This is a genomic window from Streptococcus sp. A25, from assembly GCF_043674095.1.
Taxonomy (GTDB): domain Bacteria; phylum Bacillota; class Bacilli; order Lactobacillales; family Streptococcaceae; genus Streptococcus; species Streptococcus suis_V.
The window spans coordinates 57,672-104,059 of the sequence record NZ_JBIMJO010000005.1 but is presented as its reverse complement, the minus strand read 5'-3'; the positions used below and the strand labels follow the sequence as shown (position 1 = coordinate 104,059).

Below are 46,388 nucleotides of genomic sequence, written 5' to 3'. Positions count from 1 at the left end.
ATCCTCCAGTTTTGTTTTTCTAACAGTATACTGGAGGAGGGAGTGAGTAGATAGATACCTTGTTATTGGGCGGTTACCATCATCTTGACCAAGGTTGCATAAGAATCCGAATCAAGGGCATCATAGAGACGGGATGGATTGAACTGGTTGCGGTAAAATTCCAAATAGGTATTCATATCTGGAAATTGGGAAATGTAGTTGCCCAGAGGTCCTTCTTGATAGGCCTTTTGCATCTGTTCTGTCCAGCTAGACTGAAGTTTGTTCCAAGAATCCAGGGCAGGATTGGTCATCCCAGTTTGGAAGGGCATGGTAAATCCATTGGTCGGATTCAAAGATTTGAGATAGTCAGTGAAGAATTGCTGCTGGGCGGTCAAAATATCTGCCATACCTTTTGGGCCATCTTCAGCCTGTTTTGGTATCAGACTTTGCCACTGCTCAGCCATTTTCTTTTGAGCCTCAAACCACTGATTGATCATATCGTATTGGGACATAAGATTCCTCCTTATAAGAATTCGGTCAATTCCTGGACCGTCAGGTTAGACAAGTGGGACAGTCTACCTACAATTCTTATCTTATTATAGAGAGTTTTCAATTTCAAGCTGTCATGCTCTAAATGCAACTTAGAGTTTTTTATAGCAACTAGTAGGCCAACTAATACATAAAAATAATACGACACTCACAGTTAGCTTTTGATACTCAGTCAAATTCAAAAAGAGTGAATATCAGTTCGTTTTCTCAATCAACAAAAACATATATAAGGTTGTTTTTTGTTAAAACCTAGCTAGTATGTCTATTCGCCTCTAGAGATTTCCAAAGATTTTCTCTAGAGGTCTCCCTCTCTTTCAGAATGGTTAGATTGAATTTTGCTAGGTTTGAGCAAACAAAAAGCAGGCTCATCATCAACAAGCCTGCTGTCATTCGTTATCATTCTTCCTTACTCGTATGTCGCTTGCCAAGGTCCTTAGCTTCTTGCTCCGACATGCTAATCACTTTTGACCAGTTGGTATTCTTAGGCATATTATCCTTGGAATACCAATAAACATCCGCCTTTCCATTACGGGCAATATAGACGACCGGAGCCAATTCCTGACTTGCTTCCGTACTTGGATTAGTCGCTTGCTGGCTGGATGCAAATGCTGTCGTCGAGCTACTTGCCGTTTCAGTTGGTACCAGACTAGGCTTGGCTGTCCCCGTCAAGTAGTCAATCTCCGCATTCTCAGAATAATTCTCCAAAACGACCCGCGTAATACCATAGGTATCGACAATCTCTTTTTCACTACCCAGCCGAATCTCCAGTAGATTCCCAGCCTGATCTATGCCTACGTATTGGAGCTCAATCTGGCGTGGCAGCAATTCATCGCCTCTATAAATCGGAGTTACCCGATAATCCAACCAATAGTTAGGATGGGTTGCCAGCCAAGAATCCAGACGATTTTCATAAAAAAGCATGCCTTCAATATTGGTGTCCTTGGTCCCTTTGTAATGACCACTATTGGTCCAGGCAGTCAGAGGAACCAAATTTTCACCCTGGTCGGTCAAGCCGCTGAACTGGTAGCCGATTAGGTGGCCACGATTGAAGAGATAGGCCTTCTTCCCATCCTTGTTATAGGTCAGTTTGTAATTGTGCCAGCCTACAGGATTGTATTTTATCCGAGGCTCCCGCTGCTTCTTGGGTTCATCCTTATCCTGCAATTGAATATGAGCAAATGTCGCACGCCTGAGATGGTCAAATTTTCCAAGAACCAACTGCTTCTGACCTGTAAAAGGCAGTAATTGCAAGCCCTGGTAGTCCACTTGATTGGCCAGGGTCACAGGCCCATTGCCGAAAAAGAAAATCGCCGTCAGAATGCCAAGGATGAGCCGAAAAATACGCCGTTTCATACATACTACTCCTTAGGATAAACGAAATCTGTCTATCATTAGTATATCATGAAATCGCTTCATATTCACGACAAAACTGAAACATCTTGGTCTGCTTAGCCCATCTTATTTCACCGTTTCAATCCGCCACTGCTGCCAGCCCCTAAACCGTACTGCTCCCTGCTGGTCCGTCCGATAAACATGCATTTTTTCATGTGCAAATCGCTCCAAGGTTTCTTGATGAGGGTGCTTGTAGCGGTTATTTTCCCCAGCAGATACCAGGGCAATCTTGGCCTTGATGTGGTCCAAAAATTCAGGATAGGAGGAGCCTTTGGACCCATGATGCCCCGCTTTTAAGACATCGACCGGCAGAGTGGGATAGGTCTCCACCAGCTCCAGCTCACTCTGCTCCAAATCCCCCGTAAAGAGGAAATTGGCCTGCAAGAGCCTGCCGTAAAGCACGATAGAATCATCATTGCCACCGTCACCTACGAGCTTGGGATAAAGCACCTCCAGATGAGAATCAAAAATCGGCAATCTATCTCCAACCTGCACCACTCTGACAGGCGCATTGACCGCTCTCAACTTCTCCACAAAGTCCGCATCGGTCACACTTCCCGGCGACACATAGATAGTTCCAATCTCCACAGCCTTGGCTACAGCCAAGAGGTCGCCCACATGGTCTGCATCGGTATGGGTCAAGACCAAACTGTCAATCCTGCCCACACCTCGACTATGAAGGTAAGGAATCAAGGTCTGCTCTGCATTGGCCTTGCGCGACCGCTCCTGCCAGGCCTCCTTGGCTGCAAAATCCACGCGCCCACCCACATCAATGAGCACCGTCCGCCCCCGCCAATCCCGCAGGAAAAGGCTATCTCCCTGCCCCACGTCCACCATGGTCACCTCGTTTTCCAGGGGATGTTTTGTCATGAAAAATAGCAGAGCGAGGACCATGCTGAGACCAATCAGCCATTTTTTCCGCCTGTGAAAATCATAGAGCAAGAAAAGACCGACCAGCAAAACCAGCAAGACCAGAGGTGATGGCTTGCCAAAAATCCACGGACGCAACCCCAAATCCGCCACCCAGACAATGATTTTCTCCAAGAGTACAAAAAATCCATTGACCCAAGTAATTTTGACCAAGGGTGACAGCAGGAAAATCAAGGACAGACCTGGTAGGAGCAAGACATCGAATACAAAGGAAAAAGTAAAGGTCAGCAGAATGGACAGGGGCTGGAAAGAATAAAAATAGCCGATTAGAATAGGTAAAATCCCAGCCGAAATAGCCAAACTTTCCACCACAATTTTCTTAAACCAGCCCAAGTCCTCGAAGTCAAAAACTGTCAGCAAGAAAGCGTAGGTAAAGGTCAGGACACCGCCTGCTGTCAGCAAAAAGCGTGGCATAATGAGCAGGCAGACAAAGACCGTCACCGCAAAGTTATCCAACTTCCGCAACCCCAGATTGCCCAGAATTTTCTGTACTAAAGACCGGACGACAGAAAACGACCAGCCTGTCAGACCAGCATAAACAAGTGAAAAGGGAATTTGAACCTTGTCCACCGTCTCCTTGGTCAGACCCAGCCGTAGGAGAATCCAACGAAACTTGTCCACAAAAAAGCCAACCTGCATACCAGACAGGGCAAAGAGGTGGATAATGCCCAGACTGGAATAGAGCTCACTCATCTGGTCAAAATCGCTATCCAACTCCCCAAACAAAAGCCCCGTCATATAATGGCTCATGGGAGCAGGGAAATTGGTTTTCACATAGACCAGAGCCTTTCTTCGCAGGCTAGATAGCCAGTCCAGAGGATGCCAGCTCACAACCTTGTCAACCTTATAAATAGCCACAACCTTGACCGTCCGATAAATGCCCTGGGTCCGCAAATAGGCAGCATAATCAAAACCATTGAAATTACGCTGACCGGCTGGCCGGCTCACCTCAGTCTCTACCGTCAGGTCAACCAGGTCCGACAGATTTTGAAAAGCCTCCTGCTCCTCTTGGCTGGTCAATTTGTAGAAGGCTTGGTAAACTCGCCCGTCAGCCCGACCGCGAAAGGACAGGCTGTCTCCATTGATGTCAATGGTATCTGGAATGACCAGTAGGGTCGTCACTTGCTCAGGGGCTGACTGGTCTGCCCTGGTCCATTGATACAACTGAAATCCGAAGAAGAGACCACATAGGCCTAAAAGCGCCAGCAGTCTGACTAAAGCCTTCTGCCCCTGCTGCAAGCAGAAGACCACCAAGAGAAAACTGAGCAGGCCTATTGCCAAAAGCGAAAAGCGATGAACCACAAAATATAGGGAGATGACTAAAAAGGCCAGGTGGATAGGCTGGCAGGGGAGCTTAAACCGTGACATAAGGCCGGATGTTCTCCAGGGTCTTGTCGCCGATACCCGACACATTATTGAGGTCGTCGACGCTCTTGAAGCCACCATTGGCCTCCCGATAGGCGATAATGTCCGCCGCCCGTTTGGCCCCGACGCCTGAAATAGTCTGCAGCTCCGCCTCGGTCGCCGTATTGAGATTAACTAGACCTTGCTTGTCGTCTTGGTTTTGGGACATAGCAGAGCTGGGATTGCTGCTTGCCACCACCGAGATATTTTCACCTTGACTAGCCACATAGACCACCGCTTCGTCGCTCAGCTTCTGAGCCAGATTGACTGACTTCTGATCTGCCTCCTGGGAAAATCCACCCGCAGCCAGCAGGGCATCGTTGACCCGGCTGCCATTTTCAAGGGTATAGAGCCCCGGCTTTTTCACCGCTCCCTTGACATCGACCACCAACTGGCTGCTCACTTCAGTCGAGCTAGATGCTGTTTTCGTTTGGTCCTCAGACGATGCAGAGCTTGTCTGCTCTGTCCTGGTTAAGTCAGCTAGACCTGTTTGATCAACGGATTTGGCGGGTTGGCTAAAGAGCAGAAAGCTGGTCAAAATGACCCCTGCCGCAGCCGGCAGACCAATCTGCCACTTATAGTTTTTCAATATTTCGATATAAGAATGGATATTGTTCATTTTACTACCTCCAACTAGTAAGTGCGTAAAAGAACAGAAAAAAACTCACAAAATTTGCGAGTTTTTTATCTCCTTATTTCTTGTCCAATTCAACCGATGGATTCCAGACGAAACTAGCCAGGTAGCTAAATATATAGGTCAGTCCCAAAATCAAGGCCACCAGCAAAAGTATCGGAATACGGTAGATATAGGTCAAGACATTTGGTTTTTTCTTGGTTTGGAAGGAGCCAGCGTAGTCGTCCAGACGCTTGAATTCCTTTTCGATACGGCCTGTTACCTCAGCTGTTCCTGCATCGTCCATGCGCTTGATGTCTAAAATATCAATTGGATTGCCAAAAGCCACATCAATCCGCTCACCAGCCAACAAGCCCTTGAGGGTCAGAGGACCGACATAGGTAGCAGGCATGAGCTTGACCTTGGCAGACTTGGCAATCACAGCCACACCACCTTTGAGCTCAGATGAATGTCGGCTACCAGACGGAAACATGACCAGCGAACGGTCGCTTTTTTTCAACATGTTAACTGGATACTTGATGGCTGCCATACCAGGATTTTCACGGTCAATAGGAAAGGCACCACACTTGCGAATCCACCAACCAAAGCCACGGTCCTTGAAGAGTTCCTTTTTGGCCATAAAGATAAATTGCTTTGGTGCCGCCGCATAGCCCATGAAAACAGGGTCCCAGAAGGTCTTGTGAGGAGCAATCAGAATATAATTCTCTTCCTTGGGCAGGATATTTTCCTTGTCATGGTAGTGAATATTGCCATTGACAGCCCAGAGTAAAAATGATAGTAATGTTCGTAAATAAGCGTAAAACATAGATTCTCCTTTTTATCCCTTCTATTATAGCATAGTTTGAAAAATGGTGCTGCCTTTTCTCTGGTAAACTTGGTTCTAATCAAAATATGATATCACAACTTTTTTCTTGCCAACATGGTCGCAAAGCGCATCTTGAGGAAATTACCATTTTCATCACGCTTATGAAGTTGACCAAAGTCTTCATTGTACTTAACCAAGTCCCAGTCACGGTAGTATTCCTTCAATTCACCTGAACCAAAGGTAAAGGAGAAATTCATAGGACAGGGCGCATCTTCCGTATCCATAGCCGCCACAATCAAGTTATAGCCACCCGCCCGTGTCTGCTCCTGCATATTGCAGATAATGGCTGGCACTCGATCCCGCTCCAAGAACATGAAGACCACAGTTGAGATAATCCAGTCGTAGTCCTGCTCCAAACTAGCTGAGTTGATATCGTAAATCCCAGCTTGCAAGTCTAAATCCTCTGCTTCCTTGACCTGCAAGAGCGTCTGAATGCTCAGTACCTGCTTATCAACTGCCGTCACCTCAAAACCTTGCTGGGCCAAGTAGAGACTGTTCCTGCCATGACCACAGCCCAAGTCCAAGACTTTACATGGCTCGATGATTTTCAAGGCCTCCAAGACCTCCGAATGCGTCCGCGTGTAGTCATATTTTTTTGCAAAATAATCCTCCGGCTGACAGAAAAATTCCAAGAAAAACTCCGTATCCTCTGTCAACAAGGCCACCTTATGCCACACCTGTGGCTCTACAAAAGGAACATCATCTGTCGGACCATAGACGAAAGTCGCAATACTTAAATCACTTTCATCCATCAGTTCAAATCTCAGTTGACCTTTCAAGACCTTAATCTTCCCCCAAGTTCCGACCTTGGTATTGTGTCGCTGTAAAAAGTGCTGAGGAACGGTCTCCTGATTCCAAATGGGCATGCGTTTATAAGGAACTAAAACTGTCATGACTTCTCCCTCTTTCTAATACACCTAGTTTATCACAAAGAAATCTCCCCTTCAATCCGTTTTTTTCTTAACTTGGAGTGAACTCCAAGGTGTATTATATAGAAAACTAGAAAGGTTACTTACTAATAAATGTAGGTGTATAGTAAATATGAAAACAGCTATTTATGAAAAAGCCGATAAGATGACTGTTGCAGAAATTGAAAAGCCAAGCCTACAAGGATATGGCAAATCGTAAAACTATTAAGTCTATGGTGACAGTGGATTAATATTCTTCGAAAATCAAAGTCAAACATTGTTGACTTGATTTGATGACTGAAAAGCTCCTGTGGAGGTTTTCAGCCTGCTCCCTTGAAATATAAAAAGAACAGAGTTCTATCTGCTCTTGGAGAAACAAAGACGTTCGCCTATCTCCAAAGTTTCGGGGAACCTTTGGAGGTAGGTGAATTCTGATTTTAATTAAGTAAAATACAAAAAGAAACCTCCAGAAATCCTAGTACTCCTGGAGGTTCTTATTTTATATACTACTCAACTGCCAACTCCCCCCACCAGTCAACTCTAATTGCTGATTACAAATCTCTAAAATTTTCTTTCGATGTGTAATAGCAATAAAAATAGCAGGGTTTTCATCTAGGTAGGATGCAATCGTGGCAACGACCGAGTCTTCAGTTGCTTGGTCCAAGGCTGAGGTCGGTTCATCGTAAATCAGTACATCAACTGATTGATTTAAACTTCTAGCGATTCCAATACGCTGTCTTTCTCCACCTGATAGAGAGTGTTTGCTGTCAACTTCTCGCCCCAACAAATCTTCCAGATGCAAGCCTTCAATGACCTGTTCTGAGAGTTCCCATCCTTGATCAAACTGGATATTCTCGCGTACCCCAGCCGCAAATAAAAAGACATCTTGAGGTAAATAGGATATACGAACCAATAAATCTTCTGTCTCAAAATCGAATAGATTTTGTCCGTTCACTAAAATATGACCACTAGTTGGATGAAGAATTCCTAGCAACAATTTTGACAAGGTTGACTTACCACTGCCTGTCTGCCCAACAACTGCCAAACGACTACCGACTTCTAACCTCAAATCTAACTCTTGAATCATATTCTGATTGGACTCATAAGCAAAGCAAACCTTCTGAAGTTCCAAGGTCTGAATTCTGCTTAATTTCTGCTTCAATACAGGCCTTTCTACTGATTCCTCATGCTTAAAAAATTCCTGCAATCGTGGTAACGCGACATCAGCTTGTTGTTTTAACCGATTCAGCGTTGCGATGCTAAAAACAGGATCTAAAATCCAATGTGTATAGGACTGCAAGGTAAATAAACTGCCTAAAGTCAACTTCCCTTGTAATACTAGAAAGACACCAACTCCTAGAATCGTGATGGGAATAATGGAATAAAAGAAATTCATAAATGCACTATCTAAGGACGACACTCGCAATACTTGTGTTTTTGAAACCAGATAGCGATTTAAAGAATCTTGAAAACGTCTCTTAAAAAATGTATCTTTCAGACCGAGTTTAATAGTTTCTCGACCTTGCAATAATTCGACCGTATCCTCCATTACCTTAGAATAAGATTCGCTTTCAGTCTGAATTCTGGGCTTAATACTCTTATTGAGAGCTAAATAGATACAAGTATAAGATACAAAAATACCAAAGATAATGACTGTTAGTTCAAAACTAGTTACAAAGAAAATACTATAGATGATCAGCAGGCGCGTCATAAAAATAATGGTCTCTGGAATCAAATAGACCAAGTATTTTGCATAAGTCTCACTATCATTCAGAATTTTATTAAGTTTATCACCATTTTCCTGATGATTGAAGGAAGACAGAGGCTCTCCCAATGCAGCTGACATGACATGATAACGCATAAGCATAATCCCTTTTGACAGAGTCTGTTGAAAGAAGAAATCTTTTATATAATAGATTAGAAAATCTAAGATAGAAACTAGTACTAGTAGAAAAATTGTATGATAGATGGCATCCATTCTCCCCCCTTGATTGATTTGACTTATTTGGTCAATCAAATAGCCAATCAAGATGGGTTGGCTAAGGGAAAAGAGAATCGATAGTAATTGAAAGAAGAAGGTTACCAATCTCTGTATCCGAATCGGCTTTAAAGTCTGTTTAAAAGTAGTCATCGCTTCCTCCTTTTGGCTCTCTAACTTAATATATCACAATGTACTCTACATTTCTACCCCATTACTCCATGAAAAAGACCAGGATTTCTCCCAGTCTTAGCGACTATTGATCGCCTTCGTACGTTTGGGCTCATTGCCCATATATAATATCTCTCAATGACCTTCTATAGAGGTAAAACTCGTCAATGTACTCTGATACTTCTTGTAATGTTTGAAAAACAGAATAAATCGTGTCGCCTTTTGAAAGTTTAATCAAAAGAGTTTCTGAATCAATTTGCTCTGGAAAATACTCTGTCAACTTCGATTGTAAAAGATCAATGTTTCTAACCCTAAGGATATACTCTATCCAAGAATCTTTCTCTGTCAAACACGTTCTAGAAGTAATGTCTATAACAGTTCCTTCTCTTGTAATCTTGCCATCTTCCAATACATAAATATAATCAGAAACTCTCTCTAATTCTTCTAAATTGTGCGATGTTAATAAGATTGCCGCACCATTCTTTTTCAATGTCAGAATAATCTCTAACATCTTTTGAGCAGATGGACCATCTACTCCTGATGTTGGCTCATCAAAAATATAGTTTTGGAAATTTCCGATAGCAGCTTGTATGAAGCTAATCTTCTTTCTCATTCCAAATGAATAGCCTTGAATCTTCTTTTGTAAATCATCTTTGATTCCTAGTATTTCAGCATATTTTACAGCTTCTTCCCTAGGAACGTTTTTCAAGTCTGATATAAAGTTTAAAAATTCAAGACCTGTAACATCCTCAAACATAGCGTTTGCATCTGGCATCACAGAGACATTTCCAGACTGAACTGTTCCTCTATCTGAAAAATAATAACCCATTATAATTGCTATTAAAGTGGACTTCCCTGCTCCATTACTACCAATGATAGATGTGATTTCTCCATCTGATGCAGTCATAGTTATGCTGTCCAAAACCATGTTTTCCTTAAATGATTTGGAAATGTCCTTCACTTCAATCATCTTATATCTCCTTCTTCTCAAAAACTGAAACCCCTATACCTAAAAAAACAACTGACAAGAGCATTAAAAATAGAACTTCCCATGTTTTTTCAATATAATGATAGGGAGTGATCCATAACAACAGTTCCAAAAAATCATGATTGACAAAGTTAGAAAACACAAAAATAGTAGGGTAAATAATACTAATAATGATGTTCACTAGCATAGCTGTTCGATCATTTTTACTAATCGTGGAAATAAATGTGATAATCGAAAGCATATAAAAATAAAAAATACTAATATTACAAAACTGTTGGAAAGAAAAAACTGCATCTTTTCGAAACACAAGTACAACTATGGTTGAAATCAAAATTTGTAAAAGGAAAAACACAAAGGACATTAAAAACTTTGAAAAATAGAGTGCCCGCCGAGATTGATAAGGCAAAATAAATCTAAAATCTCTTGATGATATCCCTTGAGAAATAATATTAGAGAACAGGGATGCACCGAATAGAAAGCCGACAAAAGCAAAAACGGCATACATCACTTTCAAAATTGCTATTCCATCGGAATTATCAAAGATTCTTCCAACACTATCTCCGTATCTAATGAAAAGATAAGTGATGAAAAAATAGACTGCTGAGACAATCGCTGTTTTAAAGGATTTTAAGTCTCGCTTCATGTAAAATAAAAATAGTGAGGCCAAATTTATTCTCCCTTCATGTAATACAGTCCATTTTATCAAAAAAACGAACCACTCTCAACTTTTTTCAAAAAACAGAAGCAAATAACACTAAAAGACGAACATTAGGCAAGCAAATAGATAAATGATACGATTTTTGTTGACAATCTTTTTCTTTGTTTTATAATCAAACTGTGGGTAACCCCCACAGAAGGAGGAGAAATATTATGAAAGCATTATTAAATTGGTTGTTTAAAGTATTAAAAGCAGCCTACTATTGGGCTAAAAATAACTGGAAAACTGTCCAGAAATGGCTAGATATTGGGATGTACTTTGAATGGATTCTTTCTAAAATTAAACAGATTTTAGGAATTAAATAACGACATTGTCTAATTTTATTCATGCAATGTCATTAAAATAAAACTCCATAAAATATGGAGTTTTATTTTAACTTTTAGATATTATAAGGACTGATTATCGGCTATGGAGAAAAAAATCATTTCTCATTCAAACAATTATTTGTACCACGAATTTTTATTGAGTATATTTTATACTATGCTATCCATTTTTGTCTCGCTTGCAGTGTCTATATTTTGGAATATCACATGGTATCATTATGTTTTGGTGTTTATTTGCTCAATTTCTTGCATAAATCTAATAAGAGAATTTTTCCTCAATAAAACTTGGTATATTACTGTTGAAAAAAATAAAATAATCTGTTCTTACGGAACTATATTAAAAATAGAAAAAGTGGTACTCCTATCCAAAGTATACAGTTTTGAAATAAAAGAAAATTTCCTCTCCAGTAAACTAGATTGTTATAATATTGCTTTGAAAACTTTAGATTCTGAATTTGAAATTAAAGGAATCGCTCATGGCGATTTACAGGCCATTGTACAGCATATAGAAAAACTGTCTTAATGAAAAAAATATTACTACTACTTAAATACATATATGATTTCACAAAAGCGATGATAGCTAATTACAGCTTTTTGCTATTTTTTAACAACGAACTAGCTACTAAATTTTTTATTTTTTCAACTATAATAAGTGCTTCATTTTTGATTTACAGAATCATCTACTATTCGAACTATTTTAATTTTGAGTTCACCACAAATTATTTAATAGTAAAAAAAGGAATCTTTCTCAAGAAAATATATAAAGTAAGATACTCCAAGATACTTGGTTATGAATTTCACCAGAATCTTCTTTTTAGATTTTTTCAAATTTATCAGGTTCAAATTTTTTTCCCTGATACCGGTGATAATAAATCAATTACTCTCCCCATTTTGAATAACGAAGAAAAAAATTATTTGTCCAATAAACTTCTAATTACTGATGAAGAAACCAGCAACAATGAACCAAATGTTGACAATTTATACCCAGTAATTCCTTTACCAATTTATAAAATTGTTCTTTCTGCTTTTATTAGCTCAAACTATCTTTACATTTATACAATTTATTGGACTATTTCTGAAATTCTTCAATACTTAGATATCCATTTTGATAAATATTTATTTATTTTTTATTATTCTAACCCACTATATGTCTCCTTTTTTATATTAATTATAATACTATCACTGACTAGTATTGCCAAACAAATATGGGACTATATCAATTTTAAAGTTTATAATACTGAACATTCATTAATCATTTCAAACGGGATATTTCAAAAAAATCTTATAGAAATAAATAAAATAGATATTAGCTATCTTGTCCTAAAGCAGTCTTTAGGACAAGCAGTTTTTAAGATTTGTTCCTTACATGCTGGTATCTTTAACGTTAAATCTGATTCAAAAAATAAAATTAATACTTTATTCCCCCACCAGTCTATAAATAATTTTTCTAATGATTTATTAAATATCTTGCCAACTTTCGATATAGAAGACCTCCCAATAAAAAAACTTTTAAAATTCCCAGTATATGAAGTAGTTTGCTCGTTAGTCCCTCTTATTTTTATCTATACAATCGTACAATTGCATTTTTCTATCATTTCATTTGCAACCGAAATAATTATGTATATTTTTTATACCTTCCTTCTTGAATGTAAATTTGCCAAATTTGAAGAAAGAGAAAACTATATAATAATCAAAAGAGGATTGTTGTTAAAAAAAATTTTCATCACTGATAAAAGTCACCTAGAATGGGAAATAAAGTACCAATTTTATAACTATTTGACTATTAGAAAATTGGGAATTAAACTGCAAAAATTTAAAAAGTTATACTTTTTAATGCTAAAAAATAAATAGAATTATAGACTTCCTACTATATAAAAAAAACAAATACAGTAGTTCATTCTGGCTCTATTATTCAATGGATTGGATACTAGCACACCAAACTCATCTCGCATTAATCGCCTTCATGGTCCGCTTAATATCACGGTCTTGCTCACGGCGTTTAATTGACTCCCGCTTATCGTAGTCGTGCTTCCCTTTGGCAAGCCCTATCAGGACCTTGGCAAAGCCATCCTTGATATAGACTTTGAGCGGCACCAGGGTCATCCCTGTTCCCTTGACCTCATTGCCCAAGGACTCGATTTGCTTCTTTCGTAAGAGAAGTTTGCGGGTCCGCGTTGGCTCCTGGTTCCAGATATTGCCCTCATCATAGGGAGCGATATGGACATTGACCAACCAAGCCTCGCCCTGCTTGATCTGGGCAAAGCCGTCCTTAAGGTTGATCCGCCCCGCACGAATAGACTTAATCTCCGTCCCCGTCAGGACCATCCCCGCCTCCACTGTATCGACAATGGTATAGTCGTGGCGGGCTTTTTTATTCTGTGCAATCACATTGCCCTCACCCTTGGCCATGCCTATCTCCTTTTCTTCTTGTTCTTTTTAGCCACTTCTTTGTAAAATGGTTTCTTTTTCTTGTCTTTTTTACCACTTTTTGACTTGTGGTCTTTCCCAGACTTGTGACGTCCGCTGTCGCGACCAGCAGCTTCTTGCTTGTGGTGCTTGCCCCGTCCTCGCCCTGATCGATCATCACGGTCACGGTTGGAGTGACTAGCAGTTCTCCGCTTAGCTTTCAAAGCTTTTTCTACGATATCCAGCTCGGACGGCACGTGGGCAAAATCGATTTCCCCTGTCATCTTGTCCGCCCGCGTTAGCTTGATACGGATTGGCTGACCGACACGGAAGACACGACCTGATTTCTCACCCTGCAAGGTCAGAGTTCGCTCGTGGAACTGGTAGTACTCGTTGAGGTTGGTGATATGAATCAGGCCTTCAACCGTGTTTGGTAACTCGACAAAAAGACCAAACTTGACCACGCTAGCCACGACACCATCAAACTCTTGCCCGACAAATTCTTGCATGAACTCTGCCTTCTTCATGGCTTCGACTTCCCGCTCTGCCTCAATGGCACGGCGTTCTAAACTGGACGAAGACTTGGCAAGCTCAGGAATAACCTGCTCAAAATGCTCTGCTTTTTCCGCAGGATTGTGACCATAGTCTCGCACCATACGGTGTACCAGCAGGTCAGGATAGCGGCGGATAGGGCTGGTGAAGTGGGTGTAGAACTCGGCACCCAGTCCGTAGTGGCCGTGGTTGTGCTCCGAGTAGCGTGCCTGCTGCATGGAACGGAGCAACATCATGTTGAGGACATCCGCATAGGGTTCATCCTTGACTCGCTCCATGAGATCCTGAAGGGCGTCCTGGCTGATAGAGCTGGCCGTCCCGTAAACCGTCAGACCAAAGCTGGTCGCATAGTCGATGAACTTCTGCAACTTGTCTGACTTGGGCTCCTCGTGGATCCGATAGATGAAAGGCAGGTCCAACTTGGCAAAATGCTCGGCAACGCACTCATTGGCCGCCAACATGAAGGACTCAATCATCCGCTCGGCAATGCCCCGCTGACGCAGTTGAATATCGACTGGCAGACCATCCTTGTTGACGATGATTTTGGCTTCTGTCGTGTCAAAGTTGAGGGCACCGCGTTTGTAGCGCATGGCTTCTAGCGTCTCATGGAGTTTGACCATGAGCTCAACACTTGGCACGATTGCCTTGTATGTAGCAAGCTTTTCCTGATTTCCAGCAATCATGTCATTGACATCAGAATAGGTCATGCGGAAGGTCGTTTTGATGACCGTTTGGCCAATCCAGTGCTTGACCACCTTGCCCTTGCGGTCTATTTCCATAATAGCCGACTGGGTCAGGCGATCCACGTTTGGATTAAGGGAACAGATACCGTTTGACAGGCGTTCTGGCAACATGGGTACCACACGGTCGGTCACATAGACAGAGGTTCCCCGCTTGACAGCTTCCTGGTCCAAGGCAGAGCCTTCGGTCACATAGTAGCTGACATCGGCAATATGGACACCCAGTTCCAGATTGCCATTCTTGAGTTGCTTGATATGTACCGCATCGTCCAAGTCCTTGGCATCCGCACCATCGATAGTAAAGATGATTTCATCCCGCAGGTCCAAGCGGCCTTCAAAGTCCTGTTCAGACGGACTTTCTGGTACCCGATTGGCCTCCGCCAAGACTTCATCAGGAAACTCCGACACGATGTCCATCGACTCCAAAACTTCCAAGACATCAATCCCCACATCGTCCTTATGCCCCACCACATCCCGAATGGTCGCGACAAAGTGGTCCCGTTTCTTGTTTGGATAAGCTTCGATATCAACTTTTAGGATTTCCGTTCCGGTCAATACCAGAGGTGACTTCTTGATATAAATCTTCTGAGCGATTTTCTGGTTTTTAGACTTGATGTAGCCTGCATATTCTGGCTTGTCTTCGTCAAAAACAATCAAGCCCACCGCAGTTTTCAGGCTATGTTCCAAAATATCAATGACTTCCGCTTCCGCAGCCGTCCCCTTGAGCCTGTCCGCCACTTTCTTGATCGCCACTTCCACTCGGTCGCCCTCAATAGCGAAGTTGACATCATCACGGCTGACAAAGAGGTCATCTTCCTCCTCGTCAATGGTCACAAAACCAATGCCTGACTTGTGGGCACGAAAAATCCCCTGTAAAGTGACCTTGTTTTTGGATACTTTTGGAGCTGGCAGAGCAATTCGACCCGCATTGTCAAAGACAAGCTGACGGCTACCTTCCATGCTGGAAACCAGCTTGACCAAGTCAGTAAACGCCTTGGCTGAACTAGCCTGCAAGTGGTCCGCTAGTTGGTCCATGGTCACAGGACCTGCTTCTGTAATATAGTTTAAAATATCTTTTTTCATTTATCTTTACCAAAGTGCTAGGAATATCCCTAGCTCTACTTTTCTAAATTTGCGTCATCATTTCAGCGCAGTGGTTGATTGGAAATTTTGTTCGCATTTTATTCTCCAAAATTTCCTAATCAACTGTACAGGGTGTGAGTAAAACGATCTAGGAATAGACCGTTTTAGCCTGAACCTAGAAACGCGAGAGTTCAGTTGAACTTCTTTTGATTAGTCAAATTCTGTCCCACTCCCAAAAAAATAGACCAAGAGCATTGCCCCAGTCTACATTTGATTCTATTAATTACTTGAAATGATAACCAGAACCAGCGCATTGAGCAACCAAAGGGCAACTAGAATGGCTGTAAAACGCTGCATCACTGCCTCAAACCCACGCGCCTTTGTCCGCTCAAAAAGAGCACCACTAGAAGCATCAAAGACATTACTTGATTGGTTTTTAGCTGGCTGAATAAAAATCACCGCCACAAGAATAACAGATAAAATCAACAGAATGGTTAATAATACTTGATACATACTTTTTTCACTTTCTTAAATAACTCCTGCTATTATACCACAGAATCTATTTCGTTTCAAGGTGGAGGGTTACTTTTCTCTCCTTGGGGCAGTATTTCAAGACCTGGATTTTATCCGGATGGGTCTTGGCATTCTTGCTAGTCAAATAATTCTTACTGCCACATTCAGAACATTGCAAATTGATTTTTACTCTCACTAGACTTCCCTTACTTTCAAGTAGTTTCTAAAATTCACCAAGGACCAAATCAGATTAAACAAAACCAGAGCGCTAGACACATAAAACACCCAATCATAGCCTAGATGAGCAGCAGTCGTTGACCCAATCATGGGTCCCACAACCGAACCTAGATTATTAAAAATCTGATTGTAGGAGAAAATGCGCGAAATCCCTTCTTTGGGCGTTAACTTGGTCAAGAGGGAATTGACCGACGGCAATAGAGCTCCCGTACCAAAACCATAGAGAAAGCGCAGTACACCCAGCTGGAAAGGACTTTGGGCAAAGACGCAGAGGACATTGATCAAGAGACTGTAGGCCAAGGCCATGAGCAGCAACCTGTGATTGCCAATTCGGTCCCCCAATTTCCCCAAAGGACCTGAAGTCACCAGCGAGGCCATGCCCGGCAGGGAAATAATAAATCCAGCTACAAAAAGCAGATTGTCCGTCTGACCCAGATGCCGCACATAAAGAGTTAAAATCGGCACGATAGCCTGAGCCGCCGCAATGATAATCATGGAAGTGATAAACAGTCCCACCATCATCTGCTTGTCCTTGATTTGATGAAAGAGCTCTGCAATCATCATCTGCTGCCCCTTTGCCATCGGCTTGAAATCTTCACGAATATATAAAACTGTCAAAACCGCCACCAAGAGATAGAGCAAACCGACCAGCAGAAAGACATTGTGAATCCCCACTATTTCCGCCAAAAAACCACCCAGAGTCGGGCCAATCAAGTTACCCGCCACAGCCCCTGTTGACAAGGTTCCCAGAGCATAGCCTGTCTTGTCCTTGGGCACCTGACTGGCCACTAGAGCCGTCGCATTGGGAATATAACCTGTAAACATCCCATTCAACACACGCAGGACAATCATCCAAAAAACATTTGGCACAAAAGCCATCCCACCCATGGTGAAAATCATAGCAAAAGCCGCCCGCACCATCATGGGCTTGCGACCATAACGGTCCGCCAAACTCCCCCAAATCGGTGCCATAATAGCTGCCGCCAGGGCATTGGTCGACACAGCCAGACCAGCAAAATACTCCACCTGACTGCCAGTCACTCCCAACTCCTCCACAAAGACCGAGATAAAAGGCATGACCAAGGTAAAACTAACCCCCGTCAAAAAATTCCCAATCCAGGCCACCTTCAAATTCTGCTTCCAGCAACTACTACCCTCGTCCATTTCCAATCTCCTCCACCAAAGACGCCACCTGCGCCAAGGTCGCCTCCCGCGACCCACTGTTATCAATCACCTTATCTACCCGTTCTTTTTTCTTTTCTAAAGAAAGCTGCGCTGCCAAGCGATTCTCCGCCTCCTGCAGGCTATAGCCGTTGCGAGCCATGAGCCGTGCCAACTGCTGGCGCTCATCGACATAGACCAGCCAGACCTCATCGACCTCCCCGCTATAATCCAACTCGTAGAGCAGGGGAATATCCATGAAAACCACTTCTTCTGTCTGTGATAGCAAATCCCGTCGTGCCAACAGTTCTTGCCGAATAATCTGGTCCTGTAGTTCAGACAAGCGTGCCCGCAGCTGGCTATCCGCAAAGACCTGCTGGCCCAATTTTACTCGGTCCAATTGACCATCAGCTGCTAGAATTGCCGGACCAAACTCCTCCAGCAAGACCTGATAGAGCCGTCCGCCCTTTTTCTGCAAGTCATGAACCACCCCGTCTGCATCGATGACCTGATAGCCCTTCTCTCGTAAAAAAGCTGTCACTGTTGACTTACCCGACGCGATACCGCCTGTTAATCCGATTACCTTAGCCATTTTTCACCTGACACTTGGGACAGAAATGTGTACCCCGCCCGCTCAACTGGATTTTGATAATCTCTGTCTGGCAACGGGGACAGGCCTGTCCTGTCTTTCCATAAACTTGTAAATAATCCTGCATGGTCCCGTCCATGCCCAAGGCATTCTTATAGGTCCGAATGGTTGAGCCACCTTTTTCGATACCCAGTTGCAGGACTTCAATGGTGGCTTGACGGAGGTCTGCCACCTGCTCTGCCGACAGCAGATTACTTGTTTGAGCAGGATGAACTTGTGCCTTGAATAAAACCTCATCGACATAGATATTGCCCAAACCAGCCACCAAAGACTGGTCCAAAAGATGTGCCTTAATGGGCTTTCTCGACTTAGCTAACTTGAGTGCAAATTCTTCTAGGACAAAATCTTCCTCCGTCGGCTCAGGACCAATTTTTCGACTGATAAAATAGGCATCCACATCTGCCTTGCCCAGCAGTTCCATTGTCCCAAACTTGCGGACATCTTGATAGACCAAGGTTGAGCCGTCTGTGAAGGTAAAAAAGGCATGGAAATGCTTGTTTATAGGCACCACATCATGGAAGAGATTGTACTTGCCCTCCATACGCAGATGGGAAATCAGCACAAAATCTGTCAGATAGAGGAGCAAATATTTACCCCGACGGTCCACCTCCATGATGGTTTGACCAACCAACTGCTCACGAAAGCTGTCCGCACCAGTCACAATCATACGAGGATAGTCCACCCGGACACGTTCAATTTTCTTACCTTTGACAAGACGATTGAGCCCACGACGAACCGTCTCAACCTCTGGAAGTTCGGGCATACTATTCCACCTCAACCTTTCTGACATAATGTATATTTCTACTTACTTCTCTGAAACCATTCTTGGTATGAAAAGCCTGACTGTGGCTATTTTTAAAATCCGTATCAGATGCCAGTTCCCGTGCTCCATGAGATTTAGCCCACGAATCTGCAAAATCGAGTAATTCGGCAGCAATCCCTTGTCCACGATAATCAGGATGAACAAAAATTCCTTCTACATAGGCAACTGGACTAAACTGACAGCCTTCCACATAATCATGGCGGAGTGACAAACTTATCCATGCAACCGCTATACCTGACGAAGAATAATAAAGAAACTCAAATGGAAACTTACCCTCAGCAAATTCTTCCATCAAAACTTGTTTATCTGTCTGCCATACCGAACTTGCAAATGAACCCCAAACAGAAACTATTTCTTCCGTAACAGATTTTATTGACATACTTTCTCTCCTTTGCGACGTAAAACACCACTAACGTGGTGTCTAAATGTTTCTTTATATGTTTTTACCTAAAAGATGTAGCAACATGGCATTATTGCGGCACTTTCGGATTTCTGGGATCGGAATATTAGAGACTATCCATAGGCTCACAGCCGTCTTCTTACTTCAAGGCTAGCGGGCTATTGAGGTCACTCCCTGACTGCCTCGCTCTACAATTTTAAAGCTCGGGTTTAATTCGCCAAAGTTGAATGCATTAAAACGCTACTCAACTAACGGCAATTCTCTGCGGAATTGCCTAGGCGACTTACTAGTTTCTAACATCCACTGGACTGCTTCGCTCCCCCGAACCTTCCTCGCTCTCCAATTTCTAGGCTCGGGTTTTCACATGGTCACTTTCGCATTTTTAGGTGACCAGCTGAAACAGTCTATTCCCAGACTGTTTCACTCCCCCGGACGTTTTTAATACTCTTTCTCATTATAACCAAAGTCTGCCAGATCGAGTTTTTTGTCACGCCAGTTTTTCTTGACTTTGACCCAGGTTTCCAGGAAGACCTTGTCCCCCAGCATGAGTTCAATATCGCGTCGGGCCATGGAGCCGATTTTCTTGAGCATGGCTCCTTGTTTGCCAATGATAATGCCTTTTTGGCTATCGCGTTCGACCATGATGGTCGCGCGGATATGAACCTTGTCTGTAAATTCATCCCGTTTCATGGACTCGATAACCACTGCCACCGAATGCGGAATTTCCTCGCGAGTTAGGTGCAAGACCTTCTCGCGAATCATCTCGGACACCAAGAAGCGCTCTGGATGATCGGTAATCTGGTCTGCTGGGAAATATTGGAAACCCTCATCCAGATTTTCCTTGAGAATTTCCATCAAGCGATTGACATTATTGCCTTGGGTTGCAGAAATAGGCACAATTTCCTTGAAATCCATCTGCTGGCGGAAATCATCAATCTGCTCCAATAGCTGGTCCGGATGGACCTTGTCAATCTTGTTGACCACCAAAATAACCGGTACCTTGGCCTGACGCAGACGCTCCATAATCATATCATCACCCTTGCCGCGTTTTTCATCGGCAGGCACCATGAAGATGACCGTATCCACCTCACGCAAGGTGCTGTAAGCAGACTCAACCATGAAGTCTCCCAAGGCCGTCTTTGGCTTGTGAATACCTGGCGTGTCGATAAAGACAATTTGTTCCTCGTCTGTTGTATAAATCCCCATAATCTTGTTACGGGTTGTCTGAGCCTTGTCGCTCATGATAGCAATTTTTTGCCCCATTACATAGTTGAGAAAAGTCGATTTCCCCACATTTGGACGACCCAAAATCGCCACAAAACCTGACTTGAAAGTCATAGATTCTCCTTATTTTCCTAAAAAATCAAATCCCAAATCTTAGGGATAAAAATAATCAATCCTGTCAAAAGGGCAAAGCCTGAGACAAAAAGGACCGCTCCTGCCGCCATATCCTTGGCATTCTTGGCCAAAATGTGAAAATGATAGTCCGAGGCCAAATCCACCACGCTTTCAATAGCCGAATTCATGATTTCAAAAGCAATGACCAGACTGATACTAAGCAAGAGGAAAAGCCATTCTGTAACAGATACCTGAAAAATTAATCCCGCAAGCACAACTAGGACAGCAGAAGCTAAATGCTTCTTCATATTGCGCTCTTCCTTGAAAGCCGTTAAAAGACCTGACATAGCAAAGTCCAAACTGGCCATCAACTCCCTATTTTTCCAACGATTTTTTGAATTATTCTCTCGTAAGTCCATATGCTGTTAAAATTTCTTCTTGCAAACCAAACATTTCTGCTTCTTCTTCTGGCGTATAGTGATCATAGCCATTGATATGCAGAAAACCATGTACTGCCAAAAAGCCCATTTCCCGCTCAAAACTATGGCCGTAATCAGCGGCCTGTTCTTGCGCCTTTTCAATGGAAATGAATAACTCACCGATATAAGCATCAAAGTCTTCCATCATTTCAGCCAAATCAGGATCATCCAATAAGTCTTCTTCATCGAAGAAAATCTCATTTTCCGGCTTATACTCAAGGCTGACCACATCTGTTGGGCGATCAATCCCGCGGTATTCCAAGTTGACCTCATGGACACGCGCATTATCCACAAAGGTCACAGCCATTTCCTTGTTTTGCTTGCCGATTTTCTCCGCCGCAAATTGGAGCAAGTCTGTAATCTGCTCTTGCATCTGAGCAGAAACCTGCCCTGTTTCATCAATCATTTCAATATACATGGTCATACATTCCTTTAACTATTTACATTATATCATAAATGTTAGAAAGAATCGTTTTTATGGTATAATAGAAATACACTATATTATTACAGGGAACTACTATGAAAGCTGAACAGAATATCATTGCCATCATCGACAGCAATCTGGAACAGATGACCAAGCTGGAAAGGGAAATTGCGGCCTACTTTACAAGCCTGGACTCCAAGACCATGGATTTGAGCTTGGAAATCGTCACCCAGGAACTGCATATTTCTCCTTCTGCCCTGACCCGCTTTGCTAAGAAATGCGGATTTTCAGGCTATCGGGAATTTGTCTTTGCCTTTCAAAACCAGCAACAACAGCTAGACAAACAATTTAAACATGTCCAAAACAACCTGACCAAGAAGGTCCTGGTGGATTACGACGAAATTCTAACTGCGACCAGCCAGCTGGTGGACGAGGAAAAACTGCAAGAAATCGCCCACCTGATTGACCAAAGCAAGCGGGTTTATTTCTACGGCACCGGCAGTTCAGGTCTTGTTGCCATGGAGATTAAGTCCCGTTTCATGCGCCTGGGAGTTGTCTGTGACGCCATTACCGACCGCAATAACCTGATCTGGACCACCAATATCCTGGATCCCAACTGCCTAGTGATTGGGCTCTCCCTGTCTGGCTATACTGAGGATATCATCGACCACCTGACTCTGGCAGCCGAGCGAGGTATTCAGACAGCCCTCTTGACAACCAGGGAATTTGATACAACTCCTATTGACACCCTTATCCCTGTTGCCTCTGTTCGCAATTTGAACTATGGCAATCGCATTTCACCCCAAATCCCTCTGCTCATTATGCTGGACATTCTTTACGCCTATTTCCATGCCATTGACCAGGAGAAAAAGGAAAGCATCTTTAAGCAGACCATCGTTGACTAAACTTGACCAAGATTTGCCAAAGGCTATGAAAAAGAGTAAGATAGAAGGTAACAATACAAAAAGGAGAAAGATATGAAATTTTCAGACTATACCTATGTCCGTCCCGATTATGAAGCTATCAAGGCTCAATTTACTGACCTGACAGACCAGTTAACTCAGGCAAGTGACTTGGAAACAGCTCGTACACTTGTGACAGCCGTTACCAAATTGCTCAACCTGATCGATACCCAGTACAACCTCTGGATGATCCGTCATACTATTGACATGAACGATGAGTTTTACAATGAAGAAACCAAGTTTTGGAACGAATATTCGCCACTTTTTGAAGAATTGACCACCAACTACTACCGTGTAATTGTCCAGACGCCGTACAAGGAAGAGTTGTCAGATATCTTGCCTCAAACCTTCTTCATGCAGGCAGAAAACAAGCTCAAGACCTTCTCATCAGACGTCATTCCATTACTGCAAAAAGAAAATGAATTATCTGATGAATACAGTAAACTGATCGCTGGTGCAGAGATTGATTTCCAAGGTCAGACCTACAACCTGGCACAAATGGGGCCATTCGGTCAATCAACCGACCGTGAAGTCCGCAAGGCTGCTTCTGCTGCCACAACTGCCTTCTTTGAAAGCAAGGAAGCCGACTTTGACCGTGTGTACGATGAATTAGTAAAGGTCCGCACGGAAATCGCCCACAAACTCGGCTTCAAGGACTATGTAGAATACGGCTACCTCAAGATGAACCGTTTCGATTACAATCGTGACATGGTCAAGGTGTACCGTGAAGAAATTCTCAAGCATATCGTACCGATTGTGCAAAATCTGCGTCAACGCCAAGCCAAACGCTTGCAAGTACCAAGCCTGAAACACTACGACCTCAATCTTGAGTTCTTAGACGGCAATGCGGTCCCACAAGGTGACCCCGACTTTATCGTCAGCCAAGCCCAAGACATGTACCGTGAATTGTCAGCAGAAACAGGCGAGTTCTTCGACTTCATGATTGAGCATGAACTCTTGGACTTGGTTGCAAAACCAGGCAAAAACAGCGGTGGCTACTGTACCTATATTCCTGACTTCAAGAGCCCATTCATCTTCTCCAACTTCAACGGAACCAGCGGTGATATTGATGTCTTGACCCACGAAGCAGGTCATGCCTTCCAAGTTTATCGTTCCCGTTGGATTCAAAGTCCAGAAGTTGTTTGGCCAACCTACGAAACCTGTGAAATCCACTCCATGTCTATGGAATTTATGACCTGGCCTTGGATGGACCGTTTCTTCAAGGAACAAGTCGATAAATATAAATTTACTCACTTGGCAAGTGCCCTTCTCTTCTTGCCTTACGGTGTCTTGGTGGATCACTTCCAGCACGAAGTCTATGAACACCCAGAGATGACTCCAGCTGAACGAAAGGCGACTTGGAAAAAACTCCAAGACCTCTACTTGCCAGACCGTGATTATTCTGAATCAGAAGCCCTCAACCGTGGTATCTTCTGGTACCGTCAGGGGCATATCTTTGCCAGCCCATTCTACTACATCGACTACACCTTGGCTCAAGTCTGTGCCCTCCAATTCTGGAAACGCACGCAGGTGGACCATGATGAAACTGCTTGGGAAGACTACATCCGCATCTGTGATTTGGGCGGCACCAAGTCCTTCTTACAAGTGGTTGAAGCTGCAAACCTCCAATCACCGTTCAAAGAAGGTGCCCTTGAAAGCACAGCCAAGGCTGCTGCCGATTGGTTAAATGCAGTTAAGGATGACGAACTATAAAACACAAAAATCTGAATGAGATACGAACTCATTCAGATTTTTTTGATTTAACAAAGTTGATGTATTTATCGCCGAAGACTTCAATTTGCTCCAAAACCATCTTAAATTCCTGACCAATCTCGCTCAGTTCATATTCCACTTTTGGCGGAACCTGTGCATAAACCTTCCGAGTGATTAAACCATCATCTTCCAGCTGACGCAGTTGCTTAGTCAAGGTTGCTTGGGAAATCCCTGTCAATCGACGGTGCATTTCATTAAACCGAATGGGACCTTCTTCAATATGATGTAGTAATAAGATACTCCATTTCCCAGATAAGACACTCTGAGTGGTCACATAAGGACACTCCGGAACCGTATGTTGTGTAAAAGTTGCCATAATTTCTCCTTTATTTTCCCTTGATACTACACATTACTTCACAAAAAGATAGTGACTATTCAAAAAAATCGTACTTGTAATATTTTTAGTACCTGATACAATAATACCATAAACTGCGAGAGCAGGGAAGAAAAAATTGTTAGAGGTATAACATCATGAAAAACATTCTATTTATCGTCGGTTCACTACGTGAAGGTTCATTCAACCACCAAATGGCTAAACAGGCTGAAAGCATCTTAAAAGGTCAAGCAACTGTATCTTATCTTAACTATAAAGAAATCCCGCTTATGAACCAAGATCTTGAAACACCAGTCTTGCCAGCTGTCCAAGCTGCACGCAATGCGATTATGGCTGCAGATGCTATCTGGATTTTCTCACCGGTTTACAACTTTGCAATCCCTGGGACTGTGAAGAACTTGATTGACTGGCTCAGCCGTTCCCTAGACTTATCAGAAACACGTGGCCCGTCAGCTCTCCAGGACAAAATTGTTACTGTATCATCTGTTGCCAATGCTGGACATGACCAAATGTTCACTAGCTATCAGGCTCTCCTACCATTTGTTCGTATGCAAGTCGTTGGTGAGTTTACAGGGACAACTGTCAATCCAGAAGCATGGGGAACTGGACAGTTGGTATTGTCAGAGGAAGCCATCGCCGGTCTACAAGCGCAAGCTCAAGCTTTGTTAGAAGCTTAGATTCTACAAGTCAATATACATCCTTCTATGATCTTTATCGAGTTGAAGATGATAAAATTGCAGAACTCTGGGATCTTGTTGAGCCAATCGAGGAAAATTCCAAAACTTCCAATAGCAATGCTAAATTCTAATCAAAAACCAAGAAAATAAGATGAAAGAAGATTAAAATGAAACTATATTACATCATCGATGCTTATTGTGGTTGGACCTACGGCTTTAACCACATTTTCACAAAATTCATGCAAGACCATCCTGACATAGAAATAGAGGTCATTAACGGAGGCTTGTTTGTCGGCGATAACAAAAAGAAAATGGCTGATTTCCAGCAGGCACAGACCATCAACAAACAAATCGAAAGCTATTACCAAATGTCTTTTGGCGATAACTACAATCAATTGTTTAAGGATAAGGACTTTACCATGGACTCCCTCGGTCCGGCTAGAGCCTACTCAGTCTTGAAAAACTATGTTGAGACACCTAACCATGCTCAGCTAACATTAGACATTCAAGCCTTATTTTTTGAAGAAGGGTTAGATCTCAGTTTAGCAGACAGTTACACCAGCCTAATCGGTAGCTATCAGTTACCCACAAAGGCTATGGAAGAACTATCAAGCATCTTGAATCAACCAGAAAGTCTACACCCTGACTTTATCAAGGCTTATGAAATGGGGGTAACCTCTTTCCCAACCTTGTTACTTGAAAAAGACGGAAACTTCTTTAATCTTATCAATAAAGTTCGCACAGTAGACGATTTGGAAAAAAATTTCCAAGAGGCAGTTGCTCAATAGAAAAGAAAATACCTATGTCAAACAATCAATTATATAAAAATATTTTAGAAGAGACTTATCTAGCTACTGCTCAAGGTCGAATAGAAGATTTCAAGAGCCATTTGGCTGCTGATATCTCTTGGACAGAAGCTGCAGGCTTTCCCTATGCTGGTACCTATATCGGTCCAGATGCAGTGATTGAAAACGTCCATGCAAGACTAGGTTCTGAATGGACCAATTATAGTGCCACACCTGTTGATTACGCCTTTTCAGGAAACCGTGTCATGGTTTACGGCTACTACAAGGGAACCTACAAGCTTACTGAGAAATCCTTTCAAGCAGACTTTGTCCATATTTACGATTTTAATGCTGAAAATAGAATTACACACTTTATCCAAATCGTAGATAGCGCATTTGTTGAGAAAGCTATGAGATAAAAATCAATTTTCAAAAGTCTATTCGTCACACATTACTTCACCAAAAGATACTAAGTAACTCGAAAATTCCTATAAATTGTATCCGAAAGCCAGGTATCCCTATGTACAATTCCCAATTTGAGCTGGGCCATGTTGCCCTCAATGTCCGCAATTTAGAACTCCAAAGCCGATTTTACCAGCAGGTATTGGGCCTCCAAGTTCTGACTGAAAACTCTAAACAGATTGACCTTGGTGTCGGACAGACCACCCTTGTCCGCCTGATTCAAACAGAGCAGAAAGACGAAGTCCACAGCAGCTACGGACTCTACCACTTGGCCATTGTCCTACCTAGCCGTGAGGACCTGGGGACCATTTTCCGCCACTTTATCGACAATAAGATTCCCCTCCAAGGCGCCAGCGACCACGGTTACAGCGAAGCCATTTACCTAGCCGACACCGAAGGTAACGGCATCGAAATTTACTGCGACCTCCCGCAAGACTCTTGGGATGTCCGCCCAGATGGACGCATCGTTGGCATCACTGAGCCTATGGATGCTGAAACGATCTATGCTTTAGGGAAAAAAGCTGACGCAGCCTATCAGATGCCCCTTGGCAGTCGCATGGGTCATGTCCATCTATCTGTCCGAGAAAGCGCCGCTTCTAGCCGATTTTACCAAGAAGTCCTAGCTGTTGAGGATAAATTCTCGGTCCCATCTGCAGCCTGGCTAGCCTCAGGCGACTACCATCACCACCTAGCTGTCAATGAATGGGGAGGAAAAGAACTCCAGACACGAACAGAAGGCATGCCAGGATTGGCCTACTACACTATAGTCTATACAGACATCCAAGCCTTCCAAGCCACCATTAAACGTGCCCAGACCGCAGGACTTGACCTGCACCTTGCCACCCAAGAAGTCGCCTTTGTCGATGTGGACGGCATCAGGACCCGATTGATCTACCAAACGAAATAAGAGGTTAGACAGATACCTAACCTCTTTTATTTTATCAAACCTAAATCGTATTTCATCCCCAAAATCCGTTCCACTGATTGCTCAATGCGGTCCTCGCTTAGTTTTCCTCTTTTTACCTGGTCCAAAAGATAGGGAATCTGACTCGTAAAGTTGGAAGACAAAATCATATCCGCCCCCGCCTCGATTGCCTGAAGGGCTGCTTCATTTTGATCAAGAAATTCTGACAAACCCAATTTATCAAAATCATCTGTCAAAATAACCCCCTCAAAGCCCAGCTCCTGACGTAAAATAGCCATCACCTCAGGTGATATAGAGGACGGTTGGTCTGAAACAGCAGTCAGAATAATGTGACTGACCATGACTGAGTCCGCTCCTGCTTCAATCCCTGCCTCAAACGGTAAGAAATCCTGCTTTCTCAATTCATCTACAGGACGGTCATCATAGACCAGCCCCGTAATCGCATCACCCGTCTCACTCGAACCAGGGAAATGCTTCAAGGTAGATAGGAAATTTTCTTCCTTGAGCAATGTGACAACCTCACGAACGTAGTCAGATGTTGTCATGGCATCCTGGCCTAGTGTCCGTTCATAAATGGGTGAACTGGGATTGGTTACAACATCAGCAATCGGGAAAAAGCCCGCTGAAATACCTAAATCCTTTAGAACCGAAACCTTGGATTTTGCTCCCTCCAGGACAGCATCCAAACCTCCCTCATCATACAATTCCATCGGTGATGCAAAAGGTTCTTTCAAGATCGGACTAATTTGACTAACAGCTCCTCCCTCCTCATTGGAAGCCAAAAGTAAGGGGATATTGGAGGCTTTTTGATAGCTTGCCAAGTCTTTTTTTAGCTGACTCAGCGACTTACCTTCTACATCTTTGGATTCCAGCATATAACCTCCTAGATAATAGGCCCCAACAATCTGTTCAGCCTCTTGCTCAGGAATATGCCCTAAAAATAATTGACCAATCTTATCCTCTATGGTCATACCTTCCATCATTTGATTGATAGTCCTCTGCTTCTGTGTCAGACCACTATCAACAGCTGGGGATTCCATCTTATCAAAAACAATCCAACCACTCAGCAAGGTCATCAAAAGAAGGCTAACCACAGAAAATATAGCGAATTTTTCTTTGTTCTGAATAAATCTATCTTTCTCAATCATCCTCTAATCCGATTCAAATAATCCTGATAAGACTCCGTCTCCATCAAGGTCTTTGCATTTTCCACACGCGCCCTAGTCGGCGGTTTTGTCCCCTCCAGCGGGTAAGGTCTCCCCAACTCTCTCCACTTAAATTCACCTAAATTGTGATAAGGCAGAACTTCAAAGCGCTCGACATTGTTCAAGGTTTTAACAAATTTGCCCAACTCAACCAGGTCCTCATCTCGGTCTGTCAATCCAGGCACCAAGACATGTCGAATCCAAACAGGCTTGCCAATATCCGATAGGTAACGAGCACACTCTAAAATAGTTTTATTACTATGACCTGTAACAATACGATGCTGGTCAGGATTGATTTCCTTGATATCTAAGAGCACCAAGTCGGTCACTTCCATGAGACGGTTGTATTTTTCCAAATAACGCTCAGTCGAACGGAAGGTCAGGGCACAGGTATCTAAAGTCGTATGGATGCCTTTTTCTTTTGCCAGGGTAAAGAGAGCAATCAAGAAATCAATCTGAATGGTCGCTTCACCACCAGACACCGTAATCCCCCCTTCCTTGCCCCAGAACATCCGAAAACGCAGAGCTTCTTTTAGGACATCCTCAGCAGTACGCTCGGTTGCTGCCGGGTTAACCAAATCCCAGGTATCAGGATTGTGACAATACTGGCAACGCATGTGACAGCCTTGCATGAAGACCACAAAGCGAACACCAGGTCCATCAACTGAACCAAAACTTTCGGTAGAATGAACTAGACCGGTAACTTTTCCATAATCAATCTCTGTCATTGGCTTTTCCTCACTTTTTACTATGATTATTATATCACAAAAAATGAAAACGCTCTATATTTTCTGAATGAATAAATTGACATCCCGTTACTACACACCAAAAACCACCCACAAAACTGGGCTCTATAAGACTGTAGTGGGTAAATCCCCTATGGAGATTATGGAGCCTTTTTGAGTATAGAAAAAAAGTCCCACATGACCTAAAATGAAAAGCGTCTAAACCATCATTAAAAAGGAATCATATGGAATAGATAAATAGTCAGGGAAGTGACTGTTTATCCCCGAGCCCAGAAATAATAAAGCGAGGATAGTATCACAAACTTACTGGGAACGAAAGACCCCAACATCACTATTTTGGACTATGAGGACTGCACTTATCACAAGGAAATTCTTGCCAAACTGGATTATTTAGCTCCTAAATACCACTCTTGTCATGATCAAATGACTAAATACGATTTCCAGAAAACCTCTAAAATTCCTTACTTAGAGTGTGCTGGTTACCGAATTCTCATTCGCCTGAAAAAGCACCGTTTCCGCTGTAAAAATTGCGGAAAAATGGCTGTCACAGAAACCTCTCTGATCTAGAAAAACCACCAAATCTCAACCATTGTTCACCAGAAAATAGCTCAACCTCTCATTGAAAAACAGTCTATGACCGACATCACTAAGCGTCTTGCCATCTCTCTACCTCAACTGTCATTCGCAAGCTAAATGAGTTCCAATTTAAAACCGACTGGAATTGGTTGCCTGAAAATATGAGCTGGGAGTCAAACAGTCTGGGGATAGACTGTTTGAGCTAGTTTCAAGAAAGGAAAAATGAGTTTCATCGCTCAGGATTTTGACTCGCTAAAAGTCATTACAATCCTTGACGGACGCACACAAGCCACAATCAGAAATCATTTCCTGCGCTATTCCACACAAGCTAGAAACCGTGTTAAAGTCATCACTATGGACATGTTTATACTCAACTAAAATCAAAAATAGCCAAACTCCAATCTCTACGTACAATTGATTTGAGTTGAGAAGGAGATAGGTTTTGAATAACCTCTTGAAGTTTATCAATAACCTCATTCAAGCTTCTAAATATCTTATTCTTGAAACCACGTTTGCGGATTTCGGCCCAGACTTACTCAATAGGGTTCATCTCTGGTGTGTAAGGTGGAATAAAGTTAAATGCTATATTCTCAGAGATATTCAATGTCTGAGATTTATGCCAGATGGCATTGTCCATGACTAGAATAATGTAGCATCTGATAAGCTTCTGACAATTGGTGTAGAAATTCATTCATCCAATCACTATCACAACCGCTTCTGCTCGGTCACTAACCCAATCAATGACTTGTGGTTGGAAGAACCTAAAAACTCAAAAACCGAGCTTCGTTTGAAACTCGGTTAGTGGTTATTATCAGGAAGGTCCGACTCCAGAAGTTAATGATTAAAAACTAATATGCTTCGATTGCTACCCATTTTCTATTAATTTTCAATTGTCTAAAGTGTGGAGATTGCTTTATTTTTTACAGTGTTCTAAATATAATATCCGAAAATCAATCAATGACTGACGATCTTCTCTGGAAATACCAGGTCGGTATTTCCCAAGTTTGAACGGGCAGCAAGCCAATGAAAATAAGGTTGTGAATAAAGAATATCATAAATAGATGGGTGGGACTGAAGCAGACCTTCCTCTAGTTACTGCCTTAGGGGCAATAGCTAGTTTGCTAAAGAATAAATGAAATCATCTTTCTATCTACAATGTTAATATAACACTTTTTCAAAATAAATTCAAATAATTGTGTGCAAAAAACAAACTTATTTTTTAAAATTTTTGTTAAATTCATCCCACATTTTCTGCTGTGGCTTGGCAAAGGGATAGGTATGAAAATCTTCAACCGAAACCCATTTTAATTCACGATTAGCTGGTAAATCCGACTGACTTGCCACTCCTTCTATCAACTCAATCTGCCATTTGCGGTGGCTGAAAATATGCTGAATGGTCTCAAATTCTTGCTCCTGCCAGTCAATAGTCAGACCATATTCTTCTGTAAAGCGCAGCTTCATATCAGGCTGCTCCGGCTCTTCTGCCACTTCAAACAAGGAAACTTGTTTGGCTAGGATAGCCCCTTTTTCCAAAAGCGGAAAAGACCAAAATCCTGATAAGAGTCCAGCGTCGGTATTTTTCTCAAGGAGAAATTGATTATCCTGATTGCGAATGAGAAAGCCTTGATAGGCGACTGGGACAGGCTTTTTCTTGGGTACCTTGATAGGATATTTGTCCATTGTGCCATTGCGATAGGCTGCACTAAAGTCCTTCACGGGACTTTCTTCTGGCCGTGGATTGGCAGGCGCCTCAATATCTGAACCCAAATCCATCAGGGCTTGGTTAAAGTCTCCCGGTCTAGCTGGGTCAATCAAGATGTCCATCATGGCTTGAAAAATCTTGCGATTCGCAGGGAGACCAATATCATAATCCACTTCAAACAAACGGCTGAGCACGCGCATGACGTTGCCGTCTACCGCAGGCTCCGGCAAACCGAAGGCAATGCTAGAAATAGCACCAGCTGTGTAGGGACCAATGCCTTTTAGACTGGAAATTTCTGCTTGTGTCTTGGGGAAGGAACCATCGAACCGTTCGACCATCTCTTGGGCCGCTTTTTGCATATTGCGGACACGAGAATAATAGCCCAACCCTTCCCACAATTTGAGAATGACTTCTTCCGGTGCCACTGCCAAGTCTCTGATGGTCGGCAGATGGTGGAGAAAGCGCTCATAGTAAGGAATGACCGTATCCACACGCGTCTGTTGCAACATAATCTCCGACACCCAAATGGCGTAGGGATCCGATGTTCGTCGCCAAGGCAGGTCTCGTTTGTGCTCATCATACCAATCAAGAAGAGCCTTGCGAAAGGCGACAATCTTCTCTTCTGACCACATGTCAATTCCATATTCTTTCAAATCTAACATAATTCTAGTATAGCACAAAGAAAGGGAGCTAGCTGTGACTAACTCCCTGTCTGTAGTATGAAATGTTGCTTACCTACTGTTCAGCAGCCTGCTGGCTCATCTGCATCTGGTAATAAAAACCTTGCGCATCCATCAATTCCCTATGATTGCCTTGTTCGACAATTTTTCCATCTACCATGACCAAAATCAAGTCAGCTGATTGGATGGTTGATAGGCGATGGGCAATGATAAAGCTGGTCCGTCCTTGCATCAATTTGGCAAAGGCTTCTTGAACCAATAACTCCGTCCGTGTGTCAATCGACGAGGTCGCCTCATCCAAAATTAAGATTTTAGGGATTTTGACAAAAACGCGCGCAATCGACAGCAATTGCCGTTGACCCTGCGATAGAGAGGCGCCGCCATCTGTCAGGACAGTATCATATCCTTGGGGCAATTGACGAATAAAGAAATCCGCATTGGCTGCCTTGGCCACCTCGATAACCCATTCCCTAGTCGCATGAGGATATCCATAGGCAATATTTTCATGGATAGTTCCTGATTTTATCCAGGTTTCTTGGAGAACCATGCCAATCTGCCGCCGCAAATCCTCTCGGCTGTATTGGAAAATAGGCACACCATCCAGGACAATCTGGCCAGCATTGACATCGTAAAAACGCATGAGCAGATTAATCATGGTCGATTTCCCTGCGCCAGTCGGACCAACGATAGCCACCTTTTGACCAGAGGTAACATCAATCGCCAGGTCCTCAATGAGCGATTTTTCAGGCTGATAAGAGAAAGATACATTTTCAAAGGAAATAGCCCCCTGCAACTGATCCGAGTCAATTGTCCGCTCTGCCCTATCCTCTTCGCTAGCTAGATTAACAAGGGCAAATAGCCTGTCTGCACAAGCTAAAGCGCTCTGCAATTCCGATAGGACAGAAGAAATATCGTTAAAAGGTTTGCTGTACTGGCTGGCATAGTTGAGAAAGGTGGTCAGAGAGCCGACTGTAAAGGTCCCCTGCATGATGCGAAGTGCTCCAAGACCTGTCAAAAGCGCATAAATCAAGGCATTGACAAATCGGGTAGTCGGATTAACCGTAGACGAAGCAAATATTGCTTTCTGCAAATAATGAGCGTAGTCGCCATTGACCTGCTGGAACTGCTTCTTAAACTGGTCTTGGGCATTGAAGGCCTGCACCAGACTGAGCTGGCTAATGGTCTCCTCTAAGAGCTGAGCTTGCTGCCCACGCGCCTGGGTCTGGCGACTGTAGTAAGTATAGCTCTTCTTTGCAATAAAACGCGCCACAAAAAGAGACAGTGGGGTCAAGGCAACAACCAAAAGCATCATGACAAGATCCAAACCTGCCATGGTAAAAATGGTCAAGAGAATGGTCAAAATTCCAGCGAAAAACTGGTTGAAGACCATCAAAAGACCGTTAGTCAGCTGTTCACTATCACTGGAAAATCGTGCAACCAAGTCCCCCGTTGACTGCCTATCCAGATAGGAAAGGGGCAACTGGTGCAATTTGACATAGACCTGCTCCCGCAAGTCTGCCACCATATCATAGACCAGGCGATTGGTGACCAAGGGCAGATACCACTGGACCAGGCCATTGGCCAGAATGACGACAAACATCTGCAGCAGAATCTCCAGCAAGACCTGGCTATCTGCTACCAAGACCGCGTCGACTGCCCGACCGATAAGGATAGGAAGATAGACGGTCAGAAGGACCTGAGCCAGTGTCGCCAGCAAGAGCAGAATCAGACGAATGGGCTGTTTTAGGACCAGGCTTGTCAATTGATGCAGACTAGTTTTCTTCATGGCTGCCCTCCTCTCCATGCTGGGATTGGTCAATTTCACGGTAAATAGCAGAGCTTTCTAGCAAGTCTTGATGACGACCTAGCCCCACCTGCTGTCCCTGGTCCAGAACCAAAATCTGATCCGCAGTCTTCAGGCTATTGGTCCGTTGAGACACCATAATCAAGGTTTGGTCAGGCAATTCCTCCTTGATAGCCTGCAAGAGACGGCTCTCTGTCAGATAGTCCAGGGCCGACGTCGCATCATCCAAAATCAAAACAGGTGCTTCTTTCAAGAGAGCACGCGCAATGGTCAACCGTTGCCGTTGTCCACCGGAAAAATTCTTCCCAAAGGCTGCTACAGGACTATCCAAACCGCCCTTTTCTGCCACAAATCCATCCGCCTGAGCAATCTTCAGGGCCCACCAAATGCGTTCTTCGGAACTATCAGCCAGTCCCAAGGTAAGATTTGAGCGGACAGTTCCAGCAAAGAGCTGAGCCTGCTGGGCAACGGTGGCACAATTAGCCCGCCAGGTTTTGAGATTCACAGGACTCTTTCCATCAATAAAGTACATCAATTGATTAGCTGGCATCGGATAAAAGGCCTGTAAGAGATTGACCAAGGTCGTCTTACCAGCACCCGTACCACCGATGATGCCGATAAACTGACCTTTCTTTATCTGAATAGAAATTCCTGACAGGGCCTGTTCAGCAGCATTGGGATAGGCAAAATCCAGCTTGTATAGTGCAAAAACATCAGCTGGGTCATTGGCTTGCAGGACTGGCAGAGTGCCTTCCAGGTCTTCGGATTCTTGCTTGAAAATTTCCTGAATCCGTTGACCAGCGATATAAGACTGGTTGATAGATGAGACAACCATGACCATCTTGACTAGCTCCGCCAAGATTTGCAAGAGATAATTGATTAGGGCAATCAGCATCCCTTGCTCTAGCAGATTGTTAGAAATGGCTAGATTTCCCTGCCAAATCAAAATCATCAAGGTCGCATTAACCACCAGAAAAGTCAGTGGCGACAGCAGGCTAGACCAGTAACCAGCCTGTAACTGTCTATTTTTATAGGCCAGATTGAGGGCTTGAAATTGAGCAACTTCTCTCGCTACCTGGCCAAAGGCACGAATGACCCGCCAGCCCGTAACCGTTTCACGCACCTGCCCTACCAAGCTATCCAAATCTCTACGAATCGATAAGAGATAGCGACTGACAGCCACCGTAATGCCTGCCACAATCACCAGCAAAACAGCAATCATCCCCAGAAAATAGAGAGAAAGGCTAGGACTGATATAGAAGGCCATGAAGAGAGCACCAAAGACCACAATCGGAGCCCGTAGAAACAGGCGCAAGAAAATATTGATTCCTGCTTGAATCTGCAAGGTATCACTGGTCAAGCGCGTCAAAATTGATGAGCGGGACAAAGTATCCTGACTAGCTTGCGGCAAAGATAAGACTTTTTCAAACAGGTCTTCTGTCAACTGCTTGGTCACCCCAACTGCTGCCTTGGCTGAATAATATTGCCCTAAAATAGATACTAGAACTCCCACAATTGCCAACCCTGTCAGGAGTAAAAGCATAGCAACCAGGTCCCCCTGATTGCCATGTGGAATAATTGTATCAACGATATGGGCAATAGCCAAGGGAACAAGGAGTTCAAAGCAGGCCTCCAACAGTTTGAAGAGAGGAGCCAGCGTAACTTCTTTCAGGTAATCCCTGACATATCGTAGGATAAATGTCATAAGCTTACAAAGCGTCTACAGCCTGAGCTGCTGTGATGATACCGAGTTTGTATACATCTTCTGAACTACAACCGCGAGACAGGTCATTTACTGGTTTGTTCAAACCTTGCAAAACAGGACCAACCGCTTCGTAGCCTCCAAGACGTTCAACTACTTTGTAAGTAATGTTGCCTGCTTCAATAGCCGGGAAGACAAAGACATTGGCTTGACCTGCTACTGGACTTCCAGGTGCTTTCAAACGAGCTGTATCTGGAACCAGGGCAGCATCCATCTGCAATTCTCCATCAATCAATAGATCTGGACGAAGTTCCTGAGCCAGGCGAGTTGCTTCCACTACCTTATCAACACGTGGACCTGAACCTGAACCTTTTGTTGAGTATGAAATCATAGCTACTTTTGGATCGATTCCAAATGTCTTAGCAGTTTCTGCTGATTGGATGGCAATCTCAGCCAAGGTCTCAGCATCGGGTTCAATGTTAATTGCACAGTCACCAAAGACAAACTTGTGCTGGTCTTTCACCATCAAGAAAACGCCCGAAGTACGCTTAACACCTGGCTTGGTTTTGATAATTTGAAGAGCAGGACGAACAGTATCAGCAGTTGAGTGGATAGCACCTGAAACCATACCTTCTGCTAATCCCATTTGCACTAACATCACACCAAAGTAGTTAACATCACGCAAAATTTCATCTGCTTGTGCCTCATCAACTTTTCCTTTACGAAGAGTAACAAATTCTTGCTTCATGGCATCGAAGTTGGCATAGTTATTCGGATCGATAACTGTGATACCTGGGTTTGAGAAACCAAAGTCTGTCAACAAAGTATGAACATCTTCCGGCACACCAAGGATAATAGGCTCTACCAAACCTTCAAATTTCAAACGAGCTGCTGCACGCACGACGCGCTCATCTGTACCTTCTGGGAAAACAATACGTAGTTTTTTACCTACGATTTTTTGCTTCATTTCACCAAATAAATTCCGAATTTCCATTTAAATTCTCCTTTTAAATATTATTTATTAGTTAACGATGTAATAACAGCCTGAAAATCGTCTGGAAGTGGAGCTTCCAAGTAAATCCTTTGGGCTGAGAAAGGATTGTCAAAAGCCAAATTGTGACAATGCAAGGCCTGACGTTGAATACCACATTCTAAACTGCCACCATACATATCATCCCCTAGCAAAGGAAATCCAATGTGGGAAAAATGAACACGAATCTGGTGGGTTCGACCAGTGTGCAACTGAATGTCCACCAGGTGAATGTCTCCCCAGGACTGGACCACCTTATAGGAAGTGTGGGCATATTTACCCGTCTTAGTCACACAACGGGTAATAATACTATCTTCCGGTCGACCAATCGGAGCAATAATATCCCCTTCCTGTTCCAAAACACCTCCCCCCTTAACTAGGGCATAATAGCGTTTGTGAATCAGCTTGGCCTGCAACTGCTTGTCTAGGCGGGCATGGGCATAGCCGTGCTTGGCAAAGAGCATGACCCCAGACGTATCCCTATCCAGACGAGTCACTATGTGGACCTGCTTGTTTTCATAGTCCTGCTCGACCAAGTAACCCTTGACAAAGTTGGCAATGGTCGACGAATGAAGACTGCTAGGAATGGAGGCATAGCCAACCGGCTTATTGATAGCTAAAAAATGGTCATCCTCATAGACAATGTCCAGGGGAAAGGAAATAGGTTCCAAACTACCTGTCAAATCCGCTTCAGCTGGTATATCAATTGTAACTCTATCGCCAATATCAAGCAAGTAAGTAGCATTCTGTGGCTGGTCGTTAACCAAAATAGCTCCACCAGTGTACTTGATTTTAGCCAGCAATCCCTTGGACACCCCATGTTTCTTCAGGAAGGTCTTGATTTTGGTGTGCTGGTCGGCTATAAATTCAAACCGCATTACTCCACCTCGCCGATAAAGGCATCTTTGACCCGATTCCAAAAGCTAGTATGGCTGGGCGATGCGACAAAATGGATTTTACTATTGTCAATCTGGTATTCAATGCTCTCAATATTGTCGTAGACATAGGTCTTATTGTCCACTGCAATAGAATAGCGGTCATCATGCTGGGGCTCGATAACAATCTTGTCCTTTTTTGGTACTACAACTGATGACCCCAGCGTCCGGTAGACCCGATTGTTCAGACTGGCCACTTCTGCAATCTGCAGAGCCTCAATAGTCGGATGAAGGACAGCGCCCCCCAGAGACTTATTGTAGGCCGTTGAACCAGTCGGTGTCGATACCGATATGCCATCCCCACGAAAACGCTCGAAGGGAACATGGTTGATGATAATATCAGCCACCATGGTCTTGGTCAGGCGCTTGATAGTCGCCTCATTGAGGGCACGCGCCGTGATTACCCGGCCATCATTGAGTTTGACCTTGACATTAAGAATGGGATAGGAAACACGAGCTCCCCTGTCCAACTTCAAATTCTCTACTAGCTTGTCCACTTCAAAATCCCGATAATCCGTGTAAAAACCCAGATGCCCCGTATGAATACCGACAAAGCGGACCCTATCGATGAGTTTCTCATACTTATGAAAGGCCGACAGGAGCATGCCATCTCCACCAATGGAAATGACAATATCTGGATTCTTGGGTGTGAGGATAAAATTCGCTTCTTTGAGCTTGGTCCAAAGTTCCTTGGACACCGCCTCACTCTTGGGATTTCGGCTGGCGAGCAGAGCGATTTTTTTTCTATCTGTATTCTTCATCTGAATCATCACTATTTCCGACACCGTCATTCAACTTGCGGTGGGCAGGGTCAAAAAGAGCCTGAGCCTCCTGAATGTCGTTGCGGATTTTACGCATCTCCTCGTCTAGTTCGTAGGCAATCTTGGCTGTAATTTCCAGCCGTTTCTTGATTTCCTCAGGGAAATTTCCCTTATACTTGTAATTAAGCGAATGTTCAATAGTCGCCCAAAAGTTCATAGAAAGTGTTCGAATCTGGATTTCTGCTAGGACGGTCTTGCTGCCATTGATCGTATCCACCGGATACTCAACGACCACATGATAGGAACGATAGCCCGATGCTTTCATGTACTTGATATAGTCCCGCTCATGGACAATCTGCATGTCCTTGCGCTTGCGCAAAATAGCCAAGACCTCCTCAATGTCATCCACAAACTGGACCATGATCCTCAGACCGGCAATGTCCTGCATGTCCTGGGCCAGATTTTCCAGCTTGATATGCCGCAGAACCATCTTTTCCTGAATAGACTCGATAGGCTTGACCCGCCCCGTCACAAATTCAATGGGAGAATGGCGGTTAAACTTGCGGTACTGCTTTCGAATACCACGCAGCTTAATTTTCAACTCCCCGACAGTCTGAATATAGGGGTCTAAAAATTCTTCCCAATTAAACTCCATACGGCTCCTTTCTTGTCAAATCCTATAAATTGTATTAGAATAACACAAAGATTATTATACCATATGAAAGGGGTTTACAGTATGAAAAACCATCTGGAAATTGAGTACAAAACATTATTAACCAAATCTGAATATCTTCGACTGCTACCCGATTTCGCAGATGTCCAGCCTGTCATGCAGACCAATCATTACATAGACACGCCGGATTTAGATATGAAAAGCAACCGATTTTCCCTCCGTATTCGGACCTTTGAGGACATGGCAGAGCTGACCCTAAAAATTCCCCAGGAGATTGGCAATCAGGAATACAATCAAGCTCTAGACATCGATACTGCACGACAATTGCTGACCAATTTTCAACTGCCAAAAGGACAGATTACTGACATCATTTCAGCCACCGATGTCCCTCTTGATAACCTAGCCGTCTGGGGTAGCTTGACCACCAAACGCTATGAAAAAGAGACCTCTATCGGTCTCATGGCCCTGGATGAAAATGACTATGCCGGCTTTCTTGATTATGAACTAGAGGTTGAAGTAGCCGATGCCGAAGAAGGCAAAATCCTCTTTGACGACTACCTAAAAAAACAATCCATCCAATTCAAATACGCCAGCAGCAAGGTCGCCCGCACCGCAGCCCAGATAAAATCAGCCCAATAAGGCTGATTTTTGACTTTACTACTGAAAATTGTCCGTTTTTTTGGTAAAATAAATCTATCTATGTTTCATTGCTTTTATGAAAAAGTAGGGTTATAAAAAGGAGTTAGTCAAAATGGTACAACCACTTGGTGAACATAACATTAAATTATTCTCGCTCAACAGTAACCGTGATATCGCTGAAAAAATTGCAGAATCAGCCGGTATTCCTCTTGGAAAAATGTCTTCACGTCAATTTTCTGACGGTGAAATCCAGATTAACATTGAGGAATCAGTCCGTGGTGTTGATGTCTATATCATCCAATCAACTAGCTACCCAGTCAACAATCACTTGTGGGAACTCTTGATTATGATTGACGCTTGTAAGCGTGCCTCTGCCAACACCATTACCGCTGTCATGCCGTATTTTGGCTACGCTCGTCAAGACCGCACAGCCTCTCCACGCGAACCAATCACTGCTAAACTAGTAGCAAATATGTTGGTAAAAGCCGGTGTCGACCGCGTTCTGACCCTGGACCTCCACGCATCACAGATTCAAGGTTTCTTTGATATTCCAGTGGATAATCTCCTGACAGAGCCACTCTTTGCGTCCTACTACATGGAAAAAGGCCTCTGCAACGACGATGTGGTCATCGTTAGTCCCAAAAATTCAGGAATCAAGCGCGCTCGTAACATCGCAGAATTTTTGAATGCACCGATTGCTATCATTGACTACGCCCAAGACGATTCGGAACGTGCCGAAGGCTATATCATCGGTGATGTTGCTGGGAAGAAAGCCATCCTGGTCGACGATATTCTAAATACAGGCCGCACTTTCTCTCAAGCATCTAAAATTGTTCAAGACGGTGGCGCAACTGAAATTTACGCCGTTGCCAGTCATGGACTTTTCGCTGGGACTGCTGCGGAACTCTTGGACAACTCTCCTATCAAGGAAATTTTGGTCACAGACTCTGTAGCCAGCAAGGAACAACATCCTAATAATATTGCTTTCATTACGGCTAGCGACTTGATTGCTGACGCTATCCACCGCATTCAAGAACACCAGCCATTGAGCCCACTTTTCAAATTTAACAGCCCACTTAAATAAAACTAGGAGTTACACTTGATTTATTTAGATAATGCAGCTACGACTGCCCTGTCACCGGCTGCCCTAGAACGGATGACGGAAGTCGCTGCAGACATCTATGGCAATCCGTCTAGCATCCACGGTGCTGGTCGCAAGGCTAATCAGGTTCTCAGACAGGCACGACAGGATATAGCTGATATCTTGTCGGTCCGTCCTGATAACTTAATCTTCACATCTGGAGGCTCTGAGGCCAATAATTTAGCCATTCAAGGCTATGCTCTGGCCCATCAAGACAAGGGCAAACACCTTATCACTACTGCCATTGAACACCATGCAGTCCTCCATACCATGCAGTATCTGGAGGAACGCTTTGGCTTTGAAGTGACCTATATCCAGCCAATCGACCAAATCATCACAGCCCAGCAGATCAAAGATGCACTTAGACCAGACACCATTCTGGTCAGCACCATGTTTGCCAATAATGAAACTGGCCAACTGCTCCCTATACAAGAAATTGGACAGTTACTAGCAGACCACCAGGCAGTTTTCCATGTTGATGCAGTACAGGTCATGGGAAAATTGCCTGTCCAGCCTGAAGAACTGGGGATTGATTTCCTATCTGCTGCTGCCCATAAATTTCATGGCCCAAAAGGTATTGGTTTCCTCTATTCAAGATTGCCTAAATTTGATGCACTCATACATGGCGGTAAGCAAGAAAATCAACATCGTGCAGGAACAGAAAACCTCCCTGCCATTGCAGCGATGGCCACAGCCCTCAAAGAGCAAACTGCTAAAAGGGACCAAGATTTTCAATACATCACTTCCCTAAAAGAACACCTCATCCACCACCTGGCCGACACCGACTACTACATCAATCAAACTGGCGACTACCTTCCTCATATCATCAATCTTGGCTTTCCTGGTCAACTCAATGAGCAGGTACTCATGCGCCTAGATCTAGCCGGAATCGCAGTTTCAAGTGGTTCTGCCTGCACAGCAGGTGTTGTACAAAACAGTCATGTCCTTGAGGCTATGTATGGAAAAGATTCTCCACGACTGAAAGAATCCATCCGCATCAGTTTCTCAGAAAGCAATACGACTGCTGATATTGATGCACTCATCACTGAATTACACAAGATAATAGGAGGATAAAATGGCATTTGAAAAAACTGTACGCTTAAAAGATTGTAAGTTTACCTATCATATCAGCTCGGGTATCAAAAAATACACCCTGCGTGACAATACCTTTGAGCAAACCAAGGCTGGTCACTATCAGCTGGAACGCCTACTAGAAGAAGTTCCCAATTCTGGGCAAGGTTTCCTCTTGAAAATTATCATCAACCAAGATTTGACTGGTTTCAAAATCAACATCACAGACAAGTCTGGTCTTCGTTTGATTAACATTTTTAAACCAGGCAGCAATCCAGTTATTCAGGAAAAATTCTACTTCCTCATGGATAGCCTGGTCGACCGAGATATATTTACAAAAGAGGCCTAAGATGATTGAAATCTACTACACTGATGCCTACAAACTAGAACGAGTTCAACAATTTGATAATCTGGATGAGGCTAAATTGGCCTTTGCAGGCTGTGTCACCCTACCAGATTATTACCCTGTTACCCGCATTCTCAAGGACGGACAAGCTCTTGACTTCCAAGGCACCGTCGGAGATCTCTATCGCTATTTTCAAACCCTATAGAAAGACCAAGTTGTTTGGTCTTTTTTTCAAATCAATCTGTTGATTTTTTCACAAACATAGACTAAAATATAAGAAAGAAGTGAACTAACAAACAAGCTGATAGTGATGTTATCGATTTTGCAATCCCTTGCAAAGTTTTGATACGATTTACAAAAGATTGTGAAATCTATTTGACCAGTAACCGGTGTCCTACAGCTAGAAGGAGAAAAGAGTGAAGAACATTAAAAACACTGACATCCCCCGGGCCACGGCCAAGCGACTTTCCTTATATTACCGCATTTTCAAGCGATTCCACGCTAGCAATATTGAAAAGGCTAGCTCAAAAGATATTGCAGAAGCTATCGGAATTGACTCTGCAACTGTCCGCCGTGATTTTTCTTATTTCGGTGAACTAGGTCGCCGTGGTTTTGGCTATGACGTCCAAAAATTGATGGAATTTTTTGCTGAAATTTTAAATGACAATTCCATCACCAACGTTATGCTCATAGGGGTTGGTAACATGGGACGTGCCCTACTCCACTATAAGTTCCACGAGCGAAACAAAATGAAGATTGTTATGGCTTTTGAAGCAGATGATAATCCAGCTGTGGGCACAGTTGATGAATCTATTCCAATCTATGCCATTTCTGAATTGAAGGAACGGATTGCCGAAGCTGATTCACAAACTGCCATCTTGACCGTCCCAAGTGTTAAAGCCCAGGAAGTAGCTGATGTGCTAGTTGAGTCCGGTGTCAAAGGAATCCTCAGCTTCTCACCAGTTAACCTCTCTGTACCAAAAGATGTGGTTGTCCAATATGTGGATTTGACCAGCGAACTGCAAACACTCCTGTATTTTATGAGAAAAGGCGAATAAGAGAGCAAAACAGGGTTAGTTTCGACTAGCCCTGTTTTTTGATACTAAAATAATTCACTCTCTTCCCTGAAAGAATAATAGTCCTTCTGCCCGACAATCAGATGATCCAAGAGAACCAGACCCAAAGTCTCACAAGAATTCTTCAAATTTTCAGTAAAGAGCAAATCGTTTTTACTCGGCTGTACAGAGCCTGACGGATGATTGTGAACGATGATAATCGAGGTCGCCATACACTTGACTGCATAGTGCAAAATCTCCCTGGGCTCTGCAATACTGCGATTGACACTGCCGATAAAGACTGTTTTTTGGTGGATGACCTGATTCTGAGTGTTGAGATAGATGGCGACCAGATGCTCCTGCTTCTGCTGTCCAATCTCCTGAATCATTTTACGCCCCAGTTTTTCACTACCCAAAATACGATCGTTGAGCAAAATCTCAGACTGATTGATGCGCTTACCAAGCTCAATCATGGCCTTTATCTCAATCGCCTTGACCCGACCAATCCCAGTCAAGCTCTGCAATTCCTCAATAGACAAATCCCTTAGAGCCGCCAGATTTTCCAGCTGATTGTGTAGATTGTTGGACAAGATAGAAACCGGCTCCTTTTTTGTACCCGTACGGATGAAAATAGCCAGGAGTTCCTGGTTACTCAGGCGTTCCGGCCCCAATTCTAACAAGCGTTCACGGGGCATCAGTGCTTCTTCCTTAAAATCAATTTGATACATAAAATCCTCCTCACCTATCTGTTCGTAAAAAAATTGAAAAAAGGATAGAAATTCTACCCTTTTGACAAATCAATTTATAGTTGAACCTGATTATATGTTTGTTCAAAGTATTTGAGTGTTTCGCCATCAGCCTGGTCATAAGGAATCACTTCTTCTAAGTCCCCCTTAACAATGGTTCGCATGGTGGCAGCCAAGTCTTCACAGGTAACCAGCGTAATCTCATTTTGCCCTTCAACATCATCGATGACATAGACACTATCAGGCGTCACTGACTGAACACTTTTCACGTTATAAACATAGACGTTTTCCTTGTCAGTCAAATAAATCTTCATCCCCTCTTTGGCATTTTCAAGAGGAGAAAAGAGAGTTTCACTGGCTCCAGCCATACCAAAAATATGGTGGCTGGCTAACGAATAGTTGCCTTTACCCATTTCTTGCGTTTCTTTCATGGTGCCCGCTCCATACATGAGGGCAACGTTTGAAAGACCTTTAAAAATTGGCAAGTTAATCTTCAAATCTGGGATAGCAATCCCTCCAATAACTGGCAGCTGCTGCGCTTCCCACTGGGCCTTCATAACTGCTTCCGTAGAGATAGATTCTACTTGAGCAAAATCAAATGTAGTGTCCACCTCTTTATTGCTAGCAATTTCTTCCTTGGATACTTTGGTTACCTGATACTTATTACTGTTCCAGGCAATCATCATATTGCGGATAGATGTGTTGAAAATCAAGGCTAGCGAGATGAGCATTAGGAGACCCACTGCAAGATTTCTCAACCATGACCCCCGTCTTGCTTTCCTTTTCTTATCCTTTGTCATTACTTATCCTCTTCTTCCGTATTTTCTTCGCCTTCTGCGGCATCAACCAGTGCAAAGGTCATGATTTTCGCTTCCTGATCCAGTTTCATTACCTTGACACCCATAGTCGAACGACCTGTTTGCGAAATATTGGCAACGCTGGTCCGAATAATGACACCTGTATCAGTAATCACCATGATGTCCTCAGTGCCTGACACCGTAATCAATCCAGCCAATGGACCATTCTTTTCTGCCACTTTCATGGTGATAATTCCCTTACCACCACGACCTTTTGTCGGATATTCACTCGCAGGCGTCCGTTTACCAAAGCCCTTCTCGGATAACACCAGAACTTCCTGGTCATCGGAAATCATGGTCGCTCCGACCACCTGGTCACCGTCTCGCAGGGTAATCCCTTTGACACCCGTTGCAATACGGCTCATACCGCGGACAGCTGTCTCCGTAAAACGTACAGTATAGCCAAACTTGGTTCCCATAATGACGTCTGCCTGACCATCTGTCAAGAAAACATTGATGAGTTCATCATCTTCTTTCAAATTCAGAGCCTTGAGACCATTTTGACGGATATTGCCAAATTCGGACACGCTGGTACGTTTGACAATCCCCTGACGAGTCGCAAAGAAGAGATAATGGCCATCTTCCTGCTCCTTGGTCACATTGATAATGGTCTGGATGGACTCATTTTCCTCCAGTTTGAGGAGATTGACCACTGGCAATCCCTTGGCAGTCCGACCGTATTCAGGAATTTCGTAACCTTTCAGACGGTAAACACGGCCTTTGTTGGTAAAGAAGAGCAGACGGTCATGGGTGCTGGTTGACACCAGTTCACGGACAAAGTCGTCGTCCTTTACACCTGTCCCCTGAACACCGCGTCCACCACGTTTCTGAGCGTGGAATTCATCCTGGGCCAAACGCTTGATATAGCCCTGGTTTGACAAGGTAATCAAGACATCTGCCTCTTCAATCAAGTCCTCGTCTTCTAGTGACAAGACCTCACCGACCATCAATTCTGTCCGACGTTCATCCGCATACTTGCGCTTCACTTCGTCCAGCTCTTCCTTGATGATGAGAATCACACGCTCTGGCTTGGCCAAAATATCCGCCAAATCAGCAATCAAAGCTATCAATTCATCATATTCAGACTGAATCTTATCACGTTCCAATCCTGTCAGACGACGGAGACGCATATCCAGAATAGCCTGGCTCTGACGCTC

General features: G+C 43.5%; 48 protein-coding genes and 2 pseudogenes (1 of these 50 only partly in view). 16 read left to right on the top strand and 34 right to left on the bottom strand.

The features are described 5' to 3' along the window. Nucleotides 1–62: 62 nt before the first annotated feature. The 9 genes from ACHBID_RS03550 to ACHBID_RS03510 all read right to left on the bottom strand — a co-directional run bounded on the left by ACHBID_RS03550 (nt 63) and on the right by ACHBID_RS03510 (nt 10,465). Entirely contained in the window at nt 63–491 is a 429-nt protein-coding gene (locus tag ACHBID_RS03550; RefSeq protein WP_394734387.1) for a hypothetical protein, read from the bottom strand. A 433-nt stretch (nt 492–924) separates the two neighbouring features. Continuing rightward, the gene (locus ACHBID_RS03545) at nt 925–1,881 is read right to left on the bottom strand and encodes a DNA/RNA non-specific endonuclease (RefSeq protein WP_394731490.1); all 957 of its coding nucleotides are present in this window, start codon (nt 1,879–1,881) and stop codon (nt 925–927) included. Nucleotides 1,882–1,986: 105 nt separating this feature from the next. Further along, nucleotides 1,987–4,218: a DNA internalization-related competence protein ComEC/Rec2 gene (locus ACHBID_RS03540; RefSeq protein ID WP_394731491.1), complete on the bottom strand. Its 2,232-nt coding sequence runs from the start codon at nt 4,216–4,218 to the stop codon at nt 1,987–1,989. Next, nucleotides 4,205–4,873 (bottom strand): helix-hairpin-helix domain-containing protein, encoded by a 669-nt coding sequence (locus tag ACHBID_RS03535; protein WP_394731492.1) that lies wholly within the window; start codon nt 4,871–4,873, stop codon nt 4,205–4,207. The genes ACHBID_RS03540 and ACHBID_RS03535 overlap by 14 nt, the downstream gene beginning before the upstream one ends. 73 nt (nt 4,874–4,946) lie before the next feature. Next, on the bottom strand, nt 4,947–5,693 hold the full coding sequence (locus tag ACHBID_RS03530; RefSeq protein WP_172067372.1) for a 1-acyl-sn-glycerol-3-phosphate acyltransferase: 747 nt from the start codon (nt 5,691–5,693) through the stop codon (nt 4,947–4,949). 92 nt (nt 5,694–5,785) lie between these two features. Continuing rightward, nucleotides 5,786–6,646, bottom strand: a complete 861-nt coding sequence (gene tehB / locus ACHBID_RS03525) for an SAM-dependent methyltransferase TehB (RefSeq protein ID WP_394731493.1) — start codon at nt 6,644–6,646, stop codon at nt 5,786–5,788. A 514-nt stretch (nt 6,647–7,160) separates the two neighbouring features. Then, complete coding sequence (locus ACHBID_RS03520) at nt 7,161–8,792, bottom strand: ABC transporter ATP-binding protein (RefSeq protein WP_394731494.1); 1,632 nt, start codon at nt 8,790–8,792, stop codon at nt 7,161–7,163. Between the two features lie 130 nt (nt 8,793–8,922). Then, nucleotides 8,923–9,780: an ABC transporter ATP-binding protein gene (locus tag ACHBID_RS03515; RefSeq protein ID WP_014637651.1), complete on the bottom strand. Its 858-nt coding sequence runs from the start codon at nt 9,778–9,780 to the stop codon at nt 8,923–8,925. A gap of 1 nt (nt 9,781) precedes the next feature. Continuing rightward, entirely contained in the window at nt 9,782–10,465 is a 684-nt protein-coding gene (locus ACHBID_RS03510) for a hypothetical protein (protein ID WP_253221738.1), read from the bottom strand. Nucleotides 10,466–10,668: 203 nt separating this feature from the next. Here ACHBID_RS03510 and ACHBID_RS03505 point away from each other — a divergent pair, with 203 nt between their 5' ends. The 3 genes from ACHBID_RS03505 to ACHBID_RS03495 all read left to right on the top strand — a co-directional run bounded on the left by ACHBID_RS03505 (nt 10,669) and on the right by ACHBID_RS03495 (nt 12,690). After that, entirely contained in the window at nt 10,669–10,821 is a 153-nt protein-coding gene (locus tag ACHBID_RS03505) for an aureocin A53 family class IId bacteriocin (protein WP_014637649.1), read from the top strand. Nucleotides 10,822–10,996: 175 nt separating this feature from the next. Next, nucleotides 10,997–11,362 carry a hypothetical protein gene (locus ACHBID_RS03500; protein WP_153045617.1) on the top strand — a complete coding sequence of 122 codons (366 nt, stop codon included), beginning with the start codon at nt 10,997–10,999 and terminating at the stop codon, nt 11,360–11,362. After that, complete coding sequence (locus ACHBID_RS03495; protein WP_043026189.1) at nt 11,362–12,690, top strand: PH domain-containing protein; 1,329 nt, start codon at nt 11,362–11,364, stop codon at nt 12,688–12,690. The genes ACHBID_RS03500 and ACHBID_RS03495 overlap by 1 nt, the downstream gene beginning before the upstream one ends. 90 nt (nt 12,691–12,780) lie before the next feature. Here the strand turns inward: ACHBID_RS03495 and smpB are convergent, their stop codons facing one another. The 11 genes from smpB to ybeY all read right to left on the bottom strand — a co-directional run bounded on the left by smpB (nt 12,781) and on the right by ybeY (nt 21,638). After that, nucleotides 12,781–13,248: an SsrA-binding protein SmpB gene (gene smpB, locus ACHBID_RS03490; protein WP_014637647.1), complete on the bottom strand. Its 468-nt coding sequence runs from the start codon at nt 13,246–13,248 to the stop codon at nt 12,781–12,783. 2 nt (nt 13,249–13,250) lie between these two features. Beyond that, entirely contained in the window at nt 13,251–15,620 is a 2,370-nt protein-coding gene (rnr, locus tag ACHBID_RS03485) for a ribonuclease R (protein ID WP_394731495.1), read from the bottom strand. 279 nt (nt 15,621–15,899) lie between these two features. Next, nucleotides 15,900–16,133, bottom strand: a complete 234-nt coding sequence (gene secG / locus ACHBID_RS03480) for a preprotein translocase subunit SecG (RefSeq protein ID WP_105110659.1) — start codon at nt 16,131–16,133, stop codon at nt 15,900–15,902. Between the two features lie 46 nt (nt 16,134–16,179). Then, nucleotides 16,180–16,329: a 50S ribosomal protein L33 gene (gene rpmG, locus ACHBID_RS03475; protein WP_105122613.1), complete on the bottom strand. Its 150-nt coding sequence runs from the start codon at nt 16,327–16,329 to the stop codon at nt 16,180–16,182. Further along, the gene (locus ACHBID_RS03470; protein ID WP_394731496.1) at nt 16,329–17,534 is read right to left on the bottom strand and encodes a multidrug efflux MFS transporter; all 1,206 of its coding nucleotides are present in this window, start codon (nt 17,532–17,534) and stop codon (nt 16,329–16,331) included. Before ACHBID_RS03470 ends, rpmG begins: the two co-directional genes overlap by 1 nt. Continuing rightward, nucleotides 17,521–18,123 carry a dephospho-CoA kinase gene (gene coaE, locus ACHBID_RS03465; protein WP_105110656.1) on the bottom strand — a complete coding sequence of 201 codons (603 nt, stop codon included), beginning with the start codon at nt 18,121–18,123 and terminating at the stop codon, nt 17,521–17,523. Before coaE ends, ACHBID_RS03470 begins: the two co-directional genes overlap by 14 nt. Beyond that, nucleotides 18,116–18,943 carry a DNA-formamidopyrimidine glycosylase gene (gene mutM, locus ACHBID_RS03460; RefSeq protein WP_105110655.1) on the bottom strand — a complete coding sequence of 276 codons (828 nt, stop codon included), beginning with the start codon at nt 18,941–18,943 and terminating at the stop codon, nt 18,116–18,118. Before mutM ends, coaE begins: the two co-directional genes overlap by 8 nt. 1 nt (nt 18,944) lies before the next feature. After that, nucleotides 18,945–19,382 carry a GNAT family N-acetyltransferase gene (locus ACHBID_RS03455; RefSeq protein ID WP_105110654.1) on the bottom strand — a complete coding sequence of 146 codons (438 nt, stop codon included), beginning with the start codon at nt 19,380–19,382 and terminating at the stop codon, nt 18,945–18,947. Between the two features lie 459 nt (nt 19,383–19,841). Beyond that, nucleotides 19,842–20,741, bottom strand: a complete 900-nt coding sequence (gene era, locus ACHBID_RS03450; protein WP_105110653.1) for a GTPase Era — start codon at nt 20,739–20,741, stop codon at nt 19,842–19,844. Between the two features lie 17 nt (nt 20,742–20,758). After that, complete coding sequence (locus ACHBID_RS03445; RefSeq protein ID WP_394731497.1) at nt 20,759–21,160, bottom strand: diacylglycerol kinase family protein; 402 nt, start codon at nt 21,158–21,160, stop codon at nt 20,759–20,761. After that, the gene (ybeY, locus tag ACHBID_RS03440) at nt 21,141–21,638 is read right to left on the bottom strand and encodes an rRNA maturation RNase YbeY (RefSeq protein ID WP_394731530.1); all 498 of its coding nucleotides are present in this window, start codon (nt 21,636–21,638) and stop codon (nt 21,141–21,143) included. The genes ACHBID_RS03445 and ybeY overlap by 20 nt, the downstream gene beginning before the upstream one ends. A 101-nt stretch (nt 21,639–21,739) precedes the next feature. On the opposite strand from ybeY, the gene ACHBID_RS03435 reads away from it, so the two are divergent. Further along, nucleotides 21,740–22,549 (top strand): MurR/RpiR family transcriptional regulator, encoded by an 810-nt coding sequence (locus tag ACHBID_RS03435; protein ID WP_105161151.1) that lies wholly within the window; start codon nt 21,740–21,742, stop codon nt 22,547–22,549. A 72-nt stretch (nt 22,550–22,621) separates the two neighbouring features. Then, nucleotides 22,622–24,319 carry a M3 family oligoendopeptidase gene (locus tag ACHBID_RS03430; RefSeq protein WP_105161150.1) on the top strand — a complete coding sequence of 566 codons (1,698 nt, stop codon included), beginning with the start codon at nt 22,622–22,624 and terminating at the stop codon, nt 24,317–24,319. Between the two features lie 28 nt (nt 24,320–24,347). On the opposite strand, the gene ACHBID_RS03425 is transcribed toward ACHBID_RS03430, so the two are convergent. Beyond that, nucleotides 24,348–24,695 (bottom strand): helix-turn-helix domain-containing protein, encoded by a 348-nt coding sequence (locus ACHBID_RS03425; RefSeq protein ID WP_105110649.1) that lies wholly within the window; start codon nt 24,693–24,695, stop codon nt 24,348–24,350. Between the two features lie 155 nt (nt 24,696–24,850). On the opposite strand from ACHBID_RS03425, the gene ACHBID_RS03420 reads away from it, so the two are divergent. From ACHBID_RS03420 to ACHBID_RS03405, 4 genes are all read left to right on the top strand, one after another. Further along, nucleotides 24,851–25,390: an NADPH-dependent FMN reductase gene (locus tag ACHBID_RS03420; protein WP_394731498.1), complete on the top strand. Its 540-nt coding sequence runs from the start codon at nt 24,851–24,853 to the stop codon at nt 25,388–25,390. Nucleotides 25,391–25,557: 167 nt separating this feature from the next. Further along, nucleotides 25,558–26,178, top strand: coding sequence for a thioredoxin (locus tag ACHBID_RS03415; RefSeq protein ID WP_394731499.1), 621 nt, complete (start codon nt 25,558–25,560; stop codon nt 26,176–26,178). A gap of 14 nt (nt 26,179–26,192) precedes the next feature. Continuing rightward, nucleotides 26,193–26,594: a nuclear transport factor 2 family protein gene (locus tag ACHBID_RS03410; RefSeq protein WP_105161148.1), complete on the top strand. Its 402-nt coding sequence runs from the start codon at nt 26,193–26,195 to the stop codon at nt 26,592–26,594. A gap of 101 nt (nt 26,595–26,695) precedes the next feature. Then, entirely contained in the window at nt 26,696–27,544 is an 849-nt protein-coding gene (locus ACHBID_RS03405) for a VOC family protein (RefSeq protein ID WP_394731500.1), read from the top strand. A 26-nt stretch (nt 27,545–27,570) separates the two neighbouring features. On the opposite strand, the gene ACHBID_RS03400 is transcribed toward ACHBID_RS03405, so the two are convergent. Then, on the bottom strand, nt 27,571–28,710 hold the full coding sequence (locus ACHBID_RS03400; RefSeq protein WP_394731501.1) for a glycoside hydrolase family 3 N-terminal domain-containing protein: 1,140 nt from the start codon (nt 28,708–28,710) through the stop codon (nt 27,571–27,573). Continuing rightward, nucleotides 28,707–29,495, bottom strand: a complete 789-nt coding sequence (pflA, locus tag ACHBID_RS03395; protein ID WP_105110643.1) for a pyruvate formate-lyase-activating protein — start codon at nt 29,493–29,495, stop codon at nt 28,707–28,709. Before pflA ends, ACHBID_RS03400 begins: the two co-directional genes overlap by 4 nt. 312 nt (nt 29,496–29,807) lie before the next feature. On the opposite strand from pflA, the pseudogene ACHBID_RS03390 reads away from it, so the two are divergent. After that, nucleotides 29,808–30,455, top strand: a pseudogene (locus tag ACHBID_RS03390) (transposase); the annotation flags it as partial. A gap of 4 nt (nt 30,456–30,459) precedes the next feature. On the opposite strand, the pseudogene ACHBID_RS03385 reads toward ACHBID_RS03390, so the two are convergent. The 8 genes and pseudogenes from ACHBID_RS03385 to ACHBID_RS03350 form a co-directional block, all read right to left on the bottom strand. Beyond that, nucleotides 30,460–30,802, bottom strand: a pseudogene (locus ACHBID_RS03385) (transposase); the annotation flags it as partial. 499 nt (nt 30,803–31,301) lie between these two features. After that, on the bottom strand, nt 31,302–32,453 hold the full coding sequence (mutY, locus tag ACHBID_RS03380; RefSeq protein WP_394731502.1) for an A/G-specific adenine glycosylase: 1,152 nt from the start codon (nt 32,451–32,453) through the stop codon (nt 31,302–31,304). 73 nt (nt 32,454–32,526) lie between these two features. Next, a complete protein-coding gene (locus ACHBID_RS03375; protein WP_394731503.1) occupies nt 32,527–34,275 on the bottom strand; it encodes an ABC transporter ATP-binding protein in 1,749 nt (582 codons plus the stop codon). Then, complete coding sequence (locus ACHBID_RS03370) at nt 34,244–35,980, bottom strand: ABC transporter ATP-binding protein (RefSeq protein ID WP_394731504.1); 1,737 nt, start codon at nt 35,978–35,980, stop codon at nt 34,244–34,246. The genes ACHBID_RS03375 and ACHBID_RS03370 overlap by 32 nt, the downstream gene beginning before the upstream one ends. A gap of 4 nt (nt 35,981–35,984) precedes the next feature. Further along, nucleotides 35,985–36,971 (bottom strand): phosphate acetyltransferase, encoded by a 987-nt coding sequence (pta, locus tag ACHBID_RS03365; RefSeq protein WP_394731505.1) that lies wholly within the window; start codon nt 36,969–36,971, stop codon nt 35,985–35,987. Nucleotides 36,972–36,991: 20 nt separating this feature from the next. Then, the gene (locus tag ACHBID_RS03360) at nt 36,992–37,885 is read right to left on the bottom strand and encodes an RluA family pseudouridine synthase (protein WP_105161141.1); all 894 of its coding nucleotides are present in this window, start codon (nt 37,883–37,885) and stop codon (nt 36,992–36,994) included. Continuing rightward, nucleotides 37,885–38,703: an NAD kinase gene (locus tag ACHBID_RS03355; protein ID WP_105161202.1), complete on the bottom strand. Its 819-nt coding sequence runs from the start codon at nt 38,701–38,703 to the stop codon at nt 37,885–37,887. The genes ACHBID_RS03360 and ACHBID_RS03355 overlap by 1 nt, the downstream gene beginning before the upstream one ends. Continuing rightward, a complete protein-coding gene (locus tag ACHBID_RS03350) occupies nt 38,687–39,358 on the bottom strand; it encodes a GTP pyrophosphokinase family protein (RefSeq protein WP_105161140.1) in 672 nt (223 codons plus the stop codon). Before ACHBID_RS03350 ends, ACHBID_RS03355 begins: the two co-directional genes overlap by 17 nt. A gap of 81 nt (nt 39,359–39,439) precedes the next feature. Here ACHBID_RS03350 and ACHBID_RS03345 point away from each other — a divergent pair, with 81 nt between their 5' ends. The 6 genes from ACHBID_RS03345 (at nt 39,440) to ACHBID_RS03320 (ending at nt 43,631) form a co-directional block, all read left to right on the top strand. Further along, nucleotides 39,440–40,015 carry a CYTH domain-containing protein gene (locus ACHBID_RS03345; RefSeq protein WP_394731506.1) on the top strand — a complete coding sequence of 192 codons (576 nt, stop codon included), beginning with the start codon at nt 39,440–39,442 and terminating at the stop codon, nt 40,013–40,015. Between the two features lie 112 nt (nt 40,016–40,127). Continuing rightward, nucleotides 40,128–41,099, top strand: a complete 972-nt coding sequence (locus tag ACHBID_RS03340) for a ribose-phosphate diphosphokinase (protein ID WP_105110634.1) — start codon at nt 40,128–40,130, stop codon at nt 41,097–41,099. A gap of 15 nt (nt 41,100–41,114) precedes the next feature. Beyond that, nucleotides 41,115–42,230 carry a cysteine desulfurase family protein gene (locus ACHBID_RS03335; RefSeq protein WP_394731507.1) on the top strand — a complete coding sequence of 372 codons (1,116 nt, stop codon included), beginning with the start codon at nt 41,115–41,117 and terminating at the stop codon, nt 42,228–42,230. A gap of 1 nt (nt 42,231) precedes the next feature. After that, complete coding sequence (locus ACHBID_RS03330) at nt 42,232–42,576, top strand: DUF1831 domain-containing protein (RefSeq protein WP_394731508.1); 345 nt, start codon at nt 42,232–42,234, stop codon at nt 42,574–42,576. Nucleotide 42,577: 1 nt separating this feature from the next. Then, on the top strand, nt 42,578–42,778 hold the full coding sequence (locus ACHBID_RS03325) for a DUF4649 family protein (protein ID WP_105110631.1): 201 nt from the start codon (nt 42,578–42,580) through the stop codon (nt 42,776–42,778). Between the two features lie 211 nt (nt 42,779–42,989). After that, the gene (locus tag ACHBID_RS03320; protein ID WP_105161138.1) at nt 42,990–43,631 is read left to right on the top strand and encodes a redox-sensing transcriptional repressor Rex; all 642 of its coding nucleotides are present in this window, start codon (nt 42,990–42,992) and stop codon (nt 43,629–43,631) included. A 44-nt stretch (nt 43,632–43,675) separates the two neighbouring features. Here the strand turns inward: ACHBID_RS03320 and radC are convergent, their stop codons facing one another. From radC to gyrA, 3 genes are all read right to left on the bottom strand, one after another. Beyond that, nucleotides 43,676–44,356: a DNA repair protein RadC gene (radC, locus tag ACHBID_RS03315; RefSeq protein WP_105161137.1), complete on the bottom strand. Its 681-nt coding sequence runs from the start codon at nt 44,354–44,356 to the stop codon at nt 43,676–43,678. Nucleotides 44,357–44,430: 74 nt separating this feature from the next. After that, nucleotides 44,431–45,174 carry a class A sortase gene (locus ACHBID_RS03310; protein ID WP_105110895.1) on the bottom strand — a complete coding sequence of 248 codons (744 nt, stop codon included), beginning with the start codon at nt 45,172–45,174 and terminating at the stop codon, nt 44,431–44,433. Then, nucleotides 45,174–46,388, bottom strand: the end of a protein-coding gene (gyrA, locus tag ACHBID_RS03305) for a DNA gyrase subunit A (protein ID WP_105122589.1). It continues 1,242 nt past the right edge of the window; only the last 1,215 of its 2,457 coding nucleotides appear in the window; its start codon lies off the right edge, out of view; it ends in the stop codon at nt 45,174–45,176. Before gyrA ends, ACHBID_RS03310 begins: the two co-directional genes overlap by 1 nt.

What these genes read in the sequence shown, in the direction of transcription:
- mutY (WP_394731502.1), bottom strand. Translation starts at nt 32,453, where the DNA reads ATGTTAGATTTGAAAGAATATGGAATTGACATGTGGTCAGAAGAGAAG.
- ACHBID_RS03455 (WP_105110654.1), bottom strand. Translation starts at nt 19,382, where the DNA reads ATGTCAATAAAATCTGTTACGGAAGAAATAGTTTCTGTTTGGGGTTCA.
- radC (WP_105161137.1), bottom strand. Translation starts at nt 44,356, where the DNA reads ATGTATCAAATTGATTTTAAGGAAGAAGCACTGATGCCCCGTGAACGC.
- tehB (WP_394731493.1), bottom strand. Translation starts at nt 6,646, where the DNA reads ATGACAGTTTTAGTTCCTTATAAACGCATGCCCATTTGGAATCAGGAG.
- ACHBID_RS03530 (WP_172067372.1), bottom strand. Translation starts at nt 5,693, where the DNA reads ATGTTTTACGCTTATTTACGAACATTACTATCATTTTTACTCTGGGCT.
- ACHBID_RS03515 (WP_014637651.1), bottom strand. Translation starts at nt 9,780, where the DNA reads ATGATTGAAGTGAAGGACATTTCCAAATCATTTAAGGAAAACATGGTT.
- ACHBID_RS03470 (WP_394731496.1), bottom strand. Translation starts at nt 17,534, where the DNA reads ATGGACGAGGGTAGTAGTTGCTGGAAGCAGAATTTGAAGGTGGCCTGG.
- smpB (WP_014637647.1), bottom strand. Translation starts at nt 13,248, where the DNA reads ATGGCCAAGGGTGAGGGCAATGTGATTGCACAGAATAAAAAAGCCCGC.
- ACHBID_RS03360 (WP_105161141.1), bottom strand. Translation starts at nt 37,885, where the DNA reads ATGCGGTTTGAATTTATAGCCGACCAGCACACCAAAATCAAGACCTTC.
- ACHBID_RS03370 (WP_394731504.1), bottom strand. Translation starts at nt 35,980, where the DNA reads ATGACATTTATCCTACGATATGTCAGGGATTACCTGAAAGAAGTTACG.
- ACHBID_RS03500 (WP_153045617.1), top strand. Translation starts at nt 10,997, where the DNA reads ATGCTATCCATTTTTGTCTCGCTTGCAGTGTCTATATTTTGGAATATC.
- pflA (WP_105110643.1), bottom strand. Translation starts at nt 29,495, where the DNA reads ATGACAGAGATTGATTATGGAAAAGTTACCGGTCTAGTTCATTCTACC.
- ACHBID_RS03430 (WP_105161150.1), top strand. Translation starts at nt 22,622, where the DNA reads ATGAAATTTTCAGACTATACCTATGTCCGTCCCGATTATGAAGCTATC.
- mutM (WP_105110655.1), bottom strand. Translation starts at nt 18,943, where the DNA reads ATGCCCGAACTTCCAGAGGTTGAGACGGTTCGTCGTGGGCTCAATCGT.
- ACHBID_RS03405 (WP_394731500.1), top strand. Translation starts at nt 26,696, where the DNA reads ATGTACAATTCCCAATTTGAGCTGGGCCATGTTGCCCTCAATGTCCGC.
- pta (WP_394731505.1), bottom strand. Translation starts at nt 36,971, where the DNA reads ATGGAAATTCGGAATTTATTTGGTGAAATGAAGCAAAAAATCGTAGGT.
- ACHBID_RS03350 (WP_105161140.1), bottom strand. Translation starts at nt 39,358, where the DNA reads ATGGAGTTTAATTGGGAAGAATTTTTAGACCCCTATATTCAGACTGTC.
- ACHBID_RS03340 (WP_105110634.1), top strand. Translation starts at nt 40,128, where the DNA reads ATGGTACAACCACTTGGTGAACATAACATTAAATTATTCTCGCTCAAC.
- ACHBID_RS03535 (WP_394731492.1), bottom strand. Translation starts at nt 4,873, where the DNA reads ATGAACAATATCCATTCTTATATCGAAATATTGAAAAACTATAAGTGG.
- ACHBID_RS03505 (WP_014637649.1), top strand. Translation starts at nt 10,669, where the DNA reads ATGAAAGCATTATTAAATTGGTTGTTTAAAGTATTAAAAGCAGCCTAC.
- ACHBID_RS03375 (WP_394731503.1), bottom strand. Translation starts at nt 34,275, where the DNA reads ATGGAGAGGAGGGCAGCCATGAAGAAAACTAGTCTGCATCAATTGACA.
- ACHBID_RS03545 (WP_394731490.1), bottom strand. Translation starts at nt 1,881, where the DNA reads ATGAAACGGCGTATTTTTCGGCTCATCCTTGGCATTCTGACGGCGATT.
- ACHBID_RS03435 (WP_105161151.1), top strand. Translation starts at nt 21,740, where the DNA reads ATGAAAGCTGAACAGAATATCATTGCCATCATCGACAGCAATCTGGAA.
- secG (WP_105110659.1), bottom strand. Translation starts at nt 16,133, where the DNA reads ATGTATCAAGTATTATTAACCATTCTGTTGATTTTATCTGTTATTCTT.
- ACHBID_RS03415 (WP_394731499.1), top strand. Translation starts at nt 25,558, where the DNA reads ATGAAACTATATTACATCATCGATGCTTATTGTGGTTGGACCTACGGC.
- ACHBID_RS03540 (WP_394731491.1), bottom strand. Translation starts at nt 4,218, where the DNA reads ATGTCACGGTTTAAGCTCCCCTGCCAGCCTATCCACCTGGCCTTTTTA.
- ACHBID_RS03495 (WP_043026189.1), top strand. Translation starts at nt 11,362, where the DNA reads ATGAAAAAAATATTACTACTACTTAAATACATATATGATTTCACAAAA.
- ACHBID_RS03325 (WP_105110631.1), top strand. Translation starts at nt 42,578, where the DNA reads ATGATTGAAATCTACTACACTGATGCCTACAAACTAGAACGAGTTCAA.
- ACHBID_RS03410 (WP_105161148.1), top strand. Translation starts at nt 26,193, where the DNA reads ATGTCAAACAATCAATTATATAAAAATATTTTAGAAGAGACTTATCTA.
- ACHBID_RS03520 (WP_394731494.1), bottom strand. Translation starts at nt 8,792, where the DNA reads ATGACTACTTTTAAACAGACTTTAAAGCCGATTCGGATACAGAGATTG.
- ACHBID_RS03420 (WP_394731498.1), top strand. Translation starts at nt 24,851, where the DNA reads ATGAAAAACATTCTATTTATCGTCGGTTCACTACGTGAAGGTTCATTC.
- ACHBID_RS03330 (WP_394731508.1), top strand. Translation starts at nt 42,232, where the DNA reads ATGGCATTTGAAAAAACTGTACGCTTAAAAGATTGTAAGTTTACCTAT.
- ACHBID_RS03355 (WP_105161202.1), bottom strand. Translation starts at nt 38,703, where the DNA reads ATGAAGAATACAGATAGAAAAAAAATCGCTCTGCTCGCCAGCCGAAAT.
- ybeY (WP_394731530.1), bottom strand. Translation starts at nt 21,638, where the DNA reads ATGTATATTGAAATGATTGATGAAACAGGGCAGGTTTCTGCTCAGATG.
- ACHBID_RS03445 (WP_394731497.1), bottom strand. Translation starts at nt 21,160, where the DNA reads ATGGACTTACGAGAGAATAATTCAAAAAATCGTTGGAAAAATAGGGAG.
- ACHBID_RS03400 (WP_394731501.1), bottom strand. Translation starts at nt 28,710, where the DNA reads ATGATTGAGAAAGATAGATTTATTCAGAACAAAGAAAAATTCGCTATA.
- rnr (WP_394731495.1), bottom strand. Translation starts at nt 15,620, where the DNA reads ATGAAAAAAGATATTTTAAACTATATTACAGAAGCAGGTCCTGTGACC.
- ACHBID_RS03310 (WP_105110895.1), bottom strand. Translation starts at nt 45,174, where the DNA reads ATGACAAAGGATAAGAAAAGGAAAGCAAGACGGGGGTCATGGTTGAGA.
- coaE (WP_105110656.1), bottom strand. Translation starts at nt 18,123, where the DNA reads ATGGCTAAGGTAATCGGATTAACAGGCGGTATCGCGTCGGGTAAGTCA.
- ACHBID_RS03425 (WP_105110649.1), bottom strand. Translation starts at nt 24,695, where the DNA reads ATGGCAACTTTTACACAACATACGGTTCCGGAGTGTCCTTATGTGACC.
- ACHBID_RS03550 (WP_394734387.1), bottom strand. Translation starts at nt 491, where the DNA reads ATGTCCCAATACGATATGATCAATCAGTGGTTTGAGGCTCAAAAGAAA.
- ACHBID_RS03345 (WP_394731506.1), top strand. Translation starts at nt 39,440, where the DNA reads ATGAAAAACCATCTGGAAATTGAGTACAAAACATTATTAACCAAATCT.
- era (WP_105110653.1), bottom strand. Translation starts at nt 20,741, where the DNA reads ATGACTTTCAAGTCAGGTTTTGTGGCGATTTTGGGTCGTCCAAATGTG.